The 52,848-nt window shown below is 73.4% G+C and carries 48 protein-coding genes and 5 riboswitches (1 of these 53 running past the window's edge); of the genes, 31 read left to right on the plus strand and 17 right to left on the minus strand.

Features of this window, described 5'->3' with window-relative positions:
* Positions 1-717, minus strand: the 5' portion of a protein-coding gene (locus tag VHW64_RS10310) for a cation diffusion facilitator family transporter (protein WP_329650458.1). The gene continues 207 nt to the left of window position 1, outside the view; the window shows 717 of its 924 coding nt (coding positions 1-717); it begins with the start codon at positions 715-717; the stop codon falls past the left edge of the window.
* A gap of 302 nt (positions 718-1,019) precedes the next feature.
* Positions 1,020-1,209: riboswitch (cobalamin riboswitch) on the plus strand.
* 57 nt (positions 1,210-1,266) lie between these two features.
* On the opposite strand from VHW64_RS10310, the gene VHW64_RS10315 reads away from it, so the two are divergent.
* The 4 genes from VHW64_RS10315 to VHW64_RS10330 are packed head-to-tail and all read left to right on the plus strand — an operon-like array spanning position 1,267 to position 5,112.
* Positions 1,267-2,154: a nitrite reductase gene (locus VHW64_RS10315; RefSeq protein WP_329650459.1), complete on the plus strand. Its 888-nt coding sequence runs from the start codon at positions 1,267-1,269 to the stop codon at positions 2,152-2,154.
* Positions 2,151-2,816, plus strand: coding sequence for a precorrin-8X methylmutase (locus VHW64_RS10320; protein WP_329650460.1), 666 nt, complete (start codon positions 2,151-2,153; stop codon positions 2,814-2,816). The genes VHW64_RS10315 and VHW64_RS10320 overlap by 4 nt, the downstream gene beginning before the upstream one ends.
* Positions 2,813-4,348, plus strand: a complete 1,536-nt coding sequence (locus tag VHW64_RS10325; RefSeq protein WP_329650461.1) for a precorrin-2 C(20)-methyltransferase — start codon at positions 2,813-2,815, stop codon at positions 4,346-4,348. The genes VHW64_RS10320 and VHW64_RS10325 overlap by 4 nt, the downstream gene beginning before the upstream one ends.
* On the plus strand, positions 4,345-5,112 hold the full coding sequence (locus tag VHW64_RS10330) for a cobalt-precorrin-4/precorrin-4 C(11)-methyltransferase (RefSeq protein WP_329650462.1): 768 nt from the start codon (positions 4,345-4,347) through the stop codon (positions 5,110-5,112). Before VHW64_RS10325 ends, VHW64_RS10330 begins: the two co-directional genes overlap by 4 nt.
* Positions 5,113-5,163: 51 nt before the next feature.
* Here the strand turns inward: VHW64_RS10330 and cbiE are convergent, their stop codons facing one another.
* Complete coding sequence (gene cbiE, locus VHW64_RS10335) at positions 5,164-6,402, minus strand: precorrin-6y C5,15-methyltransferase (decarboxylating) subunit CbiE (RefSeq protein ID WP_329650463.1); 1,239 nt, start codon at positions 6,400-6,402, stop codon at positions 5,164-5,166.
* A gap of 47 nt (positions 6,403-6,449) precedes the next feature.
* Positions 6,450-6,601: riboswitch (cobalamin riboswitch) on the plus strand.
* 27 nt (positions 6,602-6,628) lie between these two features.
* Here cbiE and VHW64_RS10340 point away from each other — a divergent pair.
* From VHW64_RS10340 to VHW64_RS10380, 9 genes are all read left to right on the plus strand, one after another.
* Complete coding sequence (locus VHW64_RS10340) at positions 6,629-8,674, plus strand: VWA domain-containing protein (protein WP_329650464.1); 2,046 nt, start codon at positions 6,629-6,631, stop codon at positions 8,672-8,674.
* Positions 8,674-9,291, plus strand: coding sequence for a cob(I)yrinic acid a,c-diamide adenosyltransferase (gene cobO / locus VHW64_RS10345; protein ID WP_329650465.1), 618 nt, complete (start codon positions 8,674-8,676; stop codon positions 9,289-9,291). Before VHW64_RS10340 ends, cobO begins: the two co-directional genes overlap by 1 nt.
* Positions 9,288-10,679 carry a cobyrinate a,c-diamide synthase gene (locus VHW64_RS10350; RefSeq protein ID WP_329650466.1) on the plus strand — a complete coding sequence of 464 codons (1,392 nt, stop codon included), beginning with the start codon at positions 9,288-9,290 and terminating at the stop codon, positions 10,677-10,679. The genes cobO and VHW64_RS10350 overlap by 4 nt, the downstream gene beginning before the upstream one ends.
* A 24-nt stretch (positions 10,680-10,703) precedes the next feature.
* Positions 10,704-11,750: a nicotinate-nucleotide--dimethylbenzimidazole phosphoribosyltransferase gene (cobT, locus tag VHW64_RS10355; protein ID WP_329650467.1), complete on the plus strand. Its 1,047-nt coding sequence runs from the start codon at positions 10,704-10,706 to the stop codon at positions 11,748-11,750.
* Complete coding sequence (locus VHW64_RS10360; protein WP_329650468.1) at positions 11,750-12,517, plus strand: adenosylcobinamide-GDP ribazoletransferase; 768 nt, start codon at positions 11,750-11,752, stop codon at positions 12,515-12,517. Before cobT ends, VHW64_RS10360 begins: the two co-directional genes overlap by 1 nt.
* On the plus strand, positions 12,514-13,449 hold the full coding sequence (locus tag VHW64_RS10365) for a cobalamin biosynthesis protein (RefSeq protein WP_329650469.1): 936 nt from the start codon (positions 12,514-12,516) through the stop codon (positions 13,447-13,449). Before VHW64_RS10360 ends, VHW64_RS10365 begins: the two co-directional genes overlap by 4 nt.
* Positions 13,442-14,146 carry a (2Fe-2S) ferredoxin domain-containing protein gene (locus tag VHW64_RS10370; RefSeq protein ID WP_329650470.1) on the plus strand — a complete coding sequence of 235 codons (705 nt, stop codon included), beginning with the start codon at positions 13,442-13,444 and terminating at the stop codon, positions 14,144-14,146. Before VHW64_RS10365 ends, VHW64_RS10370 begins: the two co-directional genes overlap by 8 nt.
* Positions 14,147-14,185: 39 nt before the next feature.
* Positions 14,186-14,336: riboswitch (adenosylcobalamin (AdoCbl) riboswitch) on the plus strand.
* Between the two features lie 3 nt (positions 14,337-14,339).
* Positions 14,340-14,570, plus strand: a complete 231-nt coding sequence (locus VHW64_RS10375) for a CbtB domain-containing protein (RefSeq protein ID WP_329650471.1) — start codon at positions 14,340-14,342, stop codon at positions 14,568-14,570.
* A gap of 31 nt (positions 14,571-14,601) precedes the next feature.
* Complete coding sequence (locus VHW64_RS10380) at positions 14,602-15,489, plus strand: CbtA family protein (protein WP_329650472.1); 888 nt, start codon at positions 14,602-14,604, stop codon at positions 15,487-15,489.
* A gap of 26 nt (positions 15,490-15,515) precedes the next feature.
* Here VHW64_RS10380 and VHW64_RS10385 read toward each other — a convergent pair whose 3' ends face one another.
* Genes VHW64_RS10385 through cobN form a run of 5 tightly spaced genes read right to left on the minus strand, consistent with a single transcriptional unit; the run spans position 15,516 to position 22,572 of the window.
* Positions 15,516-16,046 (minus strand): bifunctional adenosylcobinamide kinase/adenosylcobinamide-phosphate guanylyltransferase, encoded by a 531-nt coding sequence (locus tag VHW64_RS10385; RefSeq protein WP_329650473.1) that lies wholly within the window; start codon positions 16,044-16,046, stop codon positions 15,516-15,518.
* Entirely contained in the window at positions 16,043-16,765 is a 723-nt protein-coding gene (locus VHW64_RS10390; RefSeq protein ID WP_329650474.1) for a cobalt-precorrin-6A reductase, read from the minus strand. Before VHW64_RS10390 ends, VHW64_RS10385 begins: the two co-directional genes overlap by 4 nt.
* On the minus strand, positions 16,762-18,243 hold the full coding sequence (locus VHW64_RS10395) for a cobyric acid synthase (protein WP_329650475.1): 1,482 nt from the start codon (positions 18,241-18,243) through the stop codon (positions 16,762-16,764). Before VHW64_RS10395 ends, VHW64_RS10390 begins: the two co-directional genes overlap by 4 nt.
* On the minus strand, positions 18,240-18,977 hold the full coding sequence (cobF, locus tag VHW64_RS10400; protein WP_329650476.1) for a precorrin-6A synthase (deacetylating): 738 nt from the start codon (positions 18,975-18,977) through the stop codon (positions 18,240-18,242). The genes VHW64_RS10395 and cobF overlap by 4 nt, the downstream gene beginning before the upstream one ends.
* Positions 18,970-22,572, minus strand: a complete 3,603-nt coding sequence (gene cobN, locus VHW64_RS10405) for a cobaltochelatase subunit CobN (RefSeq protein ID WP_329650477.1) — start codon at positions 22,570-22,572, stop codon at positions 18,970-18,972. The genes cobF and cobN overlap by 8 nt, the downstream gene beginning before the upstream one ends.
* A 40-nt stretch (positions 22,573-22,612) precedes the next feature.
* Positions 22,613-22,735: riboswitch (cobalamin riboswitch) on the minus strand.
* A 342-nt stretch (positions 22,736-23,077) separates the two neighbouring features.
* Here cobN and VHW64_RS10410 point away from each other — a divergent pair.
* Together VHW64_RS10410 and VHW64_RS10415 are read left to right on the plus strand one after the other, a co-directional pair.
* Positions 23,078-25,009, plus strand: coding sequence for an NAD(P)-dependent oxidoreductase (locus VHW64_RS10410; protein ID WP_329650478.1), 1,932 nt, complete (start codon positions 23,078-23,080; stop codon positions 25,007-25,009).
* Positions 25,006-26,154 carry a DUF1015 family protein gene (locus VHW64_RS10415; protein WP_329650479.1) on the plus strand — a complete coding sequence of 383 codons (1,149 nt, stop codon included), beginning with the start codon at positions 25,006-25,008 and terminating at the stop codon, positions 26,152-26,154. The genes VHW64_RS10410 and VHW64_RS10415 overlap by 4 nt, the downstream gene beginning before the upstream one ends.
* Here VHW64_RS10415 and VHW64_RS10420 read toward each other — a convergent pair.
* The 7 genes from VHW64_RS10420 to VHW64_RS10450 form a co-directional block, all read right to left on the minus strand.
* Positions 26,115-26,486 (minus strand): hypothetical protein, encoded by a 372-nt coding sequence (locus tag VHW64_RS10420; RefSeq protein WP_329650480.1) that lies wholly within the window; start codon positions 26,484-26,486, stop codon positions 26,115-26,117. The genes VHW64_RS10415 and VHW64_RS10420 overlap by 40 nt on opposite strands.
* Positions 26,470-27,699: an aromatic ring-hydroxylating dioxygenase subunit alpha gene (locus VHW64_RS10425; RefSeq protein ID WP_329650481.1), complete on the minus strand. Its 1,230-nt coding sequence runs from the start codon at positions 27,697-27,699 to the stop codon at positions 26,470-26,472. The genes VHW64_RS10420 and VHW64_RS10425 overlap by 17 nt, the downstream gene beginning before the upstream one ends.
* Positions 27,700-27,795: 96 nt before the next feature.
* Positions 27,796-29,787 (minus strand): hypothetical protein, encoded by a 1,992-nt coding sequence (locus VHW64_RS10430; protein ID WP_329650482.1) that lies wholly within the window; start codon positions 29,785-29,787, stop codon positions 27,796-27,798.
* A gap of 37 nt (positions 29,788-29,824) precedes the next feature.
* Entirely contained in the window at positions 29,825-30,652 is an 828-nt protein-coding gene (locus VHW64_RS10435; RefSeq protein WP_329650483.1) for a glycosyltransferase family 2 protein, read from the minus strand.
* Positions 30,649-31,572, minus strand: a complete 924-nt coding sequence (locus VHW64_RS10440) for an NAD-dependent epimerase/dehydratase family protein (RefSeq protein WP_329650484.1) — start codon at positions 31,570-31,572, stop codon at positions 30,649-30,651. Before VHW64_RS10440 ends, VHW64_RS10435 begins: the two co-directional genes overlap by 4 nt.
* A complete protein-coding gene (locus VHW64_RS10445) occupies positions 31,569-32,717 on the minus strand; it encodes an NAD-dependent epimerase/dehydratase family protein (protein WP_329650485.1) in 1,149 nt (382 codons plus the stop codon). The genes VHW64_RS10440 and VHW64_RS10445 overlap by 4 nt, the downstream gene beginning before the upstream one ends.
* 91 nt (positions 32,718-32,808) lie before the next feature.
* Complete coding sequence (locus VHW64_RS10450; protein ID WP_329650486.1) at positions 32,809-33,303, minus strand: GtrA family protein; 495 nt, start codon at positions 33,301-33,303, stop codon at positions 32,809-32,811.
* Between the two features lie 232 nt (positions 33,304-33,535).
* On the opposite strand from VHW64_RS10450, the gene VHW64_RS10455 reads away from it, so the two are divergent.
* The gene (locus tag VHW64_RS10455; protein WP_329650487.1) at positions 33,536-34,315 is read left to right on the plus strand and encodes a hypothetical protein; all 780 of its coding nucleotides are present in this window, start codon (positions 33,536-33,538) and stop codon (positions 34,313-34,315) included.
* A gap of 39 nt (positions 34,316-34,354) precedes the next feature.
* Here VHW64_RS10455 and VHW64_RS10460 read toward each other — a convergent pair whose 3' ends face one another.
* Positions 34,355-34,543: a hypothetical protein gene (locus VHW64_RS10460; protein ID WP_329650488.1), complete on the minus strand. Its 189-nt coding sequence runs from the start codon at positions 34,541-34,543 to the stop codon at positions 34,355-34,357.
* 83 nt (positions 34,544-34,626) lie between these two features.
* Between VHW64_RS10460 and VHW64_RS10465 the strand changes: the two genes are divergently transcribed.
* A complete protein-coding gene (locus VHW64_RS10465) occupies positions 34,627-35,268 on the plus strand; it encodes a response regulator transcription factor (protein ID WP_329650489.1) in 642 nt (213 codons plus the stop codon).
* Between the two features lie 134 nt (positions 35,269-35,402).
* Positions 35,403-36,509, plus strand: coding sequence for a YbhN family protein (locus tag VHW64_RS10470; RefSeq protein WP_329650490.1), 1,107 nt, complete (start codon positions 35,403-35,405; stop codon positions 36,507-36,509).
* Positions 36,510-36,590: 81 nt separating this feature from the next.
* Here VHW64_RS10470 and VHW64_RS10475 read toward each other — a convergent pair whose 3' ends face one another.
* Positions 36,591-37,856, minus strand: a complete 1,266-nt coding sequence (locus tag VHW64_RS10475) for a DUF1501 domain-containing protein (RefSeq protein WP_329650491.1) — start codon at positions 37,854-37,856, stop codon at positions 36,591-36,593.
* Positions 37,857-37,861: 5 nt separating this feature from the next.
* Positions 37,862-39,481 carry a DUF1800 domain-containing protein gene (locus VHW64_RS10480; protein ID WP_329650492.1) on the minus strand — a complete coding sequence of 540 codons (1,620 nt, stop codon included), beginning with the start codon at positions 39,479-39,481 and terminating at the stop codon, positions 37,862-37,864.
* A 262-nt stretch (positions 39,482-39,743) separates the two neighbouring features.
* On the opposite strand from VHW64_RS10480, the gene VHW64_RS10485 reads away from it, so the two are divergent.
* The 13 genes from VHW64_RS10485 to gcvP form a co-directional block, all read left to right on the plus strand.
* On the plus strand, positions 39,744-41,168 hold the full coding sequence (locus VHW64_RS10485; RefSeq protein ID WP_329650493.1) for a lytic transglycosylase domain-containing protein: 1,425 nt from the start codon (positions 39,744-39,746) through the stop codon (positions 41,166-41,168).
* Positions 41,169-41,672: 504 nt separating this feature from the next.
* The gene (locus VHW64_RS10490) at positions 41,673-43,040 is read left to right on the plus strand and encodes a hemolysin family protein (protein ID WP_329650494.1); all 1,368 of its coding nucleotides are present in this window, start codon (positions 41,673-41,675) and stop codon (positions 43,038-43,040) included.
* A complete protein-coding gene (locus VHW64_RS10495) occupies positions 43,037-44,125 on the plus strand; it encodes a hemolysin family protein (protein ID WP_329650495.1) in 1,089 nt (362 codons plus the stop codon). The genes VHW64_RS10490 and VHW64_RS10495 overlap by 4 nt, the downstream gene beginning before the upstream one ends.
* Positions 44,126-44,191: 66 nt before the next feature.
* Entirely contained in the window at positions 44,192-44,806 is a 615-nt protein-coding gene (locus tag VHW64_RS10500; RefSeq protein ID WP_329650496.1) for a CDP-alcohol phosphatidyltransferase family protein, read from the plus strand.
* A complete protein-coding gene (locus VHW64_RS10505; protein ID WP_329650497.1) occupies positions 44,799-45,689 on the plus strand; it encodes a DUF881 domain-containing protein in 891 nt (296 codons plus the stop codon). Before VHW64_RS10500 ends, VHW64_RS10505 begins: the two co-directional genes overlap by 8 nt.
* Positions 45,686-46,018: a small basic family protein gene (locus VHW64_RS10510; RefSeq protein ID WP_329650498.1), complete on the plus strand. Its 333-nt coding sequence runs from the start codon at positions 45,686-45,688 to the stop codon at positions 46,016-46,018. The genes VHW64_RS10505 and VHW64_RS10510 overlap by 4 nt, the downstream gene beginning before the upstream one ends.
* Entirely contained in the window at positions 46,011-46,832 is an 822-nt protein-coding gene (locus tag VHW64_RS10515) for a DUF881 domain-containing protein (protein WP_329650499.1), read from the plus strand. The genes VHW64_RS10510 and VHW64_RS10515 overlap by 8 nt, the downstream gene beginning before the upstream one ends.
* A 47-nt stretch (positions 46,833-46,879) precedes the next feature.
* Entirely contained in the window at positions 46,880-47,266 is a 387-nt protein-coding gene (gene gcvH / locus VHW64_RS10520; protein ID WP_329650500.1) for a glycine cleavage system protein GcvH, read from the plus strand.
* Positions 47,267-47,376: 110 nt separating this feature from the next.
* The gene (locus VHW64_RS10525; protein WP_329650501.1) at positions 47,377-47,931 is read left to right on the plus strand and encodes an FHA domain-containing protein; all 555 of its coding nucleotides are present in this window, start codon (positions 47,377-47,379) and stop codon (positions 47,929-47,931) included.
* Positions 47,928-48,668: a MerR family transcriptional regulator gene (locus tag VHW64_RS10530; protein WP_329650502.1), complete on the plus strand. Its 741-nt coding sequence runs from the start codon at positions 47,928-47,930 to the stop codon at positions 48,666-48,668. Before VHW64_RS10525 ends, VHW64_RS10530 begins: the two co-directional genes overlap by 4 nt.
* A 43-nt stretch (positions 48,669-48,711) precedes the next feature.
* Positions 48,712-49,179, plus strand: a complete 468-nt coding sequence (locus VHW64_RS10535; protein WP_329650503.1) for a bifunctional nuclease family protein — start codon at positions 48,712-48,714, stop codon at positions 49,177-49,179.
* Between the two features lie 229 nt (positions 49,180-49,408).
* Positions 49,409-50,017, plus strand: a complete 609-nt coding sequence (locus VHW64_RS10540) for a MerR family transcriptional regulator (RefSeq protein WP_414690477.1) — start codon at positions 49,409-49,411, stop codon at positions 50,015-50,017.
* 47 nt (positions 50,018-50,064) lie between these two features.
* Positions 50,065-50,188: riboswitch (glycine riboswitch) on the plus strand.
* Positions 50,189-50,324: 136 nt separating this feature from the next.
* On the plus strand, positions 50,325-52,848 hold a 2,524-nt coding region (gene gcvP, locus VHW64_RS10545), incomplete at its 3' end, for an aminomethyl-transferring glycine dehydrogenase (RefSeq protein ID WP_329650507.1).

A 52,848-nucleotide genomic window follows, 5' to 3' on the forward strand; every position in this document is an offset into this window, starting at 1 on the left:
GCCGTCGGCGCCCCCGATGGTCCGGGTCAGCTCGTCGCGCATCCCGGGGGAGACGGACCGGCCGATCAGGTTCTGCTGGTTCTGCCGGCCCAGGCCGTAGGCGACCCCGATCAGCAGGCCCGCGATGGCCAGCGAGGCGACGCCGTCACCGGTGCGCCGTCCGGTGGCAGCGTCGACCGCGATGCCGGCGGCTGCGAGCAGCAGGCCGACCAGGGCCACCCCGTCCTCCCAGAAGACCGCCCGCAGCGCGGGGTCGGCCTCGTGGGCGAGATACCGCAGCATCCCGTCCCGACCAGCCGTCTCCGAGCGGAGCTGGACCAGCGCCCGCACGAACGAGCTGCCCTCGAAGACGAACGAGATGGCGAGCACCACGAAGGACAGCCGGGGAGACCCGGGCGTCCCCGACCCGGTCAGGCTCGAGATGCCCTCGTACGCCGCGAAGCCGGCGCCGAGGACGAAGATCCCGACCGCCGCGAGCAGCGACCAGAAGTAGCGCTCCATCCCGTAGCCGAAGGGGTGGGCCTCGTCGGCCGGCTTCTGGCTGCGGTGCAGCGCCGTCATCAGCAGGCCCTGGTTGAGAGTGTCGCCGATCGAGTGCGCCGCCTCGGCCAGCATCGCCGACGACCCCGAGGACAGGCCCGCGACCAGCTTGGCGAGCGCGATGACCAGGTTGGTGCCTCCGGCGACGAGGACCGTCGCGGTCGAGCCCCTGGCCATGTGCGCCTCGTACCCGCCGGCGGCGTGCCCAACCATGCCACGGCGGATGCCCGCGGCCTCGGATCGGTCGACGACGCGGACTTCCCGGCCTCTCTTGGCACTTCTTGGCCGCTGCAACCCCGGGGAAGTGCCAAATCCCCCGCTTCAGCGGGGGATTTGGCAGCGACCTTGGCAGCGACCTTGGGCAGCGACCTTGGCAGCGACCCGGAGAGCGGCCGACGGCGCCGAGGGCGGAAGGTCCACGGCCGGAGCCGCAGGACCTTCCCACCTGGACGTGCCCTGCGCCAGCAGCCCGATCGGGGGGTACGCTCGCGCACGCCAGCCGAACTCCACCATGGAGTCAGGGAACCCGGTGCGACTCCGGGACTGACGCGCAGCGGTGAGGGTGACGGCCGGGGTACGTCTCACGACAGTCACTGGAGCTCGCTCCGGGAAGGCGCCCCGAGCCGGTCGAACCCGAGTCCGAAGACCTGCTGGCCCTAGCGGCCGACCGCCGCCAGGTCAGTGCGGACCCCGCGACCGGGTCCCGGACCCGAACAGGTGCCAGCGGTGACGACCCGGACCCGACGAGACCGATGCCCCGGCGTCCTGCGCCCGTGGCCCGCCGACGACGGGCTGCTGGTGCGGCTGCGACTCGTGGGCGGCCGGCTCGACGTCTCGGCGCTGCACGCCCTCCTGGCCGTTGCCGAGCGGTACGGCGACGCGGCGGTGTACCTGACCGAACGGGCCAACCTCCAGGTGCGCGGCCTGCCGTGCGAGGACGGCGCCCTGCCGGCCGAGGTCCTGGGCGCCGTCGAGAGCACCGGGCTGGTGCCGAGCCGGACGCACGAGCTCGTCCGCAACTTCATGGTCTCGCCGGCCACCGGCATCGCCGGCGGACGCGCCGACCTGAGGCCGGTCGCCCACGAGCTCGACCGCAGGCTCTGTGCGTCCTCGCGCCTCTCGCTGCTGCCGGGTCGGTTCCTGTTCGTCCTGGACGACGGCCGCGGCGACGTCGCCGACCGGCCCTGCGACCTGGGGCTGGTGGCTCTGGACGCCGAGACGGCTCAGCTGCGCGTCGGGCCGGGCTACGCCGGACTCGTCCTGCTCGACGACGCCGCCGCGACCCTGGTCGACCTCGCCGAGCGCTTCGTCGACGTCCGCGCGTGGGATCCCGACCAGCCCGGCGTAGGTGACGACTCCCGTGCGCCCTGGCACGTGCGCGAGCTGGACCGAGTCCTGACTCCCGTCGTGTCGCCGGACCCGCGGGTGCCGGAGGCCGGCGGGCCACTGGGGTACGGACCGGTGCCCGGCGGCCGGCACGTCGAGGTCCCCGACGCCAGGCTGAGCCGCCGCGGGGTCGAGGCGCTCCCGATCGAGGGTGTCGGCGCGGGCCTCCGCGAGCTCGTGGTGACCCCCTGGCGCGGCATCTTCGTCCCCGAGGTGAGGAGACCATGACCACGCTCGACCCACCCACCCGCCACTACGACTACGTCACGGCCGCGGCGGCCATCTACGACGAGTCGTTCGCCACGATCCGGCGTGAGGCGGACCTCCGCGGCATCCCCGAGGACGCCGAGCGGCTGGCCGTACGGATGGTCCACGGCAGCGGGCAGGTCGACCTCGCGCACGACCTCGTCGTCCACCCACGACTGGTGGCGGCCGCCCGGACCGCGCTGGAGGAGGGCGCGCCCGTCCTCTGCGACACGACGATGGTCGCGACCGGGGTGACCCGGTCGCGGCTGCCAGCGGACAACGACGTCGTGTGCCTGCTCGACGACCCCCGGGTGCCGGAGCTGGCGCGCGGCTGGGGGACCACGAGGACCGCCGCCGCGGTGTCGCTGTGGGCGGACCGGCTCGAGGGTGCCGTGGTCGCCCTCGGGAACGCCCCCACGGCGTTGTTCCACCTGCTGGAGATGCTCCTCGACGGTGCCCCGCGACCCGCGGCGGTCGTGGGCTGCCCGGTGGGGTTCATCGGCGCCGCGGAGTCCAAGCAGGCCCTGGTCGACCTCGAGCGCGACCACGGCCTGGCCATCCCCTACGTCACGGTCCGCGGCCGCCGCGGCGGGTCCGCGATGACGTCGTCGGCCCTCAACGCCCTGGCCCGGGAGGAGGAGTGACCGGCCGTTTCGCCGGGGTCGGTGTCGGCCCCGGCGACCCCGAGCTGGTCACGCTCAAGGCCGCGCGCCTGATCGGCGCGGCGGACGTCGTCGCCTTCCACGCCGCCGCCGGCAAGGAGTCCAACGCCCGCCGGATCGCCGCGGAGCTCGTGCCCGAGGAGGCGATCGAGGAGCGGCTCACCTACCCGGTCACCACGGGGACGACCGATCATCGCGGTGGCTACGCCGGGGCGATGGCCGACTTCTACGAGGAGTCCGCGGCGCGCCTGGCCGCGCATCTCGACGCCGGCCGGGACGTCGTCCTGCTCGCCGAGGGCGACCCGCTGTTCTACGGCTCGTACATGTACATGCACGACCGGCTCTCGCAGCGCTACGAGACGGCGATCGTGCCCGGGGTCCCGGCCTTCGCGGCGGCCACGGCGCTCGCGGCCAGTCCGCTGGCCCGGCAGACCGACGTTCTGACGGTCCTGCCCGGGACGCTGCCCGAGCCCGAGCTCGCCCGCCGGCTGGCCGACACCGACGCCGCGATCGTGATGAAGCTCGGCCGCACCTTCCCCGCCGTACGCCGTGCGCTGGAGGCGGCCGGGCGCCTCGAGCATGCGATGTACGTCGAGCGGGCCTCGATGCCCGAGCAGCGCTGTCTCCCGGTCGCCGAGGTCGACCCGGCCGACGTGCCGTACTTCTCGCTGGTGATCCTCACCGGCGACAGCCGGCAGGGCCGCCGCTCCCGGACGCGGGAGACCGGGACGGGCCCGCAGCAGGCTCCGACCGAGTCGACGACGCCGGGGAGGCCGGCGAGGCGGCAGGAGCTGCTCGTCGTCGGGCTCGGGCCGGGGCCGGCGGACTGGCTGACGCCCGAGGCGGCGGCCGCGCTGGCCGAGGTCGAGCACGTCTTCGGCTACGCGCCGTACGTCAGCCGCGTGCCCCAGCGCGCGGGGCTGGTGCGGCATCCGTCCGGCAACACCGTCGAGCTCGACCGCGCCCGCGAGGCCCTGGAGCTGGCTCGGCGCGGACACCGGGTCGCGGTGGTGTCGGGAGGCGACGCCGGGGTCTTCGGGATGGCCTCGGCGGTCCTGGAGGCGGCCGAGAGCCCGGAGCTGGGCGAGGTCGAGGTGCGCGTGCTACCGGGCGTCAGCGCGGTCCAGGCCGTGGCCGCCAGGGCCGGTGCTCCGATCGGCGCCGACTTCGCGGTCCTGAGCCTCTCGGACCGGCTCAAGCCCTGGCCGGTGATCGAGCGCCGACTGCGCGCCGTCGCCGAGGCGGACCTCGTGCTCGCCGTCTACAACCCGGCCTCGCGGACGCGGACGACCCAGCTGGCCGACGCCCGGCGGATCCTGCTCGAGCACCGCCTGCCGGACACCGTGGTGGTGGTCGGCAGGGACGTGGGTCGGGACGAGGAGGCCCTGACCGTGACGACGCTGGCCGAGCTCGACCCGGACACCGTCGACATGAGGTGCTTGCTGATCGTCGGCGCCGAGTCGACGAGGGTCGGCCGGGCCGGCGTGTGGACCCCGCGCTGGGTCGCGGGGTGAGCGTCCACTTCGTCGGGGCCGGGCCGGGGGCCGCCGACCTGCTGACCGTGCGCGCGACCCGGCTGCTCGCCGCGGCCGGCCTCGTGCTCTACCCCGGCACCTACCTCGACCCCCAGGTGCTCTCGCCGTGCAGCCCGCAGGCCGAGCTGGTCGACACCCACGACCTCGACCTCGACCAGATCACGCGGCGGCTCGTCGCGGGTCATCGGGCCGGGCTCGACGTGGTCCGCCTCACCTCGGGCGATCCCTCGGTCTACTCCGCCCTCGCCGAGCAGGCGGGCCGGCTCGACGACGCGGGGGTGCCCTGGGACGTCACCCCCGGCGTGGCGGCGTACTCCGCGGCGGCCGCCAGGGTCGGCCGTGAGCTGACCGTGCCGCTGGTCGCGCAGTCCGTGGTCCTGACCCGCACCCAGGCCCGATCCACCGCGATGCCGGAGACCGAGAGCCTCGCCGCGTTCGCCGCCACGCGGGCGACGTTGGTGCTGCACCTCGCCGTCGCGCGCACCCGCGAGCTGATGACGCAGCTCGAGCCCGGCTACGGCGCCGACTGCCCGGTCGTCGTGGTCTACCGCGCGAGCCAGCCGACCGAGCTGGTGCTGACCGGGACCGTGGCGACCATCGCCGACCAGGTCGAGCACGCAAGGCTGACCCAGGCGGCGGTGATCCTGGTCGGCCGCGCCCTCGGCGACCGTCGCGGCGGCGACTCGCATCTCTACGACCCGGCCCGCTCCCGCCCCGCGGTCCACGACGGGTCGGGTGCCTGAGCCCGCGCCGTAGCGCGGGCCGGGGCACACGGCCCGGAAGGGCGGGGAGGGTCAGCGCAGGAGGGTCCACTGGGTGACCGTCCGGGCCGGCGTCCAGCCGGTGAAGGACCCGACGGGGGCCGCTGTCTCGACCGCGATCCGGACCAGCTCGCCGCCGTGCTGCCCATGCAGCCCGCCCAGCAGCTGCTCGGTCTCGAGGGTGACGGCGTGGACGACGAGCCGCCCGCCGGCTCCGAGCCGGTCCAGGCACGCGTCGAGCACTCCGGGCGCCGTGGCCCCGCCACCGACGAACACCGCCCGCGGTGACGGCAGGCCGGCCAGCACGTCGGGGGCGCGGCCGACGACGACCTGAAGTCCGGGGACGCCGAGAGCCGCGGCGTTGCGGGTGATCCGGGCAGCCCGCTCGGCGTCGGCCTCGACCGCCGTCGCCGTACACGTCGGGTGGGCGCGCATCCACTCGATGCCCACGGAGCCGGCGCCGGCACCGACGTCCCACAGGTGCTCGCCCGGCCGCGGGGACAGCCGGGCCAGGGCCGAGGCGCGCAGGTCGCGCTTGGTGAGCTGGCCGTCGCTCTCGAAGACGTCGTCGGGAAGGCCGGCGACCCAGCCGCCGCGGTCGGGGCCCGCGCACTCCACGGCGACGACGGTGAGCCGGGAGAAGCCCTCCGCCGGGGCGAGGCCGTCGGCCCGCGCGAAGTCGCGCCGGCTGGACGACGTGCCGCCCAGGTCGCCGAGCACCGTGACCGCGGAGGCACCGTACCCCGCCTCGACCAGGAGCCGGGAGATGTCGGACGGCGAGCGCTGGTCCGAGGACAGCACGAGGACCCGCCGCCCGGGCGCGAGCTCGCGACGCACCAGCGCGACGTCGCGGCCCACGACGCTGACGACCGCGTGACTCTCGGCCGGCCACCCCATCGCCGCCCTCGCCAGGGCGACCGACGACACGGCCGGTTCCACCGCGACGGCGTCGGCGCCGAGCAGGTCGACCAGGGTCGTGCCGATCCCGGAGACCAGCGGGTCTCCCGAGGCCAGCGCGACCACGGGACCGTCCCCGAGGTCGGCCAGCAGCGCCGGGAGCCCCGCGCCGAGCGGTGCGGGCCACGGCTCGCGCCGCTGGCCCGCCACGGCCGGGACCAGGTCGAGGTGGCGCCGTCCGCCGAGCAGCACCGCGGCCTGCGTGACGACGTCGCGGAGCCGGGAGGGAAGCGACTCCCAGCCGTCGGCACCGATGCCGACCACGGTGATCCGGGGGGTTGGCCGTCCGCCGGTCGAGGGAGTGGTGCCCGCCATGACGCCGGACGCTATCGTGGCGCCACAGGCACGAGGTGCCCCGACAGCCCAGTCATCGAAACCGGTGTGGACGGCTCGACGGGAGAATCTGGGAAGCCGGTGAGACTCCGGCACAGGCCCGCTGCGGTGAACCGGGCCCCGATCCGAAGGGATCGGGGACTCGACAAGTCCGAAGACCGGCCTCGCGCCCGACCATTCCAGATGGCGAAGCGAGCGGGAGCCTCACATGCCTCGGCACTACCCCTTCTCCGCGGTCGTCGGCTGCGAGCCCGACGCCCTCGACGACATGGGCCTGGCGCTCGTGCTGACCACGATCTCGCCCGAGATCGGCGGTGTGCTCGTGCGGGGCGAGAAGGGCACGGCGAAGTCGACCGCCGTCCGCGCCCTGGTCGCGGTCCTTCCGCCGATCGACGTCTACGCCGGCGACCGCTTCTCGGTCGACCCGCACGACCCGGGGTCGGAGTCGCCGGACGGTCCGTTCGCCGAGACGACGGCGGTCGAGGCGCGCGCCGTCCGTCTGGTCGAGCTGCCGGTCGGCGCGACCGAGGACCGGGTGATGGGGTCGCTGCACCTGGAGAGCGCGCTGTCACGCGGCCGGGTCGAGTACGAGCCCGGCCTGTTGGCCCGCGCCCACCGCGGGATCCTCTACGTCGACGAGGTCAACCTGCTGCACGACCATCTGGTCGACCTCCTGCTCGACTCCGCCGCCATGGGTCGGGCCACCGTCGAGCGCGACGGCGTCTCGATGGAGCATCCCTCCCGCTTCGTCCTGATCGGCACCATGAACCCCGAGGAGGGCGAGCTCCGCCCGCAGCTCCTCGACCGGTTCGGGCTCGCCGTGGAGGTGACCGCCCCGAGGGAGCCGGCCCTGCGTGCCGAGGTCGTCCGCCGGCGGATGGCCTACGACGCGGATCCCGAATCGCTCGCCGCCCGGTACGCCGGGTCGGAGCAGGACCTGACCGCGCGGATCGAGGGCGCCCGCGAGCGCCTGGGGAAGGTCGCGCTCCCGCAGTCGGCGCTGCTGAGGATCGCCCAGGTCTGCGCGGCGTTCGAGGTCGACGGGCTGCGTGCCGACATCGTGACCGCGCGGGCGGCGGTGGCCCACGCGGCCTGGGAGGGCAGGGACGAGGTCACCCGGGCAGACATCCGGCGGGCGGCGGTCCTGGCCCTGCCGCACCGCCGCCGCCGCAAGCCCTTCGACGCCCCCGGGCTCGACGCGGACCTGCTGGACCAGCTGCTCGGCGACGACGAGCCCGAGCCCGACCCTCCGCAAGGGCTGTCCGAGGAGGAGCCCCGCGCCCCGCAGCACGGTCAGAGCCCCGATCCCGGGCCGGGGGAGGGGTCGCCCGACGCCGGGCCGGACGACGGTGGCCCCGACCGGCCCGCAGCGCCGCCCGAGCCGACCGGGTTCCCCGCCGGCGCCACTGCGCCGGCCACGACCGACGGCCGCTCGTCCACCGACGCGGCGTCCGAGCCGTACCGAGCACGGCTGCTGACCGTGCGCGGTCCGGGGGAGGGCGCGCCGGGCCGGCGCAGCCGGGCGCTCGCCGCCGACGGACGCCGCGTGGGTGCGCGACGCCCGGACGGCGAGGTCGGGTCGCTGCACCTCGTGGAGACCCTCCGTGCCGCCGCCGGGCGTCGGCCCGAACGCCGACCGTCGGGCGAGCCGGTCCTGACCGCCGTCGACCTGCGCACCGCGGTGCGCGAGGGGCGCGAGGCCAACCTGGTGCTGTTCTGTGTCGACGCGTCCGGCTCGATGGCGGCCCGCAAGAGGATGAGCCAGGTCAAGACCGCCGTCCTGTCCCTGCTCCTGGACGCCTACCGGCGCCGCGACAAGGTCGGCCTGGTGACCTTCCGTGGCGGCTCCGCCGAGGTCGTCCTGCCACCGACCCGGTCGGTCGAGGTCGCAGCCCGACGACTGGCCGAGCTCCCGGCCGGGGGGCGCACGCCGCTGGCCGAGGGCCTGCTGGAGGCCGCCGCCGTCGTGAGTCGCGAGCGGATCAGGGAGCCGAGGCTGCGCCCGCTGCTCGTGGTGGTCACCGACGGGAGGGCGACCTCGGGCCCGGACGCCGTACGCCGCTCGCTGAGGGCCGCCGACCACGTCCACGAGCTCGGCATCGCCTGTGTCGTGGTCGACGGCGAGGCCGGCCCGCTGCGGCTCGGGCTGGCCGCGGACCTGGCCAGGCAGCTCGGTGCCGAGCACGTCCTCGTCGCCGAGGTGAGCGCCGAGGCCCTCGGCGCGGTGACCCGGCGCGGACGGGGAGTGGCCTGATGTCGCCCCAGGGCAGGCCGGCGAGCGTCCCCGAGGACGGTCTGACCACCCGTCAGCGGCGCAACCGGCCGGTGCTCGCCGTCCACACCGGCGACGGCAAGGGCAAGTCGACCGCGGCGTTCGGCCTGGCCCTGCGTGGCTGGCACCAGGGCTGGCGGATCGCCGTCTTCCAGTTCGTGAAGTCCGCCCGGTGGCGGATCGGCGAGCAGGTCGCGCTCGAGCGGCTGGGCAGGTTGCACGCCGAGACCGGCGAGGGCGGACCTGTCGAGTGGCACACGATGGGCTCGGGCTGGTCGTGGTCGCGTCGGCCGGGCACCCCCGACGACCACGCCGAGGCAGCCGCCGAGGGCTGGGCCGAGATCCGACGGCGGCTGGCCGCGGAGCGCCACGACCTGCTGGTCCTCGACGAGTTCACCTACCCGATGCAGTGGGGCTGGGTCGACGTCGGCGAGGTCGTGGAGACCCTGCGGAGCCGACCAGGCGTCCAGCACGTCGTGGTGACCGGACGCCGTGCCGACCCGCGTCTGGTGGCCGCGGCCGACCTGGTCACCGAGATGACCAAGGTCAAGCACCCGATGGACGACGGACAGAAGGGCCAGCGGGGGATCGAGTGGTGACCCAGCGCGCCGTCCTACCCAGGGTCCTGGTGTCCGCCCCCGCCACCGGGCAGGGCAAGACCACGGTGGCCACCGGTCTGATGGCGGCCCTGCGCGCACAGGGCACGACGGTGAGCGGGCACAAGGTCGGGCCTGACTACATCGACCCGGGCTACCACGGCCTGGCGACCGGACGCCCGGGACGCAACCTCGACCCCCACCTCGTCGGCGAGGAGCGCGTGGTCCCGCTGTTGCTGCACGGCGCCGCCGGGGCGGACCTGGCGGTGGTCGAGGGGGTGATGGGACTCTTCGACGGCCGTCTGGGCACCGACGGCTTCGCCTCCACGGCACACGTGGCCCGGCTGACCCGGACGCCGGTGGTCGTGGTCGTGGACGTCGAGCGGGCCTCACGCACGGTGGGTGCTCTCGTGGCCGGTCTCGCAGGCTATGAGGCGGATCTCGACGTCGCCGGCGTGATCCTCAACCGTGCCCGCCGGGGACGCAACCTGCTCGAGATCGAGCGCGCGACCCGGGTCCCGGTGCTCGGCGCGCTTCCCGCGCGGCCGGACCTCGAGACACCGTCGCGCCATCTCGGCCTGGTGCCCGCCGCCGAGCGTCCGCGGTCCGTGGAGATGGTCCGGCGGCTGGCCGAGGTGGTCGCCGGCCACGTCGACCTGGACGCGGTCCGCGAGCTGGCCGGCACCGCACCGGCGCTCGAGGCCGGCCCCTGGGACCCCGTCGTCGAGCTGGGCGGCGAGCCGTCACCCACCGGGGCGTCCCCGGTCGTGGCTGTGGCCGGCGGTCGTGCCTTCACCTTCCGGTACGCCGAGACCGACGAGCTGCTCGCCGCGGCGGGCTGCGAGGTCGTCGCCTTCGACCCGCTGACGGCGACCGGCCTCCCCGCCGGGACCAGTGCCCTCTACCTCGGCGGCGGCTTTCCCGAGGTGTACGCCGCCGCGCTCTCGGCCAACCGCGCCCTCGCCCGCGACGTCCGCACCGCGGTCGGGTCCGGGCTGCCCGTGGTCGCCGAGTGTGCGGGCCTGCTCTACCTGGCACGGACGCTGGACGGGCTCCCGATGGCCGGCGCGATCCCCGCCGCGGCGGCGATGACCGATCGGCTGACACTGCGCTACCCGGTGGCCAGCGCCACCGTCGACTCCCTGGTCACGCGGGCCGGCGACCAGGTGACCGGCCACGAGTTCCACCGCACCGCCACCGACCCGGTCCACGGCGCGAGAGCCGCCTGGACCATCGACGGCAAGCCGACCGGCTTCGCCTCCGAGTCGCTGCACGCCTCCTACCTCCACGTCCACTGGGCCGGCCATCCCGCCCTGGCCCGACGCTTCGCAGACGCCGCCCGGGCGTACGCCCGGGGCCACGCCCACTCCAGCCCGCGCGTCGCCGGCTGACACCACCCACCAGAGGAGCCCGTCATGTCACTCACCCCACCCTCCGACGAAGCCCGCGCCGCCGCACGGGCCCGCCTGGAGGCGCTGGCCACCCCGCCCGGAGCGCTCGGCCGGCTCGGCGAGCTCGGGGTCTGGCTCTCGGCCTGCCAGGGGGAGGTGCCCCCACGAGCACTCGACCGGGTCCGGCTGGTGATCTTCGCCGGCGACCACGGTGTCGCCGCTCACGGCGTCTCGGCCTTCCCGCCGGCCATCACCGGAGCCATGGTCCGCACGTTCGTGGCGCAGAAGGCCGGGGTGACCGCCTTGGCCCGGGCGCAGGGGGTCCACGTGCGAGTCCTCGACCTGGGGGTCGACGAGGACTTCGCGGACCTCGACGAGACCGCCCGGGCGGCGCTGACGGCGTACAAGGTCCGACGCGGGAGCGGCGCCATCCACCTCCAGGACGCTCTGACGGAGCAGGAGACCGTCCAGGCGCTGGCCGCCGGCGCAGCGGTGGCCCGCGACGAGATCGCCGCGGGAGCCGACCTGCTGCTGAGCGGCGACATGGGCATCGGCAACACGACGCCGGCCGCGGCGCTGGTGGCAGCGGCGCTCGGCCTGCCGGCCTCCGAGGTCACCGGTCGGGGGACCGGCGTGGACGACGCGGTGCTCCTCCACAAGGTCGCCGTCGTCGATGCCGCCCTCGAGCGCGCGCGCGATCGCCTCGACGACCCTGTCGCGACCCTGACCGCACTGTCCAGCGCCGACCTGGCGGCAGCGACGGGCTACCTGCTCGGCGCTGCGCGAAGCGGGGTCCCGGTACTGCTGGACGGGCTGATGAGCGTCGCCTGCGCCCTTACCGCCGACCGGATCGAGCCCGGGGCAGCGGCGTGGTTCGCCGCCGGACACCGTTCCACCGAGCCCGCGCAGTCGCTCGCCCTCGCCAAGCTCGGTCTCGAGCCGCTGCTCGACCTCGGGCTCCGGCTCGGCGAGGGCTCGGGGGCCGTGGCGGCCGTGCCCGTCGTCCGCAGCGCCGCGGCCCTGCTGCGAGACGTCGCGCTCCTCTCCGAGCTGGCCGGAGCCCCGGCCTGATGCTCCCCGACGCCGTCCGCCTCGCCGTCGGCATGCTCACCGCGCTCCGGGTCGGGCCGCCGCGGCAGGTCGACCGGCGGGTGGCCGGCTCCGCCATGGTGCTGGCGCCGCTCGCGGTGCTGCCCCTCGCGGCGGCGGTGACCGTCGTGGCGCTGGCCGGAGCTCGCACCGACCTCCCGACGCTCGTCGTCGCCTTCCTGGCGATCGCCGCGCTCGCTCTCGGGAGTCGCGCCTTCCACCTCGACGGGCTCTCGGACACCGTCGACGGCCTGACGTCGTCCTATGACCGGGAGCGCTCGCTGGAGGTGATGCGGAGCGGGACCGCGGGCCCGGCCGGCGTCGTCGCCGTGGTGCTGGTGCTCGGGACCCAGGTCGCGGCCCTGGGGGCGGTGCTGAGCCGGCCGCGCGGGACGGCGTCCGCGGTGCTGGCGGGGGTCGTCGTGTGCGCGTCGCGGGCGGCTCTGGCGCTGTGCTGCCTGCGCGGCGTCGCCGCCGCCCGGGCCGACGGGCTCGGACGCGCCTACACCGGGACCGTCCGGCCCCCGGTGACCGCGGCGGTGTGGCTGGTCTGCGCTGCCGCGCTGGCAGGGGCCGCCGCCGGGGCGGGCCTGCCGTGGTGGCGTGGTGTCCTCGCGGCGGCGGTGATGGCGGTCGTCGTCGGGTTGCTCCTCGTGCGGACGGGCGCGCGTCTGGGCGGGGTGAGCGGAGATGTCCTCGGAGCCGCGATCGAGCTCGCTCTGACCGCCGGCCTGGTGGTGCTCTCGTGAGGGCCCGCGCCCTCGGCCTCCTCGTCGGCTACGTCGCCGACCTGCTGCTCGGCGACCCGGCGAGGTTCCACCCGGTCGCCGGGTTCGGCCGGGTCGCGGCGCGTGCCGAGACCGCGTCGTACGCCGACTCGCGGCTGCGTGGGGTCGCGCACACCACCGCGCTGGTCGGACTCGGCCTGGCCGTCGGTGCCGGGGCCCAGCGGACGGCACGTCACCGTCCCCTCCTGGAGGCGACGCTCGTCGCCGCGACGACCTGGACCGTCCTGGGCGGGCGGTCCCTGGCGCGCGAGGCCGCGGCCGTCCACGAGCTCCTCGGCGCCGACGACCTGCCGGGCGCCCGGAGCCGGCTGACGCATCTGGTGGGTCGCGACACCTCCGGCCTCGACGAGAGCGAGGTCTCGCGCGCGGTCGTGGAGTCGGTGGCCGAGAACACCGCGGATGCGGTCGTCGCTCCCCTGATCTGGGGGGCGACGGCCGGGATCCCCGGCCTGCTGGCCTACCGCGCGGCCAACACCCTGGACGCGATGGTCGGGCACCACTCGGCGCGCTACGAGCGCTTCGGATGGGCCTCGGCCCGGCTCGACGACCTGCTCAACCTCCCGGCCGCACGGCTCACCGGCCTCCTGGGCGTCGTGGCCTCGCCCGGCAGGCGTGCGGAGGCCCGGCAGGTCTGGCGGCGCGACGCCGCAGGCCATCCCAGCCCGAACGCCGGCATCCCCGAGGCCGTCTTCGCCGGGTCGCTCGGGATCCGGCTGGGTGGTCGCAACCGCTACGCCGACCGCCCCGAGGAGCGCGCCCGGCTGGGCGACGGACGCGCTCCCGGCAGCGGCGACATCGCCCGCGCGGCCGCCCTCGCCCGCCGGGTAGGGCACGAGGCTGCCGTGGTGTGCTGCGTGGCGGCCCTGGTCCGCCGGGGAGCCCGTGGTGGCTGAGCGGCCGGACCACGTCGTGCTGGTGGGGATGTCGCTCGCGGACGCCCTCGACGACGGTCTGCGTGAGGCCGCCCGCGCCCACGACGCGACCGTCGCCTTCGTGCAGCAGGCCGACCCGTCGCTGTCGGCCGAGCTCACCCGGCTGGCCGACCTGGGCAGCGGGCGCATCCTCGTGGTCGGGGTCAGCCTCGGGCCGCTGGCGCCCGCACACTCGTGGCTACGTCGCGTCGCGGCGTACTGGTGGCGCGAGCGCGCCGGGCACCGCCCGGAGCTCGACGTCGCCACCCGCGTGGCGTCCTCGGTCGACCAGGTCACCGAGGTCATGGCGACCGCCCGCTCGATCACCGGCGCCGAGCCCGGCCTCACCTCCGCCGCCTGGGAGTCGGTCACGGCCCACCGCCACCAGGTCAACCTCTGCCGCGGCCCCCGGTGCACCGCGCAGGGCTCCCCGGAGACGCTGCGCGCCCTGGTGCTCGCCATCCTCGAGCAGCGCCTGGGCGACGACGACGTGCTCCTGGTCCACACCGGCTGCCAGTTCCCGTGCAACCAGTCGCCGGTGCTGAGCGTGCAGCCCGACGACGTGTGGTACGGCCACGTCCACCCCGAGGCCGCCCGCCGGATCGTGGCCGAGCACCTGGTCGGAGGCACCCCGGTCGAGAGCCACCGACTGCCGCGGAACAGACCCGCGATCGGCTGAGACGGACGTCACCGGGGTAGCGCGGCACCTGTCGGACGGATAGGTTGCCCTTGCACGTCTGTCGTGAGGAAGCCGGTGAGATTCCGGCACGGTCACGCCACTGTGAGGGCCCTCTCCGAGGGCCCGAAGTCAGATCTTCCGCTGACGTGTTACCGCCCTACGAGGGAACGTTGCATTCTCCAAGGAGCATCACATGAGCACGACATCTGCTGTCCGCACCCCTGCCGCGTCGCCGATCGCGACGCCGCTGGTCACCGCCGGCGTCAAGACGGTCTCGCTGCTCGTCGGCGTCGCCCTGCTGGCGCTGCTGGTCTACTACTTCATCGGCGTCGACGAGGGTGCGACGTCGGTGTTCGGCAAGAGCATGGTCATCCACGAGTTCTTCCACGACGGCCGGCACCTCCTCGGCTTCCCCTGTCACTGATCCGGCCCCCGGACGGACAGGACCCACTCCCATGGTCAAGAGGCTCATCGGCCGTGGCGCGCTCTCGGGCGCCGTCGCTGGCCTGATCACCTTCGTCTTCGCCCGGATCTTCGCCGAGCCGGTGATCTCCCAGGCGATCGACTACGAGTCCGCTCGCGACGACGCGACGATCCGGCTCGCCCACCAGCACCTGCTGCCACAGGGCTACCCGGTGCCCGGGGCAGGGCCCGACATCGTCAGCCGGACCGTGCAGATGGACCTCGGCATCCTGTGCGGACTGGTGTTGTTCGGCGCCGCGATGGGCGCCCTGGTCGCGGTGGCCTACACGGTGGCGATCGGCCGGGTCGGCCGGGTTCGGCCGTTCCAGCTGGCCCTGCTCGTCCCGGCGTTCTTCTTCGTGGGGGTCTACGCCGTGCCGTTCGCGAAGTACCCCGCGAACCCGCCGGCCATCGGTCACGAGGACACCATCCGAGACCGCGGGGCGCTCTACCTCGTGTGCGTCTTCTGCTCCTGCCTGTTCCTCTTCCTGGCGGTCTACGTCGGGCAGAGGCTGCATCAGCGGCTCAGCCTCTACACCTCGGTGCTGCTCGTCGGCCTGGGGTACGTCGTGGCGACGGGGATCGTGTTCGCCCTCGAGCCGTCGCTGGGTCACCTGGCCTACAACCGGGCCCACTACGGCAACCACCCGACCGAGACCCCGCAGCCGCTGTACAGCCCTGACGGCAGGCTGCTCTACCCGGGCTTCCCGGCCGACCTGCTGGCGCGGTTCCGGATCTACTCGGTGTTCGCCCAGGTCATCTTGTGGAGCGGGATCGCGCTGATGTTCGCACCCCAGGCGCAGCGGCTGCTCGACCCCGCGGCGGCCAGGGCCGGCAAGGACGCGCGCTTCGTCGAGGAGCACGCCCCGGTCGCCGTCTGAGGGACACCGACCAGGACCGCGCCTGCTCACCCGATCCGGAGAACGCGGCCGGCCACGACCAGATGGACCTCGTCGCAGACGGCGGCGAGGTCCTGGTTGACGGTGCCGAGCAGGTCGCGGAAGATCCGGCCCGACCGGTGGGCCGGAACGACGCCCAGCCCGACCTCGCTGGTCACCAGCACGACGTCGTCCCGGTCGGTCAGCACGGCGGCCGTCGCGTCGAGGAGGTCACGCACCGCGCGGGTGACCTCCACGACCGGCGCCTCCCACAGCCCCCGCTCGTCCAGCACACCGGTCAGCCAGGTGCCCAGGCAGTCGACGAGGACGGCGTCCGGTCCGGTCGAGAGCGCCGCCGGCAGGTCTCGGGACTCCACCGTGGTCCAGGTCGCGGGGCGCCGTGCCCGATGGGCGGCCACCCGGGCCGCCCAGTCCGGGTCGTGGTCCTGGCTCGTCGTCGGGCCAGGGGCCACGTAGGTCACCGCGGCCCGGTCGCGCAGCAGCCACTCCGCGTGGCGTGACTTCCCGGAGCGCACGCCGCCGGTGACCAGCACCCTCACGTCCGGCTCCTGACCCACTCCGCCGCCGCGAGGGCGCCGGTGACCACGGTCGTGCCGGCCGGGGGGTGCGGACGCCGGACGACCACGACCGGGACGCCGAGCTCGGCGGCCGCCTCCAGCTTGGGCCGGGTGTAGGTGCCACCGGAGTCCTTGGTGACCAGCACGTCGGCGCCGTGCTCGCGCATCAGGGCTCGGTCGCCGTCCAGCGTGTACGGGCCGCGACTGGTCACCAGCCGCCAGGCCGGCGGCGGGCTCGCCTCCGGGACGTCGACCACGCGGGCCAGGACCGCCCGGTCGCCCAGCGCCGGCTCGAAGCGCGGCAGCTCCTGACGCCCGACGGTCAGGAACGGTCGCAGGCCGAGCGCGCGGGCGAGCTCCGCGGCCTCGTCGTGCGACGCCACGAGGTGCCAGGTCGGCTCGGGCGGCCAGCCGGGCCGCTCGAGCCGCACCAGGGGCCGGTAGCCGGCCGCCGCCGCCACGGCGTTCGCGGTGATCCGGGTCGAGAAGGGGTGGGTCGCGTCGACGAGGAGGTCGTACGACGCGAGCTCGCGGCGGAGTCCGTCGACACCGCCGAAGCCCCCGATCCGCAGCTCGCCGACCGGGAGCCGGGGCCGACCGACCCGACCGGCGAGGGACGACGTCACCGCGACCCCGTCGTCGACCAGCAGGCTCGCCAGCTCACGAGCCTCGCTCGTGCCGCCGAGGAGCAGCACCCTCATCGGTCACCCCGGGGCGGAAGGAGCCGCAGTCCCGCCGGTGCGCCGTCCTCGGCGAGCCGGAGCAGCGCGTCGACGTCGAGGTGCTCCTCGACCAGGTCTCCGAGCAGGTCCAGGCGCGCCTGCCTGGCCCGGGCGAAGCGCACCGGCGAGGCCTGCCGGCCGCCCAGCAGGCCCAGCACGGCGGCGCGGAAGGCGTCGCACTCGAGCGTGCCGTGCCACATCGTGCCGAGGACCCGCCCGGACCGGACCCCACCGGGGAAGGGCTCCGGGGCGGCGCCGGCCGCGACCACGCCGTGGTGGATCTCGTAGCCGGAGACCCCGACCCCGTCGAAGCTGCCCTCGGGCAGACCGAGCGTCTTGTCGGCGCGGAAGCGGGTGTGCACGTCGAGCAGGCCGAGCCCGGGGACCGTGGCCGCCGACGCGTCCTCGATCCCGTCGGGATCGGCCACCTCCCGGCCGAGCATCTGGAACCCGCCGCAGATGCCGAGCACGAGGCCTCCGCGCCGCGCGTGCTCGACGATCGCGAGGTCCAGGCCGCGGGACCGCAGCCAGGCCAGGTCGGCGATGGTCGAGCGAGTGCCGGGCAGCACCACCAGGTCGGCGTCGCTCACGTCGCGCGGGTCGGAGGCGAAGACGAGGTCGACGTCGGGCTCGAGGCCGAGGGCGTCGACGTCGGTGACGTTGCTGATCCGGGGGAGTCGCACGACCACGACCCGCAGGGCCGCGGACGCGCTCGCCCGTCGTGCGCCCACGTCGAGCGCGTCCTCGGAGTCCAGCCAGAGCCCGGGATGCCACGGCAGGACGCCGAAGACGCGGCGTCCGGTGAGGGACTCCAGCTCGGTGAGCCCGGGGCTCAGCAGGTCCGCGTCACCGCGGAACTTGTTGACCACGAAGCCGGCGACGAGCTCCTGATCGCCCGCGTCGAGCAGCGCGACGGTGCCGAACATCGCGGCGAGGACTCCGCCGCGGTCGATGTCGCCGACCACGACGGTGGGCAGGCCGGCATGGCGGGCCAGGCCCATGTTCACGAAGTCACTCGAACGCAGGTTGATCTCGGCGGGGCTGCCCGCACCCTCCGCGACGACCACGTCGTAGCGGCCCGCCAGGTCGTCGTACGCCGCGTGTGCGGCCCTGGCGAGGTGTCGCCGCCCGGAGGTCCAGTCGCGGGCGGAGACCGCGCCGGCCGGCTGTCCCATCAGGACCACGTGGCTCTGCCGCTCGCTGCCCGGCTTGAGCAGCACCGGGTTCATCGCCGGCTCCGGCCGCGCTCCGGCGGCCAGCGCCTGGATCCACTGGGCCCGCCCGATCTCGGCGGGCACGCCGTCCGCCGACACGCAGACCATGGAGTTGTTGGACATGTTCTGCGCCTTGTACGGCGCGACCCGCACCCCGCGCCGCGCGAAGGCCCGGCACAGGCCCGTGGTGACCACGCTCTTGCCGGCGTCCGACGTCGTCCCGGCGACCAGGAGGCCCGTCATCCGGCCGACTCCCGCCGCAGCAGGTAGACGTCCATCACCCAGCCGGCGCTCGCCCGCGCGCGCTCGCGGGCGGCCTCGACCTCGGCCACCACGTCGCAGACGCGTCCGGCCACGAGCTCCTCCGACCGCGTCCCGAGGTTGGCACCCCACCAGATCGACCAGTCGCCGACGGCGGTGAGCTCGGGCGCGCCGCCCAGCATCACCACGATGTCGGTCTCGCCGGCGGCGACGGCCTCGTGAAGCCGACGCGCGGTGGTCAGATGCACCGGCCGCCCGACCGGGTGCAGCACGATCCGGTGGCGCGCCGCCAGCAGCTGCGGAGCGCTGATGCCGGGCACCACGTCGTAGTCGAGGCGGAGCCGCTCGGCGAGCGCCTCGACGACGCGGACCGTGGAGTCGTAGAGCGAGGGGTCGCCCCAGACCAGGAACGCCGCGGTGCCGCCCCGGCTCGCCAGCACCCGCGCGTAGGCCGTCACGCGCGCGACGTGCCAGTCGTGCACCGCGGCCTCGTAGCCCGCGGCGGGTGCGGCGCGGTCACGCTCGGGATCGGGGACCGTGACCAGCTCCAGGCCGTGCTCGCCGCAGACCTGACGACGTACGGCGAGCAGCGGGTCGTCGACCGACTTCTCGGCGGCCAGGGCGTAGTCGCAGGACCGGAGAGCCTCCGATGCCTCGGGCGTGACGTGCTGCGGACCCATCCCGATCCCGACCACCCTGACCCGCGTCTCAGCCATCGTCGCCGGCCTCGAGGTCGCCCTCGACGTCGAGGTAGACCTGTCGCATCGCCGCGACCACGTCCGGGTCCGGCTCGGCCCACAGCCCACGCTCGGCCGCCTCGTGGAGGCGCTCGACGATCCCGTGCAGCGCCCAGGGGTTGGAGCGCCGCAGGAACTCCTGGTTGGTGGCGTCCAGGACGTACTCGGTGGCGAGCTTCTCGTACATCCAGTCGTGGACGACGCCGGCGGTCGCGTCGAGGCCGAAGAGGCAGTCGACGGTCGCCGCGAGCTCGAAGGCGCCCTTGTAGCCGTGGCGCTGCATCGCCGTGACCCACCGCGGGTTGACGACCCGCGCCCGGAAGACGCGCGCGGTCTCCTCGGCCAGGGTGCGGGTTCGGACGGCGTCGGGCGAGGTCGAGTCCCCGAGGTACGCCACCGGGTCGGCACCGGTGAGCGCGCGGACGGTCGCCACCATGCCGCCCTGGTACTGGAAGTAGTCGTCGGAGTCGGCGATGTCGTGCTCGGCGCTGTCGACGTTCTTCGCGGCGACCTTGATCCGGCGGTAGTTCGCCCGCATGTCGTCGGCGGCGGGCGCCCCGTCGAGGTCACGGCCGTAGGCGAACCCGCCCCAGGCGGTGTACACCTCGGCGAGGTCCTGGTCGTCTCGCCACGACCCGGACTCGACGACCTGGAGGATCCCCGCGCCGTACGAGCCCGGCTTGGAGCCGAAGATCCTGGTCGTGGCCCGGCGCCGGTCGCCGTGCTCGGCCAGGTCGGCACGGCTGTGGGCACGCACGAAGTTCTGCGAGTCGGGCTCCTCGAGGTCCGCCACCATCCGCACGGCGTCGTCCAGCATCGCCACGACGTGGGGGAACGCGTCTCGGAAGAAGCCGGAGATCCGCACGGTGACGTCGATCCGCGGGCGTCCGAGCTCTTCTGGCGGCACCACCACGAGCTGCGCGACCCGGCGCGAGGCCTCGTCCCACGCGGGCCGCACGCCCAGCAGGGCGAGCACCTCGGCGATGTCGTCACCGCTGGTCCGCATCGCCGACGTGCCCCACATCGAGAGCCCCACCGACGAGGGGTAGTCGCCGGTGTCGTCGAGGTAGCGCTGGAGCAGGGAGTCGGCCATCGCCTGGCCCGTCTGCCACGCCAGTCGGGAGGGCACGGCGCGCGGGTCGACGGTGTAGAAGTTGCGGCCGGTCGGCAGCACGTTGACCAGACCACGCAGCGGTGAGCCGGACGGACCCGCCGGCACGAAGCCGCCGGCCAGCGCGTGCACGATCGCGTCGATCTCGTCCGTCGTGCGGCGCAGCCGCGGCACCACCTCGGTCGCGGCGAAGCGCAGCACGGCCTGCACCTGGGGGTCCTCGTGCAGCGTCGACGCGACCTCGGGGTCCCACGACGCCGCCTCCATCGCCTCGACCAGACGGCGTGCCTGCTCCTCGACCTCGTCGACCGCGGTCAGCCGCTCGTCGGCCTTGAGACCGAGCGCCGCTCGCAGGCCGGGCACGGCGTGGCCGACGCCGCCCCAGACCTGGGCCGCACGCAGCACCGCGAGCACGAGGTTCACCCGCGCCTCGCCAGCAGGCGCCTGACCCAGGACGTGGAGGCCGTCGCGGATCTGGGCGTCCTTGATCTCGCACAGCCAGCCGTCGACGTGGAGGACGAAGTCGTCGAAGTCCTCGTCGCCTGGTCGTTCGTCCAGTCCCAGGTCGCGATGCATCTCCGCGGCCCGCAGGAGAGCCCAGATCTCGCCGCGGACCGCGGGCAGCTTGGCGGGGTCCATCGCCGCGACGTTCGCGTGCTCGTCCAGCAGCTGCTCGAGCCGCGCGATGTCGCCGTAGGCCTCGGCGCGGGCCATCGGCGGCACGAGGTGGTCGACCACCGTCGCGTGCGCGCGCCGCTTCGCCTGGGCCCCTTCGCCCGGGTCGTTGACCAGGAACGGGTAGACCAGCGGCAGGTCACCGAGAGCCGCGTCGGGGCCGCAGCCCGCACCGAGCGCCGCGTTCTTGCCGGGCAGCCACTCCAGGGAGCCGTGCTTGCCCAGGTGGATCACGGCGTCGGCCCCGAAGCCGCCGTTCTCCTCGGCGTTCGCCAGCCAGCGGTAGGCCGCGAGGTAGTGGTGGCTCGGCACGAGGTCGGGATCGTGGTAGATCGCGACCGGGTTCTCCCCGAAGCCCCGCGGGGGCTGGACCAGGACCACGACGTTGCCGGCCCGCAGCGTGGCCAGCACCAGCTCGCCCTCGTCGTTGACGTAGAGCTCGCCGGGCTCCTCGCCCCACGCCCGGGTCATCGCCTCCCGCAGGGCGGCGGGAAGCTCGGCCGTCCAGCGGGCGTAGTCGGCGGCGGGGATGCGCACGTGCGCCGAGGTGAGCTGGGCCGAGGTCAGCCAGTCCGGGTCCTGACCCCCCGCGGCGATCAGGGCGTGGATCAGGGCGTCACCGGCCTCGGTGTCGTCGGGGAGGTCGAGCCCGGGCAGGTCGCCGGGCGCGCCCACGTCGTACCCCTCGTCGCGCAGGCGGCGCAGCAGCCGCACCGCGGAGACCGGGGTGTCCAGGCCCACGGCGTTGCCGATCCGGGCGTGCTTGGTGGGGTAGGCCGACAGGACGAGGGCGATCCGCTTGTCGGCGGGGGCGACCTGGCGGAGCCGCGCGTGCGCCACCGCGATGCCGGCGACCCGGTCGGTGCGCTCGGGGTCGGCGACGTAGCGGGGGAGCCCTTCGGAGTCGATCTCCTTGAAGGAGAACGGCGCGGTGATGATGCGGCCGTCGAACTCCGGGATGGCGATCTGGGTGGCCGAGTCCAACGGGGTCACCCCCTCGTCCGAGGCCTCCCAGTCGGCTCGGCTCGAGGTCAGGCAGAGGCCCTGGAGGACCGGGATGTCGAGGGCGGCCATCCGGGTGACGTCCCACGACTCGTCGTCCCCGCCCGCCGACACCGAGGCCGGCGTGCTGCCACCGGCCGCCAGCAGGGTCACGACGAGCGCGTCCATGGTCGCCAGCGCCTCGTAGAGGTCGTCGGGGGCCGCTCGCAGCGAGCCCGCGAAGACGGGCACCCCCACCGCCCGTCCGGTCCGGTCCACGGCGTTCGCCAGGGCGTGGACGAAGTCGGTGTTCCCGCTCGTCTCGTGAGCGCGGTAGTACACGATGCCCACCCGCGGCAGCGAGGCGTCCGCTCCCGTCGGCCGCTCGGCGTAGCCCCACGACGGCACGCTGCGCGGTGGGTCGAAGCCCTCGCCGGTCAGGAGCACGGTGTCGGACAGGAATGCGTGCAGCTGCGCGAGGTTGTCCGGCCCGCCCTCGCAGAGATAGCGATGCGCCTCGGCGGCGGTCCCGATCGGGACGGTCGAGAGCTCCATCAGCTCGGCGCTCGGCTGCTGCTCACCGCCCAGCACGACCACCGGCGTCGCGCTCGCCCGGACCGCGTCGAGGCCGTCCCAGAGCTCGGTCACCGAGCCCAGCAGCCGAGCCACGACGAGGTCGCTGCTCGCGATCGCTGCCGCGAGGCCCTCGTCCGAGGCGCGGCTCGGGTTTGCCCAGGTGTACGACGCGCCGCTGGCGCGGGCCGACAGCAGGTCGGTGTCCGAGGTGGACAGCAGACAGATGCGCACGGGCGGCGTTCCTCCTCCGGGGTTCTCGCCCCGTCGAGCGGTCGGACACGCCCGCGGCCAGTGTCTGGCTGTCTCGGCCCGAGGGCCGAGCTCACAGTGGCGGAACCGCCCCGGACTCACACCGGGTTCCTGGTCCACGGACGTGACCGCAGCCTACGGAAGAGCCGCGCCGACCGCCCCGCCGGGTGGCCGCGGGTCGCCCCGCACCCGCGGGAAGACGCGGAAGCACCGGCTCGGCTGACCCGGGGAGACATGGTTGGCGGGCGCCGGACGGGATACGGGGTGGGGAGACCGACCCGCGCCCTCGCACCGAGCCGGAGGTCGGCGAGCCCGAGCGCGCCGCGGTCGGCGGACGGCTGCTGCCCGGCTCCCCGCGCCTGCGCAGCGAGGTGCAGATCGTCCGCGGCATCGCCGATCCCTGTCCCGCCTGAGGCGGCGCAGCGAGCCCGGCCACGACCCCGCCAACCCCGAGGGCACCAGGGAACCGGCGGTCGACTGGATGGGCGTGGCGCAGGACTACTCGAGGATCCGGCTCCACATCGCCCACGTCGTCCCCGGCCTCCACGCCTTCGAGGAGCGCGTCGGGCATCCCGGCGGGTTCCAGCTGCCGAACGCCGCGCGCGACTCCCGGGAGCTCGACACAGCGACCGGGAAGGCGCGGATCACCGCCAACGCCCTGACCGCGGTGGACGTGCCTCCCGGGCACCTGCTGCTCCAGACCCTGCGGTCGCACGACCAGTTCAACACCTCCGTCTACGGCTACGGCTACGGCTACGACGACCGCTATCGCGGCATCCGGCACGGGCGCAACGTCGTCCTCGTCAACCCCGACGACCTCACCGCTCTGGAGATCGCGGACGGCGACACCGTCGACGTCGTCTCCGTCGCCGAGGACGGCGAGCGCAGGCTGCCCGGGCTCCGCGCGGTCGCTACCCGACCACCCCCGGCTGTGCGGCGACGTACTTCCCCGAGGCCAACGTGCTGGTGCCGCTGGACTCCGTGGCCGACGAGTCCAACACCCCCGTCTCCAAGTCGGTCGTGGTCCGGGTGGAGCGGTCGCGGTCCGACGCGGCAGAGGCGACGTAGGCAGCGACCCGCCCGACGGTGGGAGAAGCACCTCTGGCGACCATGGCGTGCGCGTGGGCGAGGCGTTAGCGTGACCTCTCTGCCCGCCGGCCCCGGCGGCCCACCGTCCGGAGGTCGTGACGTGCGCATCCTGATCGCGGACAAGCTGCCCGAGCAGACGCTGCACGACCTCGAGGACCACGGCCACGACTGCACGATGGAGCCGGGCCTGAGCGCCGACGAGCTGGCCGGACGCATCGGTGAGTACGACGCGCTGGTCGTGCGCAGCACCAAGGTCCCGCGAGCCGTCTTCGAGGCCGGGGAGCGGCTGGTGCTCGTCGTGCGCGCCGGTGCCGGCACCAACACGATCGACACCGACGCCGCGGCCGAGCGCGCCGTGTTCGTGAGCAACGTGCCGGGACGCAACGCCGCCGCGGTCGCGGAGCTCACGATGGGGCTCCTGCTCGCCGTGGACCGGCGGATCGCCGACGCGGTGTCGGACCTGCGCGCCGGGCACTGGGACAAGCAGACCTACGGCAAGGCCGGGGGCCTGATGGGCTCCACCATGGGCATCGTCGGCCTCGGGTCGATCGGCTTCCTGGTGGCCGAGCGGGCGGCGGCGTTCGGCATCCGGCTGCAGTCCGTCGCGAGGCCCGGCCGTAGCGCGGCCGCGCTGGCCCGCGCCGAAGAGCTCGGCATCACGATGTGCGACTCGCTGGGGGATCTCGCGGCCAGCTCCGACATCGTCTCGCTGCACGTGCCCGCGAGCCCGGACACCAAGCGGCTGGTCGACGAGGCGTTCCTGGCCCGGATGAGGCCCGGTGCGATCCTGCTCAACACCTCGCGCGGCGACGTGGTCGACGAGGCGGCGCTGCTGAAGGCGCTCGACGAGGGCCGGGTCCGGGCCGGGCTCGACGTGTTCGACGACGAGCCGGGGTCGGGCAAGGCCGACTGGGAGTCCGCCTTGGGCAAGCACCCCGCCGTCGTCGCCACCCACCACATCGGCGCCTCCACCGAGCAGGCACAGCGGGCCATCGCCCAGGGTGTCACCGAGATCGTCGACGCCTTCACCGGCGGCGAGGCCCGCCACTGCGTCAACCTGGAGCCCGACCGGCTGGGCACGCTCGCCCTGAGCGTGCGACACCTCGACCGGGTGGGCGTGCTGGCGCAGGTGCTCGACCGGCTGAGCACGGCGCACCTCAACGTCCAGCACATGGTGAACCGCATCTTCCGCGGTGGCGAGGCGGCCGTGGCGTTCATCGACATCGAGGGCGAGGTCTCCGAGGAGCTGCTCGACGCCGTGCGAGCGATCCCGCACGTGCTCGGCGTCTCGGTCGTGACCCTGGCGGAGAACGGCGGGCCGCCGGCATGACCACCGTCAGGCCGTTCCCGGCGCGGGTGGTCCGGCAGGCGGTCGCCCGGCGCACCGTGACCGCGATGACCGACTCGCAGGACGACTCCGGCGTCGACCTCCACGGCGTCAAGATCGACCCCGCGGCGTACGACGAGCGGCCGGCCGCCCTCTACGTCTACCGCCAGAGCGGGCGCGCCGCGTCGTACACCGGGGTCGTCTGCGATGTCGCGGTGCAAGCCGTCGCGGACGCACGGGTGCGCGGGCACGAGGCCGTCCACCAGCTGCGCGTCGACGCGCTCGTCTGGCATCACGCACGCGGCAGCTCCCCGCCGGCGCTGGTGATGCTGCTGCACCAGGCCGGACCGGAGTACGCCCGCGCTCTCGCCGAGGCCGAGCGGTCGGAGCCGATCTTGGACTTCGACGGGCCGGGCGGGCTCCACCAGACCGTGTGGCGCCTGGACGACGAGACGGCGACCTCGGCCCTGGCCGACGAGCTGGCCTCGGCTCAGCTCTACATCGCCGACGGCCACCACCGGGCTGCCGCCGCGCTGGAGGAGTGGCGGCTCGCGGGCAAGCCGGCCGAGGCCGGGCTGCTGTGCCTGGTGCACCCCATGGACGGCCTGGTCCTCTCGTCGTTCCATCGCCGCGTCTCGGGGCCGGTCGACGCAGACCGGTTGCTGACCGGTCTCCGCGACGAGTTCGAGGTGCGGGAGGCGGACGCGATCCCGGAGCCCTCGGTCGGCACGCTCGGGCTCTACCTCGCCGGGCGCTGGTACCAGGTCCTCCTGCCCGCCGAACGCCCTGTGGGCGTCGCCGGCCTGGACGCGACGATCCTCCAGACGCGCGTGCTCGACCGCTTGGAGCCGGCGCCGCCCGGCCGGGTCCGGACCGTCGACGGCGTGCCGTCGGCCGAGCCGCTCGACGAGCTCGTCGCCCGGTGCGACGTCGACCGAGGAGCGCTGTTCACGCTGGCTCCGCCGCCGCCCGAGGCGCTGGTCGAGGTCGCCGACGCGGGCGAGGTGATGCCGCCCAAGACGACGTACTTCGAGCCCAAGCCGGCCGCCGGCATCTTCCTGCGCTCGTCGGCCGAGGCCCGGGGTTTGTCGCAGGGTCGGGCCCAGGGTCAGGCTCGACTGCCGGCCGGTGGGGTCGCACCGGCCTGAGCCAGCCGCCGGCGGGCATCCAGGTCGGCACCCTCCAGGTCGACCACGGCCCGGGCGAGCAGGAACTGGTCGTCGAGGATCGAGGCGAGCACGCGTCGCGCCTCGCTGTCGTCGCCGGCGTACTCCGCGACCGTCCGGGCCGCCTCGCGCAAGAACGTCCGCCACCGCTCGGCGTCGCCCTCGACGACCAGGGTCTCGATGCGGTCGCGGAGGTCGCGCTCGACGTCCTCGGGAGATCCGCCACCGGTGGCAGCCAGGCGCGCCAGCAGCGACGGCACCATCGCCTCGACCTCGGGCGGCAGGAACAGCCAGGTGTCAGGGTGTGGCGACACTGCGGGTCCCCGTGGCCATCGACTCGAGCTCGGCGATCCGCGGGAGCAGCTCGCGCAGGCGCTGCTGGAAGCGGATGACGGAGAACTCCTGCTCGTCGTTGAGGATGCCCGAGTGGTACGACGGGGCCTGGACCCCGCGCTGCACCCGGGTCGTGATGTCGACGTCCTGGCCCATGATGTCGACGTTGAGCTCGCGCATCAGCTCGCGCGCCCGACGGTCCTGCTCGCCCTCGTCGGGGTGCACCAGCGTCATGGTCGTGGCCCGGGTCCGCTGGAGCCCGGTGGGCTCGAGCTGCCACATGTCGATGTGGTGGGGGTAGATCTCGAAGAACGTCGTGGGCCAGATGCAGACGTGGCCCATGGCGTTCTCGAACTCCTCGGGCATGCCCGGCATCCGCCGCATCAGCTGCTGGTACTCCCGCTCGCGGGGCTCGCGTGAGGGCCGGCTGCGGTAGGGGACCCGCGACCACTCGCACCAGTCGTTGTTGTCGCCGACCGTCTCCTTGACGTCGACGAGCCGCACCAGCGTGGGGTGGGCGACCGGGACGTGGTAGTCCTCGTAGTAGTTGTCGGCGAGGATCTTCCAGTTCTCCTCGAAGTCCTCGGTCCACCGGGCGCCGTCGGGGCCGCGGTCGACCTGGAGCCCCGACACGTTGAGCCACTCCAGGTAGGGCCCGACCGGGCCGAGCATCTCGACCAGCGGCATCTGGTCGGGGTCGACGCAGCAGAAGACCAGGCCCCCCACGACGTCGACCCGGAACTGCGGAAGCGCCACCTGGTCGCGGTCGAGACAGGCGAAGCCCTGCCCCGAGGGTGCCGCCGCAAGCCGGCCGTCCAGCTCGTAGGTCCAGGCGTGGTACGGGCAGCGCATCACCGAGCGGGTCTGGCCGGTGCCCTCCAGGATGGTCGACGCGCGGTGTCGGCAGACGTTCGACATGGCCCGCAGCTCCCCGTCGTGGCCGCGGACGACGAGCACCGGCTCGCGGCCGACGTTCGCGGTGACGTAGTGACCGGGCTCGGAGAGCTCGCAGATGTGTCCGACCAGGATCCAGGCGCGGGCGAAGACCTCGGTCAGCTCCTGCTCGTAGAGCACCGGATCGGTGTAGGCGATGCCGGGCAGGCTCCGGGTCGCGGTCGGCCCCTTCTGGGTGGCGCGCGACTCGGGGGTGCTGGTGGGGCTGGCGATGTCGGTGGCGACGTTGCTGGGATCCATCGAAGGACTCCTGACTGATCGTTCGGTCAACTCTACAGAACCCGGCCGGTTCTCGTCAGGGGGCCGGGCTCGCGGCCCGGGGCCGGGGGTCGGGGGTCAGCAGCCGCCGGCGCCCGAGTCGACGACCTGGTAGACGGCCAGGGCGGACGTACGACGTACCTGGTGCAGACCCGGGCAGGCCCGCAGGGCGTCCAGCGCCGTCGGCGCGTCCCAGACGTTGCCGGTGGCCAGGGAGTAGGCGTGTGGGTCGCCCACGACCACCCAGGTCACGTGGTTCTGGGCGAGGTAGCCCCAGTGCGCCGAGGGGTCGGTGAAGAAGGCCTGGCCGCCGCGCAGCAGGGCGTTGGCGTCGTGAAGCTGGGTGTCGAAGGTGTACGGCGCGCGGCCGTCGAGCAGACCCTGCGCAGGGGTCACGTCCGGGATGAAGCCCTCGGTGTAGCCGTTGGCCAGCACCACGTCGTGGCCGGTCAGGGGGAGCGAGCGCCAGACGGCGAGATCCTCCTGACTGGGCGCCTGGCCGTTGTCGTACCTGGCGACGCGGACCATCGAGACCACGCCACAGGCCGTCAGCGCGAGCAGCAGGACCACGGCGCGCGTCCGCGGCGTCGCCATCAGCGCCCGGCCCCGCCATGACCAGGAGGCCCGGGTGGCCGCCGCGAGCCCGAGGACGAACAGGGGAGGGACGACCAGGCTCGACTCCAGCACGATCCGCGACCCGCCGGTCCGACGCGGCACGTAGCCCTGCCAGCCGAGCATGAACACCGACGCGACCAGAGCCAGCCCGAGCAGCGTGAGCAGGGTGAAGCCCACGACCTGTCGGGTCGCGGCGTCGCGGCGGCTCCGCCACAGGCCGAGCAGTGTCAGGAGGAGCGCCGGGACGATCCACCAGTCCTGCCAGCTGTAGAGCTCGCGGACGGAGGTGCGGACCATGCTGAGGTTGCTCACCGGCATCGAGGGCTGCTCGCCACGCGCCGCGCGGAAGAACTCCCAGGTCGGGTCGCCGATGCCGCCCCGGTCGACCAGGCCACCGGCGTGCACCGTGCCCGACGCCTCGCGGAAGATCAGCCCCATGACGGCGACCGCGGCTCCGAGTGCGGCCAGCGCGATCGCCGTACGCACGATCTGGCGCCGGCGCGGTCCGCGCGCGATCGAGACCAGGGCGATGGCGGCCACCATGGTCCCCGCCACCAGGGCGGCGATCCCGTGCACCTGCGAGAGCGTCGCCGCCATCAGCGCGGCTCCGACCAGGGAGCCCCGGCGACGGTGGTGCAGCCAGTCGATGGTGAGCGTGAGCATCAGCAGCCCGAGACCCAGGCCGAGGGTCTCGGGGCGATAGCCGGACGCCCGGATCTGGAGGATCCCGGCGGCCACGACGAACGGGACCGCGAGCAGGGACACGAACCGTCCCGCGCCGAGGGTCGAGGTGAGGGCGACCATGCCGACCGCGACCAGGAGGGCGCTGAGCAGCGTCACCGTGATCACCGAGGCCATCGGGTGACCAGGGTCCTGCACGAGCAGCATCGCCGTGCCCGTGGTGAAGAGGTGGTAGTCGTTGAGGAACGGCGTCGAGATCCCGAACTCCACCGACGTCGACGGGATCGACCCCAGGTCGGCGACCTGCCGGGCCAGCCCGTAGTAGTACCACGGCGTCGAGCCCAGTGGTGACCACGGCCTCGTGAGGATCGCGCCGCCCAACGGCGCGAAGACGACGACCGCCAGCCCGGAGACCTCGCCGGCGCGACGGGCGGCGGGCGCGAGCAGGGCGGCGAGCCGCCGACGCTGCCGGGGGAGGGCCAGCACCACCAGCGAGGCGACGGCCACCACGACGTCCCACGTCCACGCGGCACCGCCGGTGAGACCGACCGTGCGGGTCAGGATGCCCGAGCCCAGCAGCCACGTCGCCAGGCCGGCCGCGAGCCCGCGGGCCACCACCAGGTCCGCGCCGCCCGCCCCGCCCCCGTCGTCGACGGTGCCGTCGACGGTGCCGGGCTCGGGCCCCGGGTCGGCCGCGGCAGCCGGCGAGAGCAGGACCGCGCCGGCCAGCGCGGGCAGCAGAAGGGTGAGCAGGAGGCTCGCGAGCACACTCATGGCTCCCTCACATCGCCCTCATATCGCCCTCATCCGGTCACGCGCGCCGGCGTCTGGCGCGCGGATCGTGGACCCGGGCCCAGGACCGGACGATGGTCGCGAGGTAGCCGGAGGCGTAGCCCAGGCCGCTCGGCTTCTTGCTGGTGCCGATCTCGCGGCTGCGGATGTGGACCGGGACCTCCCGGACGCGCAGGCCCTGGCCGGCGGCCTGGATCAGGATCTCGGCCGCGGAGAAGCGGTCCTCGACCAGCCGGAGGCGCGCCAGCCCGGCGGCGTCGATCGCGCGGTAGCCGTTGGTGCAGTCGGTGATCGAGGTGCGGGTGAGCACCCGGATCAGCAAGGTGAACCCGCGGATCCCCAGGTCGCGCGCGCCGCCGGCGTCGTCGTACCTGCCCAGGAAGCGTGAGCCTTGCACGTAGTCGGCATCGCCGGCCACGATCGGGCCGACCAGGTCGGCCAGCTCGTCGGGGTCGTGCTGCCCGTCGGCGTCCATCGTGACGACGACGCGCGCTGCCAGCTGCGGCGCCAGGGCGAACCCCGTCCGGAGGGCGTCGCCCTGGCCGAGGTTGCGCCGATGCGTGCCGACCACGGCCCCGGCGGCCCGTGCCTCCTCGGCGGTGCCGTCCGTGCTGCCGTCGTCGATGACGACCGGACGGACCCGCAGCCCGCAGACCGTCTCCGGGAGGGACCGCAGCACCGGCCCCACGCTGCCGGCCTCGTTGTAGGCCGCCATCACGACGACGAGGCCGCCCTCGGCCGCGTCGGCGGGGCCCGCCTGGCTGGCCAGGGCGTCCGCGACCGCGGCCTGGCGGACGGCGGTCGCGGCGACCCGGGCGTCACCGGAGGCCGAGGCCGGACGTCTCACTCCGAGGACTCCCGGAACCACGCCACGGTGCGGTCTAGCCCCTCCTCGAGCGTGACCCGAGGCTCGAAGCCGAGCAGCTCGCGGGCCAGCGAGATGTCGGCGTAGTTGCGCATCACGTCACCGGCGCGCTCGGCCTGGTGCTCGACCGACGCGCCGCCGAGCCGGTCGGCCACCAGCTGGGCCACGTCGAGCACCGTGGTCTCGACCCCGGAGCCGAGGTGCGCGACCGTCGCCTCGCCGTCGTGGGCGAGGGCGGCCCCGACCCCCCGACACAGGTCCTCGACGAAGACGAAGTCGCGGGTCTGGGTGCCGTCGCCGTAGACGACCAGCGGCTGACCGGCCATCGCCTGCTTGCAGAACGCCGCCACGACCGACCCCTTGTGGTAGCTGAAGGGGCCGTAGACGTTCGCGAAGCGGAGCACCGTCGTGGGCAGGCCGTAGGAGCCGGTGAACGCCGAGCAGTAGGCCTCGCCGGCCAGCTTCGACGCACCGTAGGGCGACGTCGGCCTGGGCACCATGTCCTCGTGGGCCGGCGGGGTGATCTCGCCCAGGGGGGCGTTGGACGAGGCGAAGACGAACCCTCCGACCTTGGCGTCCCGCGCGGCGAGCAGGGTGTTCAAGGTGCCCCGGACGTTGAGCTCGCTGTCCTCCAGCGGCGCTCGGACGGAGGCGGGGACGCCGGCCTGCGCGGCCAGGTGGACCACGTGCGCACAGCCTCGCGCGGCCTCGGTCAGCGCTGCGAGGTCGAGGATGTCGCCCACGACCACCTCGTCGTACGCCGCGCGCTCGGCGTCGGCTCGCCGGCCGGTGCTGAAGTCGTCGTAGCAGCGCGTGAGATACCCCAGGGACGCGAGCACGGGCGCGAGGTTGACGCCGATGAAGCCGGCGCCGCCGGTCACCAGGACGCGGTCGTGCGTCACCGCCATGTGGTGCGCGGTGCGATCGCGTCGACGATCGCGCGGTCCTTGTACTGGAGGAGCGTGCTCAGGGTCGCCGTCACGAGGTCCTCGGACAGCAGGGTCGGCTCGAGGCCGAGGTCGAGAAGCTTGGTGTGCGTCGGGTTGTAGTAGTGCTCCTGGGCCTCGGTGCGCGGGTTGTCGATCTCGTGGATCTCGACCTCCAGCCCCAGCTCCTTGGCGGCCTGCTGTACCTCGACCGCGAGGTCGCGGATCGAGAACGACTCGGTGAACTGGTTGTAGACGCGCAGCTCTCCACGGTCGGCCGGGTTGAGCATCGCCAGCTCGACGCAGGCCAGGGTGTCGCGGATGTTGAGGAAGCCGCGGGTCTGGCCGCCGGTGCCGTACACGGTCAGCGGGTGGCCGACGACCGCCTGGACGCAGAAGCGGTTGAGGGCGGTGCCGAACTGCTCGTCGTAGTCGAAGCGGGTCAGCAGCCGGTCGTCGAGCACCGTCTGGTCGGTGTGCACGCCGTAGACGACACCCTGGTTGAGGTCGGTGGCCCGGATGCCGTAGACGCGGGTGGCGAAGTGGATGTTGGTGGAGTCGGCGACCTTGCTGGCGTGGTACCAGCTGTGCGGCATCTTCGGGAACGGCAGCGTGTCCTTGCGGCCACGGTGCTCGATCTCGATGAACCCCTCTTCGATGTCGATGTTGGGGCAGCCGTACTCACCCATGGTGCCGAGTTTGATCAGGTGACAGTCGAGGTCGTTCTCGACCAGCGCGAAGATGACGTTGAGGTTGTTCTCGATGTTGTTGAGCTGCGTGAACACCGCGTGCCGACGATCGGTCATGGAGTACGGGGCCGACGGGATCTGGCCGTAGTGGATGAGGGCCTCGGGCCGGAACTCGCGCACCAGCCGGTTGACCAGGTCGAAGTCGCGCAGGTCGAACGTGTGGACGTCGACGGTCTTGCCCGACACCTCGTGCCAGGCCTTCGCACGCTGGGAGAGGTTGAGGATCGGGGTGAGGCTGTCGCCGCCGGCCTCGCTGACCATCTGTCGACGCAGGTAGTTGTCCACCACGGCCACGTCGTGGCCGTGCTCGGACAGACTCATCGCAGTGGGCCATCCGAGGTAGCCGTCGCCGCCGAGCACCAGAACACGCACCGTGGACCCCTTCCTTGCACCGGTCGGGCAGAAACCTAGCCTGCTCAGCGCCAGAACGCCCATCAGGGGCACACCCGGCGACCGGATCCGGTCAGGTTGGTGGCAGCACCGCGGGGCTCTTCGGCGTGGAGAAGAGGCGGTCGAACAACACGTACCGGAACGCGAACATCACGACGTAGACCATGAAGTAGGTGCCCGAGACCAGGAAGGTGCGGGTGCTGTGGGAGACCGAGGTGCCGTTGAGCAGGTGCGCGACGCCGGAGGTCGCCAGGATCGCCAGCACCAGCGTGCCGAGCACGATCCCGGCGTAGGGGAGCAGCTCGCCCCGCAGGCTAGGGCGGCCACGACGGCCCCACGCCCAGCTGCGGTTGATCCAGTAGTTGGGGATGGCCCCCGCCCACCACGCGAGGATCGAGGACAGCGTCGTCGACGCACCGGCCGGCCCGTAGAGGACCAGGAACGTCGCCTGGCTGCACACCGTCGCGACCACCGAGCCGGTGCCGTAGCGCACGATCTTCCGGGCCGCGCCACCGCGGGCGCGTCGTAGCCGGGAGAGCCGCTCTGCTCTCTCGGCGACCTCGGGCATGGGGGGATCCTACGGCGGCCCGGCGCCGGGAGCCCGATCCCGAGACCGCTCCGGGCACGGACCCGGCGCGGACCCGGCATAGGCCAGCACAGGCCAGCACAGGTCCGGCGCGGTCGCTCGGACCGGCGAGCGCCGGCGTGCGCCATGATGCACGGTGCGGGCCGAACCCGGCCGGTCCCGCGGAGAGGGAAGGGTGCAGGAGTACGTGATCGTCTCAGCTCTACTCATCGGTGTGCCGACCATCGGCGCCGTGCTGGCGATGCTCCTCGTCCGCCATAACGCGCCGGACGGCGGCTACCTGGGCACCATGGAGTCCGCGGACGGCGTCTTCAGCGCTGCCGGCGCGGGGCTCGCGGTGCTCCTCGCGTTCGTGATCTTCGCGGTCTTCGACAGCTACTCCAACGCCCGGTCGGCAGCCGGCGAGGAGGCCGTCGCGAGCCAGCAGATGTACTCCACCGCCGGCTTCTTCCCCGACCAGACGAGCACGCTGCGGGGCGAGACGGTCTGCTACTCCCGGGCGGTGATCCACGACGAGTGGCCGGCGATGTCCGACGGACATGAGAGCCCGGTCGTCCAGACCTGGGTAGACCGGCTGGACACCTCGATCCAGCAGACCAAGATCGCGGGGAACGGACAGGGTGCCGCGCTGGAGCACTGGCTGAGCCTCAGCCAGGACCGGCAGGAGGCCCGGCGAACGCGGCTGGGCGAGGCGCGTCCGTTCGTGCCGGGGTTCGTGTGGTTCGTGCTGGTGCTGATCACGATCATCGTGGTCGCCTTCCAGTGCCTCTTCGCCGATCCGACGGCGACGGCGTTCGGGCAGGCGGTCGCGATGAGTGCGATGACCGCGACGCTGTTCTCCGCGCTGACGCTGATCTGGGTGCTGGACCGGCCGTTCGAGAACCGCGGCGCCGAGCTCCACCCGACCCGGATGCAGGCGTCGTTGTCGGTGATGTCGCGCGACGCGCGCCTGCCGGCCATGCTGCCCTGCGACGCGCTCGGCAACCCCAGCTGAGCCGGTCCCGCGGACGCGGCCACGGAGCAGGCGTCGGTGTCAGCGTCGACCGAGGACCCAGTAGGCCAGTGAGTTGCCCGGGTTGAGACCCATCACGACCCGCCAGAGGAGCTTCGGCCCACGTACCTGGTCATCGGAGCGCCGGGCCAGGTCACGGAAGGCGAAGGCGGCCGAGACCGCCTCGACCGCCACGACCGCGATGACGACTTCCTTCGGAGGCTTGCGCACGCTTCGAGCCTAGGTCGCCCGGGCAACGTGGTCCCGGGCGACCGCGGCGCATGGGGGCGTCGGCGCGCGGGTACGGCGGGATCGTGGAGTTCGACAGACCGCTGCGGGTGCGCCTGGTGCGCGAGTGCGAGCTCGTGCGCGCGGGGCTGACCCAGATGCTGGCCGAGCACCACGACCGCCTTCGGGTGCTCCCGCCCGACGCCGGCCCGGACGAGCCGGCCGACATCGCTCTCGTCGACCCCTTCGCACGCCACGGCGACCGGACCGACGGCCCCACAGCCGTGACCCGCCCCCCGGACACGGCTCATGTTGTCGTGTTCAGCTGGGAGGTCCGCGACGGCTTCGTGGAGCGAGTCATGCTCGGCGGCGCCGACGGGTACCTCTCCAAGCACCTCCCGGCGGCCGAGCTCGTCGCGGCCCTGGAGAAGGTGCATGCCGGCGAGCGCATCGTCGCCCTCGACCTGGTGCCCCTGGACGCGTCGCGGACCCCGCGCGCCCTCGGGCTCACCCCCCGCGAGTCGCACGTCGTGTCGCTGATCGCGGCGGGCGCCCCCAACAAGGAGATCGCTCGCCGTCTCGGCCTGTCGATGAACACCGTGAAGTCCCACATCCGTACCGCCTACCGGGCCATGGGCGTGGCCAGCCGCACCCAGGCGGTCCTGTGGGCGGTGGAGCACGGCATCACGGCTCCCTGGGTCGCGGTGCGCGACGAGGTCGCCTCCTAGGGAAGGCGCGGCCCGGCGTCCGATCCGCACCGCCGCGGCAAGCCGGAAGGCCTCGATCGGGGCGTCGGGTGTCGAAGCCGAGGACGGCCCCGTCACAATCGTGACGACATCGACCCGGAGGACGATCCCGCCGCATGGCTGACGAGACCGCAGGCGAGCCAGAGGCCGCCATGGCGAGCGACCGGTCGACGCCACGACGGCGGCGCCCGCGCTGGGTCCGCACGACGGTGATGGTCGTGCTGGTGCTCGCCGCCGTCGAGTACGGCGTGCTGCCGAGCCTGGTCTCGGCCCGTCACGACGTGGACCTCGTGCGCAACGCGTCCTACCTCCTGCTCGGCGCGGCGGTGGTCCTGGAGGCCGTCTCGCTGGTCTGCTACACCGGACTGACCCGAGCCGTGCTTCCCGCCGACGTCCATCTGGGCTGGGGCACCCAGCTCGCGATCGACCTGACGGGGTACGGCGTGAGCCACGTCGTGCCCGGCGGCGGCGCGACGGCGATGGGCCTGCGCTATCGGTTGATGGCGGCCGCCGGGGTCCCTCGACAGTCCGTGATGACCGCGACGGCCACCCAGACCGTCCTCAGCGACCTCTTCCTGGCGGTCTGCTACCTCGGGGGAGCGCTGGTGGCCTTCCCGCAGGTGCTGGAGCACCGGTCCCTCCAGGTCGCGGCCGCGGCCGGCGCGGGGTTCTTCCTGCTGGTCGGGATCGGGGCCGCGGTCATCGTCCGCAGCCACCCGCGCTGGTCGGACCCCATCGAGGAGGCGGGCAGCCGCCTCGGTGCCTGGCTCCAGCCGCGGCTGGCCACGGCCGGGTCGCAGCTGGTCGACTTCCTGGTCGACCGTCGTCGAACGGCGCGCGCGGCGACATTCGGGATGGCCAACTGGCTGCTCGACGCCACCTGCCTCTTCGTCTGCCTCGCCGCCTACGGCGGACCCCACCTGGGTCCCGAGGTGGTCCTGACGGCGTACGGGTTCGCCAACCTGCTCGGGCTGCTGCCGCTGACCCCCGGCGGCCTCGGCCTGGTCGAGGGCTCGCTGATCCCGCTCCTGATCGCGCTGGGTGCCGCACCGGGCACCGCCGTGCTGGGCGTGCTGACGTGGCGCGTCTTCCAGTTCTGGCTGCCCGTCCCGGTCGCGGCCGGGTGCTACCTGTGGCTGAGGCTCACCGGGCGCACCGGGACCAAGGTGGAGACCACCCGCGTCGAGGACGCCTCCGGGTCCACCAGCGGGGCCTCGGGCTAGTGCTACGGGCGGGTGCGAAATGCCTGGACGGTCCGCGCCTTGGCGTCGCGCGACCGTTCAGTGACCTCGTGCGCGCCTAGCTCAGGTCGCCTGCATGAAGCCGAGGGTGTGCGGCTTGAGGCCGGGAAAGACCTGGGAGGTGTTGGCGGCGGCGAAGCGGGCATGGACGACCTCGCGGAGCACGTTGCGGTAGTCGGTGGTGACGTGCAGGTCGGACTCCAGGTCGTTGGCCAGCGGCTTCCACTCCTGGCAGTAGTAGGCGCCGCCGTCGACCCCGGCACCGGCGACGAACATCACGTTGCCCCAGCCGTGGTCGAGGCCGCGGTCACCGTTCTCCTGGGTACGACGGCCGAACTCGCTGATGGTGACCAGCGTGACCTTGTCGGCCTGGTCGCCCAGGTCGCCGAAGAACGCCGCCAGCGACGTCGCCAGGTCGCTCGCGTTGCCGAGCATCTCGCCGCCGTCGAGGCCACCGAGGTTGACGTGCATGTCCCAGTCGCCCTGGTCGACGGTGATGACCTCGACCCCGACGTCTCCCTGGATGATCCGGGCCGCGGTGGCCAGCGCAGCGCCGAGCGCCGAGCTCCCGTAGTCCTGCGCGTTGGTCTCGGCCTGAGCGGGCTTGAGATCGTCGATCGCCTTCATCGTCGAGCGCACCGCGACGCCCATCGGGCTGTGGTCGTGGTCCCACATCGCGTGCAGCGACTTGCGGCGCGGGCTCTTCTTGGACCCGTCGTCGCCCGCGATCGAGGCGTTCTGGAGGTCCGACAGGGTCATCAGCGGCAGCGGCCCGGAGAGCTCGGTCGGCGGCGTGCCGCCGCCGATCCCGACGCCCTGCAACGGGTTGTGACGGCTCGAGGCGGCGCCGACGAGGCGGTTCAGCCAGCCGATCCGCTTGGTCGACCCGGGGTGGGCCTCCTCGACCTCCTCCATCGCCGAGAAGTGCGAGCGGTTGGCGACCGTGAGCCCGGTGGCGTGGACGGCGGCGAGCTGACCGGCGTTCCACAGCGGCAGGAGCGGCGCCAGGTTGGGGTGGAGGCCGAACTGCGTGTCGGGGACGAGCAGCTGGCTCGCCGCGATCCCGATGGTGGGCCGCGCGTGGTAGTAGCCGGCGTCGCCGTGGGGGACCACGAGCGACATGCCGTCGGCGCCGCCGCGCAGCGACAGGACGACCAGGACTGCGGAGGCAGGGGAGGGGCTGGCCGCCGAGGCGGAGACCGTGGCGCCGCCCACCATGAACGTCGCGCCGCCCAGCGCCAGCGCACCTCGCAGCAGGCTGCGCCTGCTCAGGTCGGCGAACTCGGGGCAGCACGCGTCCTCGGCCACAGGGAGGGTGATCGGGTCCATGGCGGTCACTTCCGGAAGAAGTCGGGGGAGTCGAGGAGCGTGGACAGCAGGATCCCGAACTCCCACTGCACCAGCGGGTGGTCCTTGGTGATCTGCTCGTGGCCCGCGATGCCCACGGCCTTGCGACAGGCCTCGTGCAGATGCGGGTCCGCGTGCCGGTGCAGGATCCGCTGCGACAGGTGCTCCACGAGATGGTCGAAGCGCACGGACCTCGCGGGCAGCCACGAGACCGGCTTGCGGTAGTGGATGCCCTGGTTGGGCCACCAGCCGTTGGCCATCGAGTAGTGGGTCGACATCGACCCCATGACGCGAGACGGCGAGCTCCACGCCGCACCCGCGATCGGCCTCCCGTTGGGAGCCGGCCAGGCCATCGGCTCCTGGCCCATCGTGCTGGCCTGGTACGAGAGCTCGTGCGCGGCACGGTCGGCGGTGTGCGGCTTCGAGACCCGTACGCCGAGCAGGCGGTACGTCGCGACGAGGTCGTTCTCGGGGTCGCGGATGACCTGGCCGACGGAGTGGCGGAACTCCGGTGAGTCCACCAATGCCCGCAGGACGGGCTTGATCTGGGTGCCGTGGGCCAAGAAGACGTGCGCGAGATGCTTGACGAGGCGGCGCGGCGGGGCGTCGGAGACGAAGACCGTGGCCAGCTTCGTCGCGATGTGCGTCGCGGTCGACGGGTGATGGGCCAGGTAGCGCAGGTAGTCGCGGGTGAGCTTCTTGTCCGCCCTCTTGGCGTGGCCCCGGTTCTTGCTGTGGAACCCGAGCACCCGGACGTGCCCCCGGTAATGGGAGCCCGGGTCGTAGAAGGGCTGCCAGGTGTCCCACATGTCGACCCGCCAGCCGGTCAGGATCCTGGCCGAGCTCACGACGTCGTGCTCGTCGTAGCCCGCGCCGAGCCCGACCGTGTGCAGCTCGAGGAGCTCACGGCCCTGGTTCTCGTTGGGGTGGTCCTGGTCGGAGACGGCGTTGCCCAGGTACATGCCCATCGCGGGGTGCACGCTCACCGCCTGGAGCAGCGACTCGAAGGAGTCCAGGGCGCGGGAGCGGATCACGTGGCCGTACCGCACCCGCCACGTGTAGACGCCGTCGGCGCTGACCGGGACGTTGAAGTGGTTCTCCCAGAACTCCGTCATCACCTCCAGCACCTGCTGACGGCTGCGCATCCGGCGCAGCAGCAGCCAGTTCTGGTAGTCGCTCATGACCTCCCAGCCGCCGACCTTGCCGGTGTCGTTCTCGTGGGACACCTTCGACGGCGACCACCGCAGGTGCGGGAACCACGAGTCGACCGCCTTGCCGCCGGGGTCGGGCACGGCACCGGGCGAGAGCTGCCACTCGAGCCACTGCCGCGCGCCGCCGTGCTGCCTGACCTCGTGCGCCAGGGCCGGCGTCACGCCGTAGGAGAACCGTCCGACCAGGTGCCGGGCCCGGGTGGAGAGCAGCGGCGCGGCGTGACCCCGCGCTGCGACCGCACCGGCGGCCTCGGCCACCTCGGGCAGAAGGGCGACGCCGGTGGCGAGACCGGCCCCGGCCAGGATGCCGCGGCGGCCAGCACTCGGACGGCCAGCACTCGGACGGCCAGGGCTCGGACTGGCGGGGGTGAGGTCGCTGGCGTGGGGGAGTGCCATGGGGGGCTCCAGTCGTGCACTCACCGCGTGGGAACCCCCCGGACCGACGCGGGCATGGTCAGGTCAGCGTCCAACGTAGGGCTCCGGGCGGGCGGCGGGAGCCGAAACTTGGCAAAATTCCCGGCTCCGGCGGTCCGGCTCCGGACCGGTGGTCTGCTGGTCGGCTCCGCGTCACCGAGTCTTCATCGTCTTGTGATCCAGACTGGGGATGCGTTTGGCAAAGCCCCCGACTAGCGTTCGAAGCACGATGGTGGGGGGAACGGTGACCTCTCGGGTTCGCGCGCGGCTGCACGGCCTGCGCCGCGGACCGGTTCGTGCCGCGCTCAGCTCGGGTGTCGTCGCGGTGCTGGCCGCCGCCCTGGTGACCGGGGGCCGCGACCCCTCGACCCAGATGCTGGCGACCGCCGACGGGGCGCCCACCGGGCAGACCGCGGGCGCGGCCCAGGCCCCGGCCACGGTGCCGCCGGTCGAGCTGCCGCACCCCAGCGGGCAGGCGGTCAGGGCACCCGCGTCGGCGAGCCGACCCGACCCGAGCGGCCTGCCCGACGTCCAAGGAGTCCCGGCCGTCGCGCTGACCGCCTACCAGCGCGCGGCGGCGGTGATCGACGCCGCCGACCCGTCGTGCCGCCTCGACTGGGCCACCCTGGCGGCGATCGGCGACGTCGAGTCCGACCACGGCCAGGTCGGAGGCAGCAGCCTGAGCTCCGACGGCATCGCGCACCCGGCGATCGTCGGTCCGAGGCTCGACGGCAAGCACGGGACCTCCCTGGTGCGCGACACCGACGCGGGGCGCCTCGACGGCGACAGCCGCTACGACCGGGCCGTGGGGCCCATGCAGTTCCTGCCCTCGACGTGGGCGGCGGTGGCCGTCGACGGTGACGGCGACGGGCGGCGCGACGTCCAGGACATCAACGACGCTGCGCTCGGCTCGGCCGTCTACCTGTGCGCCGACCACGACGACCTGTCCACGCGGGCCGGGCAGCGAGCCGCGCTGATGCGCTACAACCACAGCCGCGCCTACGTCGACCGGGTGATGGCGATCGCGCACGCCTATCTCGCCAGCGGACTCCTGCCCACCGGCGACATGTCGGCCCGGCCCGTGACCTTCATCGAGCCGGGGCGCGACGAGTCCGGACGCCCGCACGGCAAGCCCCACGGCCGTCATCACCGACACCACCACCCCGGTGGCCCTGGTCCGGTGACGACCGACCCGGTGCCGCCGACCCCGGTGCCGCCGACCCCGACACCGCCACCCACGGCACCCCCGACCAGCCCGCCGACCAACCCGCCGAGCGATCCACCCACTGACCCGCCGACGTCGCCGGGTGGCCCCAGCGACCCGCCCGACCCCACCGCGCCGACCGAGCCGCCGATCATCCCGACGCCGCTGCCGAGCGAGCTCGCCGACTTCTCGCCCGCCCAGATCCAGGCCTACGACCAGGCCTGGGCCGCGTGCGACGACGACCTCGTCGCGGGGTGGTCGTCCGACCCCGACCAGGTCGCGACCCTGACCCAGTGCCTCGCCGACGAGGTGGACGTCCCGATCGACGACCCCGACCTGCTCGTGTTCGTCACCTGGGTCGCCGGCTACGAGGACCCGAGCCCCTCGGACGCCCCCTCGACGTCTCCGTCCGACGACCCCCCGGACAGCCCCACGGACACCCCCACGGACGCCCCGACCGGCTGACGACTGCCCTGGTCGACCGACGGGACCGGTCACCGGGGTTCGAGACGGGCCGCGCTTCCTCATCCCCGGGCTCGCGTCTGCCTCGGCGCGCGTTGGGGTGTTGGGCTGGCGGGCTGCGGATACCTCCCGGGCACCTCCGCTCCGTCAAGGCACCGTCGACAGCGCTGCTCGGCGTGGTTCTCGGCGTGACTTCAGTGCTCATTTGTGACGACTCGGCGTCGGGGCGGGCAGTGCTGACGGGAAGGAGGTGCCAGCACTCCCATCCGTGGGTCCGCTGGTGGAAGGCGGCGCCCCAGCGCCGTCCCCTCAACGCGGCGACGTGGTCGCCATCGGCCACCAGTGAGGCCGGAACTCGCCTCGACGCACCGATGGTCAGACCGGGTCGGTAGAGTCTGCCGACACCGTGCCCGACCCCGTGCCCCCGAGTCCGAAGGACCCAGACCCGCCCATGGACGGCTCTGACAGTCGCCGCTCGTCGCCCTTCCGCTTCCGGGCTGTGTCCCGGTGCTGACCTCCTGGGTGCTCCTGGGCGTCTCGGTCCTGCTGGTGGTCGCCGCCGGCGTCTTCGTGGCCGCGGAGTTCTCGTTCGTGACCGTCGACCGGTCGAAGGTCGCCCGGGCGTCGGAGTCGGGGGACGCCGCCGCCACCGGGGTGCTGCGGGCACTGCGCTCGCTGTCCACCCAGCTGTCCGGGGCGCAGGTCGGGATCACGATCACCAACCTGGCGATCGGCTTCCTGGCCGAGCCCGCGATCTCCCACCTGATCTCACCGCCCCTGCGGTCCACCGGACTCCCCGAGGGGGGCGTGGACCCGGTCGCGGTAGCGGTCGGACTGACGCTGAGCTCCGTGGTCACCATGGTCTTCGCCGAGCTGGTGCCCAAGAACCTCGCGATCGCCAAGCCGATGGAGACCGCGCGCGCCACCCAGGGGTTCCAGCGAGTGTTCACCGCGGTCATGCGCGGCCCGATCCGGGTGCTCAACGGGTCCGCGAACGCGATCGTGCGCCGGTTGGGCATGGAGCCCCAGGAGGAGCTGCGGTCGGCCCGCTCCTCGACGGAGCTGGCGTCGCTGATCTCGCGCTCGGCCGACGAGGGCACGCTCGACGCCGACACGGCCGAGCTGATGGAGCGCTCCGTGGAGTTCGGCACCCGCTCCGCCGGCGAGATCATGACGCCCCGCGTCCGCACCGTCAGCCTCGAGACCAACGACCGGGCCTGGGCCGTGATCGAGCTCGCGCGGGAGACCGGGCACTCGCGGTTCCCCGTGCTCGACTCAGAGGACACCGTGGTCGGGACCGTGCACGTCAAGCACGCCGTCGCCCTGCCGATCGCGGAGCGGCAGACGACGAAGGTCAAGCACCTGATGACCCGGCCGATCGTCGTCCCCGACTCGCTGCGCCTGGACCCGCTGCTGGCACTGCTCCGCCAGGAGGGCCAGCTGGCCGTGGTTCTCGACGAGTACGGCGACCAGGCCGGCATCGTCACCATCGAGGACGTGATCGAGGAGATCGTCGGCGACATCTCCGACGAGCACGACCGGCTGGGCTCGCGTGGACGACGTCGGCACGACGGCTCGTGGGTGCTGTCGGGGCTGCTGCGCCCCGACGAGGTCGAGGACCTCACCGGCATCGAGCTGCCCGACCACGAGGACTACGACACGATCGCCGGACTGGTGCTCCAGGTCTTGGGGCGGGTCCCGGCTCGCGGCGACCTGGCCGAGGTGCCGGTCCCCGACCGGTCCGACCCCGACCAGCCCGAGCGACAGCGGCTCGCCGTCCTCACCGTCGAGCACATGGACGGCCTGCGGATCGACCGTCTCTCCCTGCGGCTCCTGGACCAGCCGGGCACCGGGGGAGCGGGTGACCGCGCATGAGCACCACCACCTCGGTCCTGCTCGCCGTCCTGCTGCTCCTCGGCAACGCGTTCTTCGTCGCCGCCGAGTTCGCCCTGGTCTCCGCACGGCGAACCCAGATCGAGCCGAGAGCCGAGGAGGGCTCGCGGCTCGCGCGCACGACGCTGCGCGCCATGGAGAACATGTCGCTGGTCATCGGCCTCAACCAGCTCGGCATCACCGTCTGCTCACTGGTCCTCGGTGCCGTCGCGGAGCCGACCGCTGCTCGGCTGCTCGAGCCCGTGCTGCATGCCGCGCACGCCCCGGAGTCCCTGCGACACCCGGTCGCCGTCGTGATCGGGCTCGCGGTCGTCGTCTACCTGCACGTCGTCCTCGGCGAGATGATCCCGAAGAACATCGCCCTGGCCGGGCCCGACCGGGCGGCGCTGGTGCTCGGGACGCCGATCTGGGCGATCGTCTCGCTGGGGAGGCCGGTGATCGTCGGGATCAACGCGCTCGCCTCCGGCGTGCTGCGCCTGCTCGGGGTCGGGCTGATGGACGAGGTCAGCTCGACCTACACCCGCGAGGAGGTCGCCGCGCTGGTCGAGGAGTCGCGGGGCGAGGGGCTGCTCGAGGCAGGGGAGTACGACCGGCTCTCCGGAGCGCTGGGCTTCACCGAGAAGACCGTCCAGACGGTCCTGATGCCCCCTGAGACGCTCCAGACGGTGCGCCGTGGATCCAGCGGCGCCGACGTCGAGGCGCTCTGCGCCGCCACCGGGTTCAGCAGGTTCCCCGTCGTGGACGACGCCCAGACGGACGGCCGGCTCCTCGGGTACCTCCACATCAAGGACGTGCTGGAGACCGACGAGAAGCGGCGCAACCGCCCGGTCGAGGACAAGTGGATCCGGCCCTTCGCGCCGGTCCGTGCCGACGACCTCCTGCACGAGACGCTCGAGAAGCTCCAGCGCCGCGGAGCCCACATGGCCCGGGTCGTGGACGACCAGGGCGACACGCTCGGTGTCGCCACGCTCGAGGACGTGATCGAGGAGCTGGTCGGCGAGATCCGCGACACCGCCCACCAGGAGTCCGGCGTCCTGCCACGGGTGGTTGCCGACCCCGAGGAGTGAGGGGAGCGCGTCCGGCCCCGGCTAGGGTGTGCGCGGCAGTTCTGGCGATCCTGGGCGGCGGGGAAGGTGCGCACGGCAGTGGCGGACGAGGCAGCACGCGACGGCGTTCGCGTGTGGACGGTCCCCAACGCCTTGAGCTTCCTGAGGCTGCTCGGCGTGCCCCTCTTCCTGTGGCTGGTCCTGGGACCTCAGGCCGACGGCTGGGCGCTGGCCGTGCTGGCCGCCTCCGGGGTCACCGACTACCTCGACGGCTACCTCGCGCGCCGTCTCCACCAGACCAGCCGCCTCGGCGAGGTGCTCGACCCGGTGGCCGACCGGCTCTACATCCTCGCCGTCGTCATCGGGCTGGCGCTGCGCTCGGTCGTGCCGTGGTGGTTCGCCGTGGTGCTGCCGCTGCGCGACCTGCTGCTGTGGGGCCTGGTGCCGCTGCTCCGCACGCGGGGCTACAGCGCCCTGCCGGTCCACTTCCTGGGCAAGGCCGCCACCTTCAACCTGCTCTACGCCTTCCCCCTGCTGCTGCTCGGTGACGGCACGAGCGCCGCCGCCACCCTGGCCAAGGTGTTCGGCTGGGCGTTCGCGGGCTGGGGGATCGGTCTGTACTGGTGGGCCGGGATCCTCTACGCCTACCAGGTCTACAAGCTGCTCAAGACGACCGAGCGCCGGGCGGCCGTCCATGGCTGAGGGCTCCACCCTGCGCGGCACCGACCAGCCCCTGCCCGACCACGTCACCGTGCCGCTGCTGGCCCTGATCACCCAACGCTCCCTCGACGCCGACTACGAGCACGTCGCGGTGCGCCGACGGTCCGCGGGGGCGTCGGTCGGCGCCCAGCGCGTGCCACGACGTACGGCGGGACTCGTCCTCCTGGTCTTCGGGCTCCTGGTGACCATCGCCGCGGTGCAGACCAGCCGCAACGCATCGGCGGACGACGCGAGCCGCGAGAGCCTGATCCAGCAGGTGGGCCTGCGCCGTGACGCCGTGGCCGACCTCCAGCAGGAGATCACCCGCGAGGAGGCCGACGTGGTGGCGCTCCAGGGCACGCTGAGCACGCTGGACACCCAGCAGAAGGCCATCGAGGCCCGCCTCGACCGGCTCCGGGCACGCACCGGCTTCGGGCCGGTGCGGGGGCCGGGGATCCGGGTCACGGTCGACAGCGCACCCGGCAGCGCCGGCACGCAGCTGGTCCGCGACTCCGACCTCACCCTGCTCACCGATGCCCTGTGGGCGGCGGGCGCGGAGGCGATCAGCGTCAACGGACAGCGGCTGACGGCGCTCAGCGCCTTCCGCAACGTCGGAGTCGGGCTCCTGCTCAACTCCGAGCCCGTCACGCCGCCCTACGTCTTCCAGGTCGTCGGCAACCCGGACACCTTGCCCGCCGACCTGCTGTCCAGTGCGATCGGCGCCAAGTGGTACGCCCTCAAGGACAGCCTCGGGTTCCGCTTCGATGTGCAAGACGGTGGCACGATGTCGCTGCCGGCCGCTGTCGAGCAGCGGCTCCGGTCGGCTCAGGTGGCCGGTCCACACGACGGGAAGAAGCGCACGCAGATAGGGGAGAGCGGGCCATGATCGCCGCAGTCGGACTTCTCGTGGGAGTGATCCTGGGGTTGATCTTCACCCCCGACGTGCCGGCGGGGCTGGACCCCTACCTCCCGATCGCGGTGGTGGCGGCCCTCGACGCGGTGTTCGGCGCCCTGCGCGCGTACCTGGAGGGCATCTTCGACGACAAGGTGTTCGTCGTCTCCTTCTTCTCCAACGTCGTGATCGCGGCCGCCATCGTCTACCTCGGCGACAAGCTCGGGGTCGGCGGGCAGCTGTCGACCGGCGTCATCGTGGTCCTCGGGATCCGGATCTTCTCCAACGTGGCCCAGATCAGGCGGTACGTCTTCCATGCCTGACGAGGCGGGCGCCGTCCCCTCCGCGGAGTCTCCCGGCGAGCCTGGGGCCGAGCCCGCCGGATCTGCCGGGTCTGCCGGGTCCACCGGGTTCACCGGCGAGTCCGCGGACGAGGCGGCGCTGGGGCGGCTCCGGGAGGCGTTCTTCCGCCCGTCGCGAGCCCAGCTGGTCGTCGGCGTCCTGCTCGCGGCCCTGGGGTTCGCCGCGATCACCCAGGTCCGGGCCAACGGCACCGACGACACCTACAAGGGCTACCGCGAGCAGGATCTCGTCGACGTTCTCTCCGGCCTGGCCGGCACCGCCCAGCGGGCCCGGTCCCAGATCGACCAGCTCGAAGGGCAGCGGCGCCAGCTCGAGCGGAGCCAGCAGGCCCAGAGCGCGGCCGTCGCCGCGGCGCAGCGCCAGGCCCAGGAGCTCGACATCCTGGCCGGGCTGGTCCCGGTCACCGGGCCGGGGATCCGGGTGACGGTGACCGAGGGGCCGCGTCCGGTCGACGTCGACTCGGTGCTGGACACGATCGAGGAGCTGCGCGCGGCCGGAGCGGAGGCGATGGCCGTGAACGGCGAGGTGCGCCTGGTCGCGCAGAGCGCCGTCGAGTCGGCACCGGGCGGCCTGCGCATCGACGGCAAGCTGGTCGCCTCGCCGTACGTGCTCGACGTCATCGGCGACCCGCACACGCTCAGCGGTGCGCTCCAGCTGGTCGACGGCCCGGTGGCGCAGTTCAAGGACGCCGGTGCCACGGTCACGATCCAGCAGCGCAGCTCGCTCGACGTCACCGCGGTCCGGCCGCCCTCGACGCAGTCCGGTTCCGAGTAGCCTGCCGACGAGCACCGCCCACCCCAGCCCGCGACCGAAGGAGTGCCGTGTACCCCGTCGACCTGAAGTACACCCCGGAGCACGAGTGGGTCCGCACGCCGGGCGACACCGAGGGCTCGGTGCGGGTGGGCATCACCCACTACGCCCAGGACCAGCTCGGGGACATCGTCTACGTCTCGCTCCCGGCGGTCGGCGACGCCGTGACCGCGGGGTCGGCCTGCGGCGAGCTCGAGTCGACCAAGTCGGTCAGCGACGTCTACGCACCCGTCGACGGCGAGGTCGTCGCCGTCAACGAGAGCCTCGACACGACCCCCGAGCTGGTCAACAGCGACCCGTACGGCGGTGGCTGGCTCTACGAGCTGACCCCCACCGACTCCGGCGCCGTGGACGGGCTGCTGGACGCCGCGGCGTACCAGGAGACCATCGGCGAGTGAGGTCGCCGGGGCCTCGAGAAGGCCCGGTGGAGGGTGGGTCGCGCCTGGTAAGTTCGGTGCAACCATCAACCTCAGCCCTTACTTGAGGGTCGGACAGGAGACGATCACCGATGCCGTACTGCGGCAACTGCGGCAGCGCGAATGGCGACGACGCCCGGTTCTGCTCGCAGTGCGGAACGCGGCTGGCGCCCGCGGACGCTCCGGTCGTGCCGGACCTGCCCGAGCCCGCGGACGCGACGGCGACCATCTCCCTGACCGGCAGTGACCGGCCCGACGTCTCCTCCGACCGCCAGCTCAACCCGGTCGACGCCGCGGCCGTCGACGCCCTCCCCGTCGGGTCGGCGTTGCTGGTCGTGCAGCGCGGCCCTGGGGCCGGGAGCCGGTTCCTGCTCGACAACGAGGTCACGACCGCCGGCCGTCACGCCGACAGCGAGATCTTCCTCGACGACGTCACGGTCTCGCGTCGGCACGCGACCTTCACCCGCGAGGGCGACACGTTCACCGTCGCCGACGCCGGGAGCCTCAACGGCACCTACGTCAACCGGGACCGGATCGACCACGTCCTGCTCAAGGACTCCGACGAGGTCCAGATCGGCAAGTACCGCCTGGTGTTCTTCCAGGGCCACGAGCCGGCCCCCGACCGAGCCTCGGTGCCGTCTTCGTGACGGAGACCCTGGGAGCCGCCGCCGGCGGTCGCGTCCGGCTCAACATCGGGGAGGTGCTCGACCTCCTGCGTCCCGACTTCCCCGGCGTCACCATCCCGAAGATCCGCTTCCTGGAGGACAAGGGGCTGGTCAAGCCCGAGCGCACGCCGGCCGGCTACCGCAAGTTCTCCCACGACGACGTCGAACGGCTTCGCTACGTCCTGCGGATGCAGCGCGACCACTACCTCCCGCTGCGGGTGATCGGCGACCACCTCGACGCGATCGACCGGGGGATGGCGCCGCCTCCGATCGAGCCCGTGGTGCCTACCGTCCCGACCGTCAGCCTCTCCGCCGACGGGACGCCGTCGGCCGAGTCGTTCCTGCGGCACGACAACGTCAGGCTCTCGCGCAAGGAGCTGCTCAAGATCGCCGAGATCACCGAGGAGCAGCTGGCCCAGCTCGAGCAGTTCGGGCTGGTCACCGCCCGGCCGGGCACCGGCCACTTCGACACCGACGCCCTGGTCATCGCCACGACCGCCCGCGAGCTGTCCGAGTTCGGGCTCGAGCCTCGGCACCTCCGCGCGTTCAAGACCTCGGCCGACCGTGAGGTCGGCCTGGTCGAGCAGGTGGTGGCACCGCAGATGCGAGGCCGCGACGCGTCGGCCCGGGGGCAGGCCGAGGAGACGATCAGCGAGATCGCCGCGCTGTCGGTGCGCCTGCACGCCACGCTGGTGAAGGCTGGCCTGCGCGCGCGCTGAGCGGCCGGAAGACGCCCCTGCGGGCCGGGGTAGTGTTGATGGCATGCGCGAGGTCGACGTTCTGGGAGTCCGCGTGGAGATGCCGGACAACCGGCCGATCGTGCTGCTGCGAGACGTGGAGGGCAAGCGCTACCTGCCGATCTGGATCGGCGCGGTGGAGGCCACCGCGATCGCGTTCGCCCAGCAGGGCGTCGTCCCGCCCAGGCCGCTGACCCACGACCTGCTCAAGGAGGTCCTGGAGTCCACCGGCAACGAGCTGAGCGAGGTGCGGATCACCGAGGTGAAGGACAACATCTTCTTCGCCACCCTCGTGCTGGCCTCCGGCGTCGAGGTCAGCGCCCGGCCCTCGGACTCCATCGCCCTCGCGCTGCGCACCGGGAGCCGCATCCTGTGCGCGGAGGAGGTCCTGGACGAGGCCGGCCTCGACGCGCCGGCCGAGCAGGAGGACGAGGTCGAGAAGTTCCGGGAGTTCCTCGACCACGTCTCACCAGAGGACTTCGAGACCCGCTGAGGCCGCCCGGACGCGGCGCCGTCGTGGCCGCGTCCCTCCATTCGCCCCTGGCCCACCTGGGCCATCAACCTCAACCTGAGGTTGAGGGTTGCGACACGCCGTGCCCTTCTTTGACGGTCGCTCCCGGCGGGCTTACCTTGGACTGTCCTCGTTGTAACTCCACCGATGTGGCCCAGGCCGTACGGTTTCCCCGGAGGGACGGCACGCGAGGTACCTGACGGAGGTCACAGTGGTCGACAACGAGCAGCACGGGACGAACGCCCCGGCCGACGAGACCGAGGCGGCGCGTGCCGCCGAGGCCGCGGAGGAGCAAGGGCTGCTCTTCACCGACGACGTCTCGCCGCTGCCCAGCGACACCGGCTACCGCGGTCCCACGGCCTGCAACGCGGCCGGGATCACCTACCGTCAGCTCGACTACTGGGCGCGCACCGGCCTGGTCGAGCCCACCGTCCGCAGCGCGACCGGATCGGGCTCCCAGCGCCTGTACTCCTTCCGCGACATCCTGCTGCTCAAGGTCATCAAGCGCCTCCTGGACGCCGGGATCTCGCTCCAGCAGATCCGTACCGCCGTCCAGCACCTCCGTAACCGTGGCACCGACGACCTGACCCGCGTCACGCTGATGAGCGACGGCGCCTCGGTCTACGAGTGCACGAGCGACGACGAGGTCATCGACCTCCTCCAAGGTGGCCAGGGAGTCTTCGGCATCGCGATCGGCGGAGTCTGGCGCGAGATCGAGGGCACGCTCTCCGACCTGCCCAGCGAGCGCACCGCCGACGACGTGAGCACCCCGCAGACGAACGACGAGCTGGCGGCTCGCCGCGCCCGCAGACTCGGCTGAGCCGAGCCTGGCATTTGGTCGCCCCCGGGCTACAGTGGGAGCGCTGACGATCCCGCACGGGAGAGTCTTCGCCGGGAGACCACTGGAGCCCACCCGTGGCCACCCGGGACGAAGCGCCGAAGGGGCAACCCCTCCCCGGAACCTCTCAGGCGCCAGGACCGTGCGGGGCAGGCAACTCTGGAGGACCGGCAACGGCTCGACAGAGGGGGAGGCAACCTGACGATCCCAGTCGAGGAGCCGCCCCGTGACCCAGCCACCCGTCTTCGCCGACCGCCACGTCGGCCCGCGTCCCGCCGACGTCGAGCGGATGCTTGCCGCCGTGGGCTTCGCCTCGCTCGACGAGCTGATGGCGGCCGCGGTCCCGGCGTCCATCGCCTCCGACACCCTCGACCTGCCCGCGGCGCTCTCGGAGCAGGAGGCGGCGCGAGAGCTGCGTCGGATCGCCGGGCTCAACCGGCCGGCGGAGTCGATGATCGGCCTGGGGTACCACGCGACCGTGACGCCCCCGGTGATCCGCCGCAACGTGCTGGAGGACCCGAGCTGGTACACCGCCTACACGCCGTACCAGCCGGAGATCTCCCAAGGCCGGCTCGAGGCCCTGCTCAACTTCCAGACCGTGGTCGGCGATCTCGCCGGCCTGCCCACCGCCAACGCGAGCCTGCTGGACGAGGCGACCGCGGCCGCGGAGGCGATGACCCTGGTGCGCCGCGCCCAGCGCGGTGCGTCGGGGCCCTTCGTGGTCGACGCCGACGCGCTGCCTGCGACGATCGAGGTGATCCGCACCCGAGCGGAGGCGATGGGGATCGAGGTGCAGGTCGCCGACCTGTCCCGAGGACTGCCCGCGGGTGAGCTGTCAGGCGTGCTCGTGCAGTACCCCGGTGCCTCCGGCCGGATCCTCGACCCGAGGCCGGTCATCGACGCGGCGCACGAGCGCGGCGCACTGGCGGTCGTGGCGGCAGACCTGCTGGCCCTGACGATCCTGGAGGCGCCCGGGGCTCTCGGGGCCGACGTGGTCGTCGGCTCGTCCCAGCGCTTCGGCGTCCCGATGTTCTACGGCGGCCCGCACGCCGGCTTCATGGCGGTGGCGGCCGGCCTCGAGCGTCACCTCCCGGGCCGGCTGGTGGGCGTCTCGGTCGACGCGGAGGGCCGGCCGGCGTACCGCCTGGCGCTCCAGACGCGCGAGCAGCACATCCGCCGCGACAAGGCGACCTCGAACATCTGCACGGCGCAGGTGCTGCTCGCCGTGGTCGCCTCGATGTACGCCGTCTACCACGGGCCCGACGGGCTGCGCGCGATCGCGGAGCAGGTCGCCGGACGCGCCCACGCGCTGGCCGCGGCGCTGCGCGAGGGCGGCGTCGAGGTCGTGCACGAGGACTTCTTCGACACGGTGCTCGCCCGGGTGCCGGGCCGGGCCTCCGACGTCGTCGACCGCGCTCGCGGCGCGGGAGTGCACCTGCGGCGGGTCGACGACGACCACGTCGGCGTGAGCGTCGGGGAGACGGCCGGTCGCGACACGGTGGAGACCGTGCTCGCGGCGTTCGGCGTGGAGCCCCGGTGGCTCTCCTACGGACCGCTGGCGCCCGAGGGTCTGGCCCGGACGACGCCGTACCTCACCCATGAGGTGTTCGGCCGGCATCACAGCGAGACCCGGATGTTGCGCTACCTGCGCACCCTGTCGGCGCGCGACTACGCCCTCGACCGCGGCATGATCCCGCTGGGGTCGTGCACGATGAAGCTGAATGCGACGACCGAGATGGAGCCCGTCTCCATGCCCGGCTTCGCCGACCTGCACCCCTTCGCGCCTGCCGCCGACGCCGCGGGCTACCGCGAGCTGGTCGACCAGCTGGAGGCGATGCTCGCCGAGGCCACGGGCTACGACCGGGTCTCGGTCCAGCCCAACGCCGGCTCCCAGGGCGAGCTCGCGGGCCTGCTGGCCATCCGCGGCTTCCACCACGCGGCCGGAGACACGGGGCGCGACGTCTGCCTGATCCCGTCGTCGGCGCACGGCACCAACGCGGCCTCGGCGGTGATGGCCGGGATGCGCGTGGTCGTCGTGCGCGCCGCGGACGACGGCTCGGTCGACCTCGACGACCTGCGCCGGCTGTGCGAGGAGCACCGCGAGGACCTCGCGGCGATCATGGTCACCTACCCCTCGACCCACGGCGTCTACGAGGACACGATCCGCGACCTCTGCGAGATCGTGCACGCGGCTGGTGGCCAGGTCTACGTCGACGGGGCGAACCTGAACGCCCTGCTCGGGTTCGCCCGCCCGGGGGAGCTCGGCGGCGACGTGTCCCACCTGAACCTTCACAAGACCTTCTGCATCCCGCACGGCGGTGGCGGGCCCGGAGTCGGGCCGGTCGCGGTGCGCGCCCACCTGGCGCCGTACCTCCCCTCGCATCTCCAGCACCCGGATCCCGAGCGCCGGACCGGGATCGGTGCCGTCAGCGCGGCGCCGTACGGCTCGGCGGGCATCCTGCCGATCTCGTGGGCCTACATCATGATGATGGGCGCCGAGGGCCTGCGGCGGGCGACCGCGACCGCGGTGCTCGCCGCCAACTACGTGGCGGCCCGGCTCGACGAGGCCTTCCCGGTGCTCTACCGCGGTGAGCGTGGCCTGGTCGCGCACGAGTGCATCCTCGACCTGCGCGAGATCACCCGCATCAGCGGCGTTACCGTCGACGATGTTGCCAAGCGGCTCATCGACTACGGATTCCATGCCCCGACGATGTCGTTCCCGGTCGCCGGCACCCTGATGATCGAGCCGACCGAATCCGAGGATCTGAGCGAACTCGATCGTTTCGTCGCCGCGATGACCGCCATCAAGGCCG

The sequence above is a fragment of the Nocardioides sp. genome (assembly GCF_036267815.1).
In the GTDB taxonomy this organism is placed as follows: Bacteria; Actinomycetota; Actinomycetes; order Propionibacteriales; family Nocardioidaceae; genus Nocardioides.

Bases quoted from the DNA above. Each gene is read 5' to 3' on its own strand.
- VHW64_RS10320 (WP_329650460.1), top strand. From the start codon at position 2,151: ATGACCACGCTCGACCCACCCACCCGCCACTACGACTACGTCACGGCC.
- cbiE (WP_329650463.1), bottom strand. From the start codon at position 6,402: ATGGCGGGCACCACTCCCTCGACCGGCGGACGGCCAACCCCCCGGATC.
- VHW64_RS10340 (WP_329650464.1), top strand. From the start codon at position 6,629: ATGCCTCGGCACTACCCCTTCTCCGCGGTCGTCGGCTGCGAGCCCGAC.
- cobO (WP_329650465.1), top strand. From the start codon at position 8,674: ATGTCGCCCCAGGGCAGGCCGGCGAGCGTCCCCGAGGACGGTCTGACC.
- cobT (WP_329650467.1), top strand. From the start codon at position 10,704: ATGTCACTCACCCCACCCTCCGACGAAGCCCGCGCCGCCGCACGGGCC.
- VHW64_RS10360 (WP_329650468.1), top strand. From the start codon at position 11,750: ATGCTCCCCGACGCCGTCCGCCTCGCCGTCGGCATGCTCACCGCGCTC.
- VHW64_RS10375 (WP_329650471.1), top strand. From the start codon at position 14,340: ATGAGCACGACATCTGCTGTCCGCACCCCTGCCGCGTCGCCGATCGCG.
- VHW64_RS10380 (WP_329650472.1), top strand. From the start codon at position 14,602: ATGGTCAAGAGGCTCATCGGCCGTGGCGCGCTCTCGGGCGCCGTCGCT.
- VHW64_RS10390 (WP_329650474.1), bottom strand. From the start codon at position 16,765: ATGAGGGTGCTGCTCCTCGGCGGCACGAGCGAGGCTCGTGAGCTGGCG.
- VHW64_RS10395 (WP_329650475.1), bottom strand. From the start codon at position 18,243: ATGACGGGCCTCCTGGTCGCCGGGACGACGTCGGACGCCGGCAAGAGC.
- cobF (WP_329650476.1), bottom strand. From the start codon at position 18,977: ATGGCTGAGACGCGGGTCAGGGTGGTCGGGATCGGGATGGGTCCGCAG.
- VHW64_RS10415 (WP_329650479.1), top strand. From the start codon at position 25,006: ATGACCACCGTCAGGCCGTTCCCGGCGCGGGTGGTCCGGCAGGCGGTC.
- VHW64_RS10425 (WP_329650481.1), bottom strand. From the start codon at position 27,699: ATGGATCCCAGCAACGTCGCCACCGACATCGCCAGCCCCACCAGCACC.
- VHW64_RS10430 (WP_329650482.1), bottom strand. From the start codon at position 29,787: ATGAGTGTGCTCGCGAGCCTCCTGCTCACCCTTCTGCTGCCCGCGCTG.
- VHW64_RS10450 (WP_329650486.1), bottom strand. From the start codon at position 33,303: ATGCCCGAGGTCGCCGAGAGAGCAGAGCGGCTCTCCCGGCTACGACGC.
- VHW64_RS10470 (WP_329650490.1), top strand. From the start codon at position 35,403: ATGGCTGACGAGACCGCAGGCGAGCCAGAGGCCGCCATGGCGAGCGAC.
- VHW64_RS10475 (WP_329650491.1), bottom strand. From the start codon at position 37,856: ATGGACCCGATCACCCTCCCTGTGGCCGAGGACGCGTGCTGCCCCGAG.
- VHW64_RS10480 (WP_329650492.1), bottom strand. From the start codon at position 39,481: ATGGCACTCCCCCACGCCAGCGACCTCACCCCCGCCAGTCCGAGCCCT.
- VHW64_RS10495 (WP_329650495.1), top strand. From the start codon at position 43,037: ATGAGCACCACCACCTCGGTCCTGCTCGCCGTCCTGCTGCTCCTCGGC.
- VHW64_RS10505 (WP_329650497.1), top strand. From the start codon at position 44,799: ATGGCTGAGGGCTCCACCCTGCGCGGCACCGACCAGCCCCTGCCCGAC.
- VHW64_RS10510 (WP_329650498.1), top strand. From the start codon at position 45,686: ATGATCGCCGCAGTCGGACTTCTCGTGGGAGTGATCCTGGGGTTGATC.
- VHW64_RS10515 (WP_329650499.1), top strand. From the start codon at position 46,011: ATGCCTGACGAGGCGGGCGCCGTCCCCTCCGCGGAGTCTCCCGGCGAG.
- VHW64_RS10525 (WP_329650501.1), top strand. From the start codon at position 47,377: ATGCCGTACTGCGGCAACTGCGGCAGCGCGAATGGCGACGACGCCCGG.
- VHW64_RS10535 (WP_329650503.1), top strand. From the start codon at position 48,712: ATGCGCGAGGTCGACGTTCTGGGAGTCCGCGTGGAGATGCCGGACAAC.